This is a genomic window from Vibrio sp. MarTm2 (genome assembly GCF_027587055.1).
Classification (GTDB): Bacteria; Pseudomonadota; Gammaproteobacteria; order Enterobacterales; family Vibrionaceae; genus Vibrio; species Vibrio sinaloensis_D.
In genome coordinates this window covers 458,946-516,616 of the sequence record NZ_JAPPTK010000001.1, presented here as the reverse complement: position 1 = coordinate 516,616, position 57,671 = coordinate 458,946, and the positions used below count along the sequence as shown (strand labels likewise).

General features: G+C 45.6%; 52 protein-coding genes, 4 tRNA genes and 1 riboswitch (2 of these 57 cut by a window edge). Of the genes, 30 read left to right on the top strand and 26 right to left on the bottom strand.

Annotation, left to right across the window (positions count from 1 at the left end; genetic code table 11):
• Both rsxA and OH458_RS02350 read right to left on the bottom strand, forming a co-directional pair.
• Window positions 1-61, bottom strand: partial view of an electron transport complex subunit RsxA gene (gene rsxA / locus OH458_RS02355; protein WP_005476911.1) — the 5' end (the start) only. 521 nt of this gene lie to the left of the window's left edge; 61 of the gene's 582 nt are visible here — the first part of the coding sequence; it begins with the start codon at window positions 59-61; the stop codon falls past the left edge of the window.
• 248 nt (window positions 62-309) lie between these two features.
• Window positions 310-385: transfer RNA gene (locus OH458_RS02350), tRNA-Asn, on the bottom strand.
• 549 nt (window positions 386-934) lie between these two features.
• On the opposite strand from OH458_RS02350, the gene uvrB reads away from it, so the two are divergent.
• The 3 genes from uvrB to luxU all read left to right on the top strand — a co-directional run bounded on the left by uvrB (window position 935) and on the right by luxU (window position 4,967).
• Entirely contained in the window at window positions 935-2,965 is a 2,031-nt protein-coding gene (gene uvrB / locus OH458_RS02345) for an excinuclease ABC subunit UvrB (RefSeq protein WP_005473426.1), read from the top strand.
• 260 nt (window positions 2,966-3,225) lie between these two features.
• Window positions 3,226-4,620: a quorum-sensing sigma-54 dependent transcriptional regulator LuxO gene (gene luxO, locus OH458_RS02340; protein ID WP_005473429.1), complete on the top strand. Its 1,395-nt coding sequence runs from the start codon at window positions 3,226-3,228 to the stop codon at window positions 4,618-4,620.
• A 2-nt stretch (window positions 4,621-4,622) separates the two neighbouring features.
• Complete coding sequence (luxU, locus tag OH458_RS02335) at window positions 4,623-4,967, top strand: quorum-sensing phosphorelay protein LuxU (RefSeq protein ID WP_179944672.1); 345 nt, start codon at window positions 4,623-4,625, stop codon at window positions 4,965-4,967.
• Here the strand turns inward: luxU and yvcK are convergent.
• Entirely contained in the window at window positions 4,953-5,840 is an 888-nt protein-coding gene (gene yvcK, locus OH458_RS02330; protein WP_269977149.1) for a uridine diphosphate-N-acetylglucosamine-binding protein YvcK, read from the bottom strand. The two genes, luxU and yvcK, sit on opposite strands and share 15 nt — an antisense overlap.
• A 177-nt stretch (window positions 5,841-6,017) precedes the next feature.
• Window positions 6,018-6,155, top strand: a riboswitch (molybdenum cofactor riboswitch).
• Here yvcK and moaA point away from each other — a divergent pair.
• From moaA to moaE, 5 genes are all read left to right on the top strand, one after another.
• Window positions 6,144-7,133: a GTP 3',8-cyclase MoaA gene (gene moaA / locus OH458_RS02325; RefSeq protein WP_038213434.1), complete on the top strand. Its 990-nt coding sequence runs from the start codon at window positions 6,144-6,146 to the stop codon at window positions 7,131-7,133. (Overlaps the previous riboswitch by 12 nt.)
• Before the next feature lie 85 nt (window positions 7,134-7,218).
• The gene (moaB, locus tag OH458_RS02320) at window positions 7,219-7,731 is read left to right on the top strand and encodes a molybdenum cofactor biosynthesis protein B (protein ID WP_005473434.1); all 513 of its coding nucleotides are present in this window, start codon (window positions 7,219-7,221) and stop codon (window positions 7,729-7,731) included.
• A gap of 12 nt (window positions 7,732-7,743) precedes the next feature.
• Window positions 7,744-8,223 (top strand): cyclic pyranopterin monophosphate synthase MoaC, encoded by a 480-nt coding sequence (gene moaC / locus OH458_RS02315; RefSeq protein ID WP_005473427.1) that lies wholly within the window; start codon window positions 7,744-7,746, stop codon window positions 8,221-8,223.
• Window positions 8,220-8,465: a molybdopterin synthase sulfur carrier subunit gene (gene moaD, locus OH458_RS02310; RefSeq protein WP_269977148.1), complete on the top strand. Its 246-nt coding sequence runs from the start codon at window positions 8,220-8,222 to the stop codon at window positions 8,463-8,465. The genes moaC and moaD overlap by 4 nt, the downstream gene beginning before the upstream one ends.
• Window position 8,466: 1 nt before the next feature.
• A complete protein-coding gene (gene moaE, locus OH458_RS02305) occupies window positions 8,467-8,925 on the top strand; it encodes a molybdopterin synthase catalytic subunit MoaE (protein ID WP_038133857.1) in 459 nt (152 codons plus the stop codon).
• A 50-nt stretch (window positions 8,926-8,975) separates the two neighbouring features.
• On the opposite strand, the gene OH458_RS02300 is transcribed toward moaE, so the two are convergent.
• Window positions 8,976-9,932, bottom strand: coding sequence for a diguanylate cyclase domain-containing protein (locus tag OH458_RS02300; RefSeq protein ID WP_443088489.1), 957 nt, complete (start codon window positions 9,930-9,932; stop codon window positions 8,976-8,978).
• Between the two features lie 84 nt (window positions 9,933-10,016).
• Here OH458_RS02300 and nrtS point away from each other — a divergent pair, with 84 nt between their 5' ends.
• The 4 genes from nrtS (at window position 10,017) to udp (ending at window position 14,218) form a co-directional block, all read left to right on the top strand.
• Window positions 10,017-10,232, top strand: a complete 216-nt coding sequence (nrtS, locus tag OH458_RS02295; RefSeq protein WP_269977147.1) for a nitrate/nitrite transporter NrtS — start codon at window positions 10,017-10,019, stop codon at window positions 10,230-10,232.
• A gap of 106 nt (window positions 10,233-10,338) precedes the next feature.
• On the top strand, window positions 10,339-10,755 hold the full coding sequence (locus OH458_RS02290) for a CBS domain-containing protein (RefSeq protein WP_269977146.1): 417 nt from the start codon (window positions 10,339-10,341) through the stop codon (window positions 10,753-10,755).
• 132 nt (window positions 10,756-10,887) lie between these two features.
• Window positions 10,888-13,194, top strand: coding sequence for a zinc/cadmium/mercury/lead-transporting ATPase (locus OH458_RS02285; RefSeq protein WP_269977145.1), 2,307 nt, complete (start codon window positions 10,888-10,890; stop codon window positions 13,192-13,194).
• Between the two features lie 265 nt (window positions 13,195-13,459).
• Entirely contained in the window at window positions 13,460-14,218 is a 759-nt protein-coding gene (gene udp, locus OH458_RS02280; protein WP_005473409.1) for a uridine phosphorylase, read from the top strand.
• 90 nt (window positions 14,219-14,308) lie between these two features.
• Here the strand turns inward: udp and OH458_RS02275 are convergent, their stop codons facing one another.
• From OH458_RS02275 to metG, 3 genes are all read right to left on the bottom strand, one after another.
• Window positions 14,309-14,788, bottom strand: a complete 480-nt coding sequence (locus OH458_RS02275) for a DUF1456 family protein (RefSeq protein WP_269977144.1) — start codon at window positions 14,786-14,788, stop codon at window positions 14,309-14,311.
• 134 nt (window positions 14,789-14,922) lie between these two features.
• The gene (locus tag OH458_RS02270; protein ID WP_269977143.1) at window positions 14,923-15,735 is read right to left on the bottom strand and encodes a hypothetical protein; all 813 of its coding nucleotides are present in this window, start codon (window positions 15,733-15,735) and stop codon (window positions 14,923-14,925) included.
• A gap of 193 nt (window positions 15,736-15,928) precedes the next feature.
• Complete coding sequence (metG, locus tag OH458_RS02265; protein ID WP_269977142.1) at window positions 15,929-17,989, bottom strand: methionine--tRNA ligase; 2,061 nt, start codon at window positions 17,987-17,989, stop codon at window positions 15,929-15,931.
• A gap of 156 nt (window positions 17,990-18,145) precedes the next feature.
• On the opposite strand from metG, the gene apbC reads away from it, so the two are divergent.
• From apbC to OH458_RS02250, 3 genes are all read left to right on the top strand, one after another.
• Entirely contained in the window at window positions 18,146-19,219 is a 1,074-nt protein-coding gene (gene apbC, locus OH458_RS02260) for an iron-sulfur cluster carrier protein ApbC (RefSeq protein WP_269977141.1), read from the top strand.
• 246 nt (window positions 19,220-19,465) lie between these two features.
• Window positions 19,466-20,107, top strand: a complete 642-nt coding sequence (udk, locus tag OH458_RS02255; protein ID WP_269977140.1) for a uridine kinase — start codon at window positions 19,466-19,468, stop codon at window positions 20,105-20,107.
• Window positions 20,108-20,255: 148 nt separating this feature from the next.
• Window positions 20,256-22,376 (top strand): AsmA family protein, encoded by a 2,121-nt coding sequence (locus OH458_RS02250; RefSeq protein ID WP_269977139.1) that lies wholly within the window; start codon window positions 20,256-20,258, stop codon window positions 22,374-22,376.
• A gap of 46 nt (window positions 22,377-22,422) precedes the next feature.
• On the opposite strand, the gene OH458_RS02245 is transcribed toward OH458_RS02250, so the two are convergent.
• Together OH458_RS02245 and cobO are read right to left on the bottom strand one after the other, a co-directional pair.
• Complete coding sequence (locus OH458_RS02245) at window positions 22,423-23,109, bottom strand: substrate-binding periplasmic protein (protein WP_269977138.1); 687 nt, start codon at window positions 23,107-23,109, stop codon at window positions 22,423-22,425.
• 197 nt (window positions 23,110-23,306) lie between these two features.
• Window positions 23,307-23,912: a cob(I)yrinic acid a,c-diamide adenosyltransferase gene (gene cobO / locus OH458_RS02240; protein ID WP_269977137.1), complete on the bottom strand. Its 606-nt coding sequence runs from the start codon at window positions 23,910-23,912 to the stop codon at window positions 23,307-23,309.
• A 106-nt stretch (window positions 23,913-24,018) separates the two neighbouring features.
• Here cobO and OH458_RS02235 point away from each other — a divergent pair, with 106 nt between their 5' ends.
• Window positions 24,019-24,477 (top strand): low molecular weight protein-tyrosine-phosphatase, encoded by a 459-nt coding sequence (locus OH458_RS02235; RefSeq protein ID WP_269977136.1) that lies wholly within the window; start codon window positions 24,019-24,021, stop codon window positions 24,475-24,477.
• Here OH458_RS02235 and OH458_RS02230 read toward each other — a convergent pair.
• The 3 genes from OH458_RS02230 to sodB all read right to left on the bottom strand — a co-directional run bounded on the left by OH458_RS02230 (window position 24,474) and on the right by sodB (window position 26,568).
• Entirely contained in the window at window positions 24,474-25,136 is a 663-nt protein-coding gene (locus OH458_RS02230) for an SDR family oxidoreductase (protein WP_005473351.1), read from the bottom strand. The genes OH458_RS02235 and OH458_RS02230 overlap by 4 nt on opposite strands.
• 210 nt (window positions 25,137-25,346) lie before the next feature.
• On the bottom strand, window positions 25,347-25,850 hold the full coding sequence (locus OH458_RS02225; RefSeq protein ID WP_269977135.1) for a VC2046/SO_2500 family protein: 504 nt from the start codon (window positions 25,848-25,850) through the stop codon (window positions 25,347-25,349).
• A 133-nt stretch (window positions 25,851-25,983) separates the two neighbouring features.
• On the bottom strand, window positions 25,984-26,568 hold the full coding sequence (gene sodB / locus OH458_RS02220; protein ID WP_004748456.1) for a superoxide dismutase [Fe]: 585 nt from the start codon (window positions 26,566-26,568) through the stop codon (window positions 25,984-25,986).
• A 272-nt stretch (window positions 26,569-26,840) separates the two neighbouring features.
• On the opposite strand from sodB, the gene OH458_RS02215 reads away from it, so the two are divergent.
• Both OH458_RS02215 and OH458_RS02210 read left to right on the top strand, forming a co-directional pair.
• Window positions 26,841-27,179 (top strand): Grx4 family monothiol glutaredoxin, encoded by a 339-nt coding sequence (locus tag OH458_RS02215; protein ID WP_005473328.1) that lies wholly within the window; start codon window positions 26,841-26,843, stop codon window positions 27,177-27,179.
• Window positions 27,180-27,288: 109 nt separating this feature from the next.
• The gene (locus OH458_RS02210; RefSeq protein WP_269977134.1) at window positions 27,289-29,256 is read left to right on the top strand and encodes a DNA topoisomerase III; all 1,968 of its coding nucleotides are present in this window, start codon (window positions 27,289-27,291) and stop codon (window positions 29,254-29,256) included.
• Here OH458_RS02210 and OH458_RS02205 read toward each other — a convergent pair.
• The 3 genes from OH458_RS02205 to OH458_RS02195 all read right to left on the bottom strand — a co-directional run bounded on the left by OH458_RS02205 (window position 29,253) and on the right by OH458_RS02195 (window position 31,392).
• Window positions 29,253-30,032: a helix-turn-helix transcriptional regulator gene (locus OH458_RS02205; RefSeq protein ID WP_269977133.1), complete on the bottom strand. Its 780-nt coding sequence runs from the start codon at window positions 30,030-30,032 to the stop codon at window positions 29,253-29,255. The genes OH458_RS02210 and OH458_RS02205 overlap by 4 nt on opposite strands.
• Before the next feature lie 14 nt (window positions 30,033-30,046).
• Window positions 30,047-30,580, bottom strand: coding sequence for a YbhB/YbcL family Raf kinase inhibitor-like protein (locus OH458_RS02200; RefSeq protein WP_269977132.1), 534 nt, complete (start codon window positions 30,578-30,580; stop codon window positions 30,047-30,049).
• Between the two features lie 131 nt (window positions 30,581-30,711).
• Window positions 30,712-31,392 carry an SDR family oxidoreductase gene (locus OH458_RS02195; protein WP_269977131.1) on the bottom strand — a complete coding sequence of 227 codons (681 nt, stop codon included), beginning with the start codon at window positions 31,390-31,392 and terminating at the stop codon, window positions 30,712-30,714.
• 285 nt (window positions 31,393-31,677) lie between these two features.
• On the opposite strand from OH458_RS02195, the gene OH458_RS02190 reads away from it, so the two are divergent.
• On the top strand, window positions 31,678-32,601 hold the full coding sequence (locus tag OH458_RS02190) for a histone deacetylase family protein (protein WP_269977130.1): 924 nt from the start codon (window positions 31,678-31,680) through the stop codon (window positions 32,599-32,601).
• A gap of 45 nt (window positions 32,602-32,646) precedes the next feature.
• Here the strand turns inward: OH458_RS02190 and OH458_RS02185 are convergent.
• The 4 genes from OH458_RS02185 to OH458_RS02170 all read right to left on the bottom strand — a co-directional run bounded on the left by OH458_RS02185 (window position 32,647) and on the right by OH458_RS02170 (window position 35,094).
• Window positions 32,647-32,737 (bottom strand) — tRNA-Ser (locus tag OH458_RS02185).
• Between the two features lie 171 nt (window positions 32,738-32,908).
• A tRNA-Pro gene (locus OH458_RS02180) sits at window positions 32,909-32,985 on the bottom strand.
• A 52-nt stretch (window positions 32,986-33,037) separates the two neighbouring features.
• Window positions 33,038-34,846, bottom strand: coding sequence for a DUF3413 domain-containing protein (locus tag OH458_RS02175; protein WP_269977129.1), 1,809 nt, complete (start codon window positions 34,844-34,846; stop codon window positions 33,038-33,040).
• A gap of 23 nt (window positions 34,847-34,869) precedes the next feature.
• A complete protein-coding gene (locus tag OH458_RS02170) occupies window positions 34,870-35,094 on the bottom strand; it encodes a YejL family protein (protein ID WP_269977128.1) in 225 nt (74 codons plus the stop codon).
• Window positions 35,095-35,178: 84 nt separating this feature from the next.
• On the opposite strand from OH458_RS02170, the gene yejK reads away from it, so the two are divergent.
• Both yejK and OH458_RS02160 read left to right on the top strand, forming a co-directional pair.
• Entirely contained in the window at window positions 35,179-36,180 is a 1,002-nt protein-coding gene (gene yejK, locus OH458_RS02165) for a nucleoid-associated protein YejK (protein ID WP_269977127.1), read from the top strand.
• Window positions 36,181-36,286: 106 nt separating this feature from the next.
• Window positions 36,287-37,489, top strand: a complete 1,203-nt coding sequence (locus tag OH458_RS02160; RefSeq protein ID WP_269977126.1) for an Hpt domain-containing protein — start codon at window positions 36,287-36,289, stop codon at window positions 37,487-37,489.
• Between the two features lie 62 nt (window positions 37,490-37,551).
• On the opposite strand, the gene nhaC is transcribed toward OH458_RS02160, so the two are convergent.
• Window positions 37,552-38,982, bottom strand: coding sequence for a Na+/H+ antiporter NhaC (nhaC, locus tag OH458_RS02155; RefSeq protein ID WP_038133934.1), 1,431 nt, complete (start codon window positions 38,980-38,982; stop codon window positions 37,552-37,554).
• 447 nt (window positions 38,983-39,429) lie between these two features.
• On the opposite strand from nhaC, the gene asd reads away from it, so the two are divergent.
• Window positions 39,430-40,545, top strand: coding sequence for an aspartate-semialdehyde dehydrogenase (gene asd, locus OH458_RS02150; RefSeq protein WP_269977125.1), 1,116 nt, complete (start codon window positions 39,430-39,432; stop codon window positions 40,543-40,545).
• A 117-nt stretch (window positions 40,546-40,662) separates the two neighbouring features.
• Here the strand turns inward: asd and OH458_RS02145 are convergent, their stop codons facing one another.
• On the bottom strand, window positions 40,663-41,502 hold the full coding sequence (locus OH458_RS02145; RefSeq protein WP_269977124.1) for an ion transporter: 840 nt from the start codon (window positions 41,500-41,502) through the stop codon (window positions 40,663-40,665).
• 68 nt (window positions 41,503-41,570) lie between these two features.
• Window positions 41,571-42,209 (bottom strand): YchE family NAAT transporter, encoded by a 639-nt coding sequence (locus OH458_RS02140; RefSeq protein WP_005473357.1) that lies wholly within the window; start codon window positions 42,207-42,209, stop codon window positions 41,571-41,573.
• A gap of 630 nt (window positions 42,210-42,839) precedes the next feature.
• Here OH458_RS02140 and adhE point away from each other — a divergent pair.
• Window positions 42,840-45,539 carry a bifunctional acetaldehyde-CoA/alcohol dehydrogenase gene (adhE, locus tag OH458_RS02135; protein WP_269977123.1) on the top strand — a complete coding sequence of 900 codons (2,700 nt, stop codon included), beginning with the start codon at window positions 42,840-42,842 and terminating at the stop codon, window positions 45,537-45,539.
• A gap of 327 nt (window positions 45,540-45,866) precedes the next feature.
• Here the strand turns inward: adhE and minE are convergent, their stop codons facing one another.
• The 3 genes from minE to minC are packed head-to-tail and all read right to left on the bottom strand — an operon-like array spanning window position 45,867 to window position 47,631.
• Window positions 45,867-46,130: a cell division topological specificity factor MinE gene (minE, locus tag OH458_RS02130; protein WP_038191549.1), complete on the bottom strand. Its 264-nt coding sequence runs from the start codon at window positions 46,128-46,130 to the stop codon at window positions 45,867-45,869.
• 6 nt (window positions 46,131-46,136) lie between these two features.
• On the bottom strand, window positions 46,137-46,949 hold the full coding sequence (gene minD / locus OH458_RS02125) for a septum site-determining protein MinD (RefSeq protein WP_269977122.1): 813 nt from the start codon (window positions 46,947-46,949) through the stop codon (window positions 46,137-46,139).
• Between the two features lie 19 nt (window positions 46,950-46,968).
• Complete coding sequence (minC, locus tag OH458_RS02120; protein WP_269977121.1) at window positions 46,969-47,631, bottom strand: septum site-determining protein MinC; 663 nt, start codon at window positions 47,629-47,631, stop codon at window positions 46,969-46,971.
• Between the two features lie 163 nt (window positions 47,632-47,794).
• Here minC and OH458_RS02115 point away from each other — a divergent pair, with 163 nt between their 5' ends.
• From OH458_RS02115 to OH458_RS02100, 4 genes are all read left to right on the top strand, one after another.
• Window positions 47,795-48,085, top strand: coding sequence for a YcgL domain-containing protein (locus tag OH458_RS02115; protein ID WP_005473359.1), 291 nt, complete (start codon window positions 47,795-47,797; stop codon window positions 48,083-48,085).
• Between the two features lie 36 nt (window positions 48,086-48,121).
• Window positions 48,122-49,093 (top strand): lytic murein transglycosylase, encoded by a 972-nt coding sequence (locus OH458_RS02110; RefSeq protein ID WP_269977120.1) that lies wholly within the window; start codon window positions 48,122-48,124, stop codon window positions 49,091-49,093.
• A gap of 47 nt (window positions 49,094-49,140) precedes the next feature.
• On the top strand, window positions 49,141-50,088 hold the full coding sequence (locus OH458_RS02105; protein WP_269977119.1) for a LysR family transcriptional regulator: 948 nt from the start codon (window positions 49,141-49,143) through the stop codon (window positions 50,086-50,088).
• A gap of 222 nt (window positions 50,089-50,310) precedes the next feature.
• Window positions 50,311-51,510 (top strand): NupC/NupG family nucleoside CNT transporter, encoded by a 1,200-nt coding sequence (locus OH458_RS02100; protein WP_269977118.1) that lies wholly within the window; start codon window positions 50,311-50,313, stop codon window positions 51,508-51,510.
• A gap of 110 nt (window positions 51,511-51,620) precedes the next feature.
• Here the strand turns inward: OH458_RS02100 and folD are convergent, their stop codons facing one another.
• Entirely contained in the window at window positions 51,621-52,481 is an 861-nt protein-coding gene (gene folD / locus OH458_RS02095) for a bifunctional methylenetetrahydrofolate dehydrogenase/methenyltetrahydrofolate cyclohydrolase FolD (RefSeq protein ID WP_269977117.1), read from the bottom strand.
• 310 nt (window positions 52,482-52,791) lie between these two features.
• Between folD and OH458_RS02090 the strand changes: the two genes are divergently transcribed.
• The 3 genes from OH458_RS02090 to OH458_RS02080 form a co-directional block, all read left to right on the top strand.
• Window positions 52,792-52,868: transfer RNA gene (locus OH458_RS02090), tRNA-Arg, on the top strand.
• A 147-nt stretch (window positions 52,869-53,015) separates the two neighbouring features.
• Entirely contained in the window at window positions 53,016-54,440 is a 1,425-nt protein-coding gene (locus OH458_RS02085) for a tyrosine-type recombinase/integrase (RefSeq protein WP_140276105.1), read from the top strand.
• A gap of 170 nt (window positions 54,441-54,610) precedes the next feature.
• Window positions 54,611-57,671, top strand: partial view of a hypothetical protein gene (locus OH458_RS02080; protein ID WP_250154575.1) — the 5' portion only. Its footprint extends 155 nt past the window's final position; only the first 3,061 of its 3,216 coding nucleotides appear in the window; the start codon lies at window positions 54,611-54,613; the stop codon falls past the right edge of the window.

Below are 57,671 nucleotides of genomic sequence, written 5' to 3'. Positions count from 1 at the left end.
TCACCAGTACAAAGTTGTTTACTAGGACTGTGCCTACCAACAACAAAAGATATTCGGTCATAGTTATTTATTTGAGAAATTCCGATCCCGATATTATCGTGCTTTGCCAAGCCAATAACAACCAAGGAAAGATAAGGTTTTATGCTGTTGAGTGAAATTTATACGGATTTGGTGGCAAAAAGTCGCACGAAATATCGATAGAGAGGGTCGTCGATGCTTATCAGATGGGCGTAGCGCGATCGAACTTAGGTTGTAAACGCCATCAATGCGAAAAAAGCCCAATCTCTCGATTGGGCTTTTCTCTAAATCTGGCTCCTCCTGCTGGGCTCGAACCAGCGACCTGCGGATTAACAGTCCGTCGCTCTACCAACTGAGCTAAGGAGGAATTGCTTTAAGCGGGGCGAATCTTAACGATCCAGTTTGACCCTGTCAACATTAAATAGGCTGTGAATGATGATTTTTTGCGTAATAAAAAACTTTACTTTCTTGTAGCCCTTATCAGACAAAGGCTAGATTTACTTATCCACCAAAATTGTGGATAACTATGTTAATTAAACTTGAGCAATTAATAAACAATCGATTTGTAGAGTATTAAGTCTAAAAATAATCAATAAAGATCATTTTGTAACCGGTTGTATAATAAAGCGTCAGGTTAACTTTTAGCCATTTTGTGACTAAATTGGATCGAGTGGATTATTTCTGTGATCAAGTGATATAGCGGGAAAATGTGAATAACTTGTGAGCTATTTGAAAGACTTTTTGAGAAGGGATCTCTGCTAGGGCGGAAGATAGTAACAGGATTGAAATTGATGATCTAGCGATCACAGTACAAATTTATTAAAACAGCGAGATATTTTTTCCTCAGCTATTGTTTCTGTATATTTATACAGTCACAATAATGGATTGATGAAAAGTGGATAAGGCCGAGGTGTCTATGGGTAAAGTATTTGAATTGGTATCGGATTATCAGCCATCGGGCGATCAGCCGACCGCCATCAATCAGTTGCTAGAAGGTTTAGATTCAGGGTTAGCCCACCAAACTTTGCTCGGGGTAACAGGGTCTGGTAAGACGTTTACTTTAGCGAATGTGATCGCCAAAGCGCAACGACCAGCCATTCTCTTAGCACCGAATAAAACGCTAGCAGCGCAGCTGTATGGGGAAATGAAATCATTTTTTCCTCACAATGCGGTTGAGTACTTTGTTTCGTATTACGACTATTACCAACCAGAAGCCTATGTCCCAACAACAGACACCTTCATTGAAAAAGACGCTTCAGTAAACGCACATATCGAGCAGATGCGTTTGTCTGCCACCAAAGCACTACTTGAACGAAAAGATGCCATCATTGTTGCGTCGGTCTCCGCGATTTATGGTTTGGGGGATCCAGAAGCCTATCTGCAAATGATGCTGCATATTCGTCGCGGTGATGTTTTAGATCAGCGCGATATTTTGCGTCGTCTTGCAGAACTTCAATACAGCCGTAATGATGTTGCCTTTGAACGCGGTCAATTTCGCGTTAGGGGAGAGGTGATCGACATTTTCCCTGCAGAATCGGATCAAGATGCGGTTCGTATTGAGATGTTTGATGATGAAATTGACTGCATTAGCATTTTTGACCCACTGACGGGTGTGGTAAAACAGCGCGATTTACCACGTTTCACTATTTACCCGAAGACCCACTATGTAACCCCACGTGACCGGATTCTAGATGCGATTGAAAACATCAAGGTCGAATTGGAGTCGCGTAAAAAGTATCTCCTAGAAAACAACAAATTGCTTGAAGAACAGCGGATCTCACAACGTACTCAGTTCGATATAGAAATGATGAACGAACTCGGTTTTTGTTCTGGAATCGAAAACTACTCTCGTTACTTGAGTGGGCGCAAAGAGGGAGAGCCGCCTCCGACTTTGTTTGACTATCTTCCTCATGATGGTCTTCTAATCATCGATGAATCGCACGTCACCGTGCCACAAATTGGCGCCATGTATAAAGGTGACCGTTCTCGGAAAGAGACTTTGGTAGAGTTTGGTTTTCGCCTACCTTCGGCACTTGATAACCGACCAATGAAGTTTGAGGAGTTTGAATCTATTGCTCCGCAAACCATTTTTGTTTCAGCGACGCCCGGTAATTATGAGCTGGAAAAATCTGACAACGAGATCGCCGATCAGGTGGTTCGTCCTACTGGTTTACTTGACCCTGAATTAGAAGTACGCCCTGTAGCAACCCAAGTGGATGACCTGTTGTCTGAAATTCGAATTCGCTCTGTTAAAGATGAGCGTGTTCTGGTTACCACACTCACTAAGCGTATGGCAGAGGATTTGACTGAGTACCTTACGGAACATGATGTGAAAGTGCGCTATCTCCACTCTGATATTGATACGGTTGAGCGTGTTGAAATTATCCGCGATCTGCGCTTGGGCGAGTTCGATGTCTTGGTCGGCATTAACTTGTTACGTGAGGGCTTGGACATGCCGGAAGTGTCTTTAGTTGCTATCTTAGATGCCGACAAAGAAGGTTTCCTTCGCTCCGAACGGTCATTAATTCAGACCATTGGTCGTGCTGCGCGAAATGTCAGTGGTAAAGCGATCCTGTACGCGGATTCGATCACCAAATCGATGAAGAAAGCGATGGACGAGACCAATCGCCGCCGAGAGAAGCAGCAGGAATACAATGCAAAAATGGGCATTGAACCACAAGCTCTGAAACGCAACATTAAAGACATCATGGAGCTCGGTGACATCACCAAGAGCAAGAAGCAGCGTGTGAGTAAAGCGGTACCGTTATCGAAGGTAGCGGAATCGTCACAACGTTATGATGTCATGACACCACAACAGCTTGAGAAAGAGATCAGCAAACTAGAAGCGCAAATGTATCAACATGCGCAAGATCTGGAATTTGAATTGGCGGCAGAAAAGCGCGATCAGATCGAAAAACTGCGTCAGCAATTTATCGCCAACAGTTAACGGCTTTATCAAGATAAAAAAATAGCCAATAGATAAGGTATCTATTGGCTGTAATTTGTGAATAATACATTCACTAACAACGTCAGTTGGCTAGGTGACCCATGAGGGTCATAGTACTTTTAGCAGATACCGTGCCACAAATATTGTGCGTGATTCATCCAAATTCCTACTAATTTTTGCCAAAACAGCCCAATCAATTTGCAAAATGCAAAGCGCAATGCAATCATTTAACAAATTGCAAAATAATAATTGGCTAGGCTATGCAAGAACACACAGATAATCAGAACGCAAAATATTTGCTGATGGTTGAGGATACCGCGTCTGTCGCGGCTCTTTATCGCTCCTATCTAACCCCGCTTTGCATCGACATCAATATTGTCGGTACAGGACGGGATGCAATCGAAAGTCTTAATTTTCGAACCCCCGACCTTATTCTCCTTGATTTGCGTCTTCCCGATATGACAGGGATGGATGTACTTTACGCGGTGAAAAAGAAAAACCCAGACGTGCCAGTTGTATTTATGACCGCGCATGGCTCTATCGATACGGCGGTAGAGGCGATGCGTCACGGCGCACAGGATTTCTTAATCAAGCCCTGTGAAGCCGACCGACTACGTGTCACCGTCAACAATGCATTACGCAAAGCGAGTAAGTTGAAAAACGAGGCTGACTATCCAGGTAACCAGGGTTATCAAGGGTTTATCGGTAGTAGTCAGACAATGCAGGCCGTTTATCGAACCATTGACTCTGCGGCGTCGAGTAAAGCCAGCATCTTCATCACTGGTGAGAGCGGTACGGGTAAAGAGGTGTGTGCAGAAGCGATCCATGCAACCAGCAAGCGCGGTGATAAACCGTTTATCGCGATTAACTGTGCTGCGATTCCAAAAGACTTGATTGAAAGTGAACTGTTCGGTCACGTTAAAGGGGCATTTACCGGTGCCGCGACCGATCGTCAAGGAGCGGCTGAACTGGCCGATGGCGGAACTCTTTTTCTTGATGAGTTGTGCGAAATGGATCTCGACTTACAGACCAAGCTTTTGCGTTTTATTCAGACCGGTACCTTCCAGAAGGTGGGATCATCTAAAATGAAAAGCGTGGATGTTCGTTTTGTGTGCGCGACCAACCGTGACCCTTGGAAAGAAGTGGAGGAGGGACGTTTTAGGGAAGACTTGTACTACCGTTTATATGTTATCCCGCTTCATTTGCCACCATTGCGCGAGCGCGGTGACGACATCATTGAAATTGCCTATTCGCTGCTGGGCTTTATGTCAAAAGAAGAAGGTAAGGATTTCGTCCGCTTGTCTCCGCAGGTAGTGGATCGATTTGCCAGCTACGAGTGGCCAGGAAATGTGCGCCAATTGCAAAATGTGCTGCGCAATGTTGTGGTGCTCAATAATGGCAAGGAAATTGATTTGTCTATGTTGCCTCCGCCATTAAACAAACCGACGGAGAACCAAATTCGGGTTGATTTGCCTGTGTCTGATGAGTTTTCAGTGCAAGACATTTTTCCACTTTGGTTAACAGAAAAGCGAGCCATTGAGCAAGCTATTAAGGCATGTGATGGCAATATCCCTAAAGCGGCGGGCTATTTGGATGTCAGTCCATCGACCATCTATCGCAAGCTGCAATCATGGAATTTGAAGGAAACACAGTAATTATCATGGATGTATTAAACAAAGAGAAAATTGAGCGTTTGGCCAGCGAGATTGGCGCGGACAATGTCCCCATTCTCCTTGATATATTCTTAGGCGAGCTAGCTCAGTACAAAAGCAAGCTGACTGATGATTCGAGCTTGGATGTGGTGTCTTATCTAAAAGAGATCAGTCATGCACTCAAAAGTAGTGCTGCGAGCTTTGGGGCTGAGGTGCTGTGTGCTTATGCCATAGAGTTGGATTCTATGGCAAAAGCCGGTCAATCGTTTGATCCAAACAGCAGCCGAGACAAAATGATTGATCTACTGAGTGAAACCGAATCGCACTATCAGCGTTTAGTTTCTCAGTAAGGCATCAATGGCGTCATGCAATTTGTCTCGGTCATGACGCCAGTCTCGATTGGGTGAAGCGAGCGGTGTGGTGACACAGTTCCACTCTTCTAGTTCAGGGTGCGCTTCTTCGCCGAGCACCACGTCTATCTGTCGGCCTTGGCAGGCTCGCTCGCACCATTCCAGTTTTTCACGTAAACTCATTTTACCGGCGGGCCCGAACTCAGGCGATAAGTTCTCAACGAATATAAGCTGAGCTTTCTTGTTATTGGCGATTGCGCGACCAACTTCTGACAGGAGTAATGGCGGCATAATACTGGTCAAAAAACTGCCCGGACCAAGAATAATGGCATCCGCTTGCTCAATGGCGATCACGCCTTCTTTTGTCGCAGGGACTTCTGGCTCCAAATCAAGCCTAACCAATTTCTCAGGCATCTCATCAACACTGGTTTCGCCAGTCACCCAGTGTCCTTCAGTCGATAGCGCTTTTAAATCTGAAGGATGTTCAGACATCGGAATGATATTTACATCCACTCTGAGCATGTTGCGGATTAGGTTTGTGGCATCGAGAGGACGTACTGATAAGTTGTCTAATGCGGTGAGCATGAGGTTACCCAAATTATGGCCATCAAGTTCACCCGAGCCTTTGAAACGGTATTCAAACATCATTGAACTGATGGAAGGATCGGTAATCAACTGATTAATGCAGTTACGCGTATCGCCCCATGCTATGCCGCCTTGGCAGCTGCGGATTCGGCCAGTAGAGCCGCCGTTGTCTGTGGTTGCAACGATTCCCGTTGCGTTCTCGCCAAAGTCTTTTAAAGCCGCAAGAATACGACCAAGGCCATGCCCACCGCCGATCGCCACCACTTTTTTGCTTGAATACAAAGTCATTATTTTCGTCTTATTTTTTTATAACCAACTACAATTTAGAATATTGTATTAATAGGAGATACTCAAAACGAGGTATTTTGAGTTACGTGCATGTTTTTTTGACCTCGAGGGTAGAAACACGCACGAATATTAAGTATTTTACTCGACAGCTGCTGGTGGTGTACATATTACGCGAACCAGTTGCCATAACTCCGAGCTCTGCGGGCTAAGTTTGTAAATAAATAAGCGTGTAGAGCCAGTGACAAGTTGTCACAAGGGCAAGGTTGGAAATGACGTTGCCTCCCGTGTTTGGAAAGGTGTTCCGTGGCGCAACAATTCGAAGATAAATTTCATCGCAAGTTTTATTACTTGCGTCTTTCCGTTACTGACGTTTGTAACTTTAAATGCACATATTGCTTGCCTGATGGCTATAAACCATCGGGGCAGAAAAACTCGTCTTTTTTATCCGTACCTGAAATTAAGCGCGTCGTTCGCGCGTTCGCTGATTGTGGTACGTCAAAAGTCCGCATCACCGGTGGTGAGCCAAGCCTGCGTAAAGACTTCAACGATATTATCCATACGGTGTCTGAAACACCCGGTATCACCAAAGTCGCGACGACGACAAATGGCTATCGGATGGAAAAGCAGGTCGCTGACTGGAAGCAAGCTGGGCTGACGCACATTAATGTCAGCGTTGACAGCTTAGATCCTCGCATGTTCTATCAAATTACGGGTGAGAATAAATTCTCTGAAGTGATGTCGGGGATTGATCGCGCGTTTGAAGTCGGGTACGAACAAGTCAAAGTCAATGTCGTGTTGATGAAAGATCTCAACGCCAATGAGCTGCCCGCCTTTCTCAACTGGATCAAACATCGTCCAATTCAACTGCGTTTTATTGAACTGATGCAGACCGGGGAGATGGATGAACTGTTCCACAAGCACCACGTTTCTGGCGTAGCGATTCGTAATCAACTGATTGCGAACGGTTGGCTTCTGAAGGTTCGTGCGAACAACGATGGTCCCGCTCAAGTGTTTGTCCACCCAGATTATCAAGGTGAGATTGGCTTGATCATGCCTTACGAAAAAGACTTTTGTGAGAGTTGCAACCGACTTCGTGTCTCCGCTAAGGGTAAGCTGCATTTATGCTTGTTTGGCGATCATGGCGTTGAGTTACGCGACCTGCTTCAGCAAGACTCACAAGAAGATGCGTTGATTCAACGCATCCAAGAACAGTTACAAACAAAATCCGTCAGTCACTTCCTGCACGATGGAAACTCCGGTATGACGCCACATCTTGCGTCTATCGGCGGCTAATCACTGACAACACGTTATTATCTTTATCTTGGTTAAGCGTTGTACTTGGCCAAATCAGAACAAATTGACTACAGGTAGGTGAACAATGGGTCACGCAGAGAGCAAATTTCAACCAGCAAACATCGCCGTATTGACGGTGTCGGACACACGTACCGAAGAAAATGATACCTCGGGCGGCTATCTTGTTGAACACGCGAAAGAAGCGGGTCACAACGTTGTGGACAAGCAGATCGTCATCGATGATATGTACAAAATCCGCGCGATTGTTTCTCAATGGATCGCTGACGAAAATGTTCAAGCCATTATGATTACAGGTGGCACGGGCTTTACCTCGCGTGATAGCACGCCAGAAGCGCTGAAACCACTGTTCGACAAAGAAGTGGAAGGATTTGGTGAGTTGTTCCGTATGGTGTCATACGAAGAGATCGGCACGTCGACGATTCAGTCACGTGCAATTGCTGGATTTGCTAACCATACGGTGATTTTTGCTATGCCAGGGTCTACGGGTGCTTGTCGCACGGGCTGGACGAAGATCATCAAGCAGCAGCTGGATGCAAGCCATCGTCCATGTAACTTTATGCCTCACCTATCGGTATAAGTGAGGGACAGTATGAGCGAATTTACGCACATCAATGCGTCGGGCGAAGCCAATATGGTCGACGTGTCAGCGAAAGCAGAAACCGTTCGCGAAGCGCGCGCTGAAGCCTTCGTCCACATGGCTCCTGAGACATTGCAGTTGATTGTTTCTGGTTCTCATCATAAAGGGGACGTGTTCGCGACGGCTCGAATTGCCGGTATCCAGGCGGCGAAGAAAACATGGGACCTGATTCCGCTTTGTCACCCATTGCTGCTTTCTAAAGTAGAAGTACAACTTGAGGCGATTGAAGCTGAAAACATGGTTCGAATTGAATCTGTGTGTAAGCTTGCCGGTAAAACGGGTGTTGAGATGGAAGCGCTCACTGCGGCTTCGGTTGCGGCGCTGACTATTTACGACATGTGTAAAGCGGTACAAAAAGACATGGTGATCGGTCAGGTTCGTTTGCTCGAAAAAACAGGTGGAAAGTCAGGACACTTTAAGGTGGATGCATGATTAAAGTACTTTTCTTCGCACAGACTCGTGAACTCGTAGGCGTGGATGAAATCGAAGTGGAGAGCCAGTTTGAGACAGTAGAAGCGCTGCGTGCTCATCTTGCGACACAAGAAGGCAAGTGGGATCTTGCTCTTGAGCCTGGCAAGCTGCTTGCTGCGGTAAATCAATCTATTGTGCCGCTTGACCATTCGTTAACCGAAGGAGACGAAGTCGCCTTTTTCCCTCCAGTCACGGGTGGCTAACATGGATAAGCGTATTTCTGTTCAAACGGCAGATTTTTCTGTCGGCGCCGAATACGACGCCCTTGCGCAAGGGACTTCGGCAGGTGCGGTTGTCACTTTTACGGGTAAAGTTCGCGATATGAATTTGGGTGATAATGTCACTGGCTTATCGTTGGAGCACTACCCAGGAATGACCGAAAAGGCGCTGGGTGATATTTGTGATCAAGCAGAGCAGCGCTGGCCAATCTTGAACATGCGTGTGATTCATCGCGTTGGGGATTTGGATATCGGCGATCAAATTGTATTTGTTGGCGTGTCTAGTGCCCATCGTGGCGCTGCTTTCGAAGCGTGTGAGTTTGTTATGGATTATTTGAAGACCAAGGCTCCGTTTTGGAAGAAAGAGCGGACAACCGACGCAACACGCTGGGTCGAGTCTCGCGACTCAGATGCAAAAGCTGCCGAGCGTTGGACAGAAAAATAAATTGACGATGCCTTTGATGAGCCCTCCCTTCGTGGAGGGCTTTTTTGATTTCACGTAAGCTGGTGGATAGTACCGCGCTGCTGATTTTTTGCATGAAACAGCGCTTTGTCGGCCAATGCTACAATCTTTTCTGCGGTGGTATGGGTGTCGGTTGCCTGATTGAACTTGATGCCAATGGTGATGGTCACGTGATTTGCGACACTTGATGCCTCGTGGGGGATGTTCAAATCCAAAATTGACTGCCTGAGCGTTTTAGCCCGTATGAGGGAGTCGTCTTGGCTGAGTCCAGATAGATAGACAAGAAACTCATCACCTCCATAGCGAAAACAGAGATCATTGGAACCTGCCCAACACTGAATCGCTTGGCCGATGGCGATTAACGCGCGATCGCCTTGAATGTGACCATAGTGGTCGTTGTACTGCTTAAAGCAATCGATATCTATCATCAGAATGGCGGAGTGTGTCTGGCGTAGGTGAGTTAGTTCTATGGCATCAGGCAACAGCACATCGAGTGCATATCGATTGTACAGTTGGGTCAAATGATCCATGTAGGTGAGCTTTTCAAGTTCAAGCTGTTGGCGAGCCAATGTATCGAGTGCGCGCTTGTACTCCGTGATGTTTCTTACTGTCCAAAGCACCAGATCGGTATTGGGCAGTGGAATGACGAGCGCACTAAAGTGTTGGACATCGGTCGGCCCTTCGACACCGTCGAAACAGGATAAATCTGTGGGATCGAGCGAATATTCAAGTTCTGCGGGTTTTTGGCTTTCTACGACGTCTACGATCACCTGGCTAAACCATACCGCTTTGTCTGCCGGAAGTACTTGGTATTGCGTAAGACCTACCAGCGCGTCTGGATTGTGATGGCGTTTTGTATCCCTGCCGCCCCACGCTTCGACATAAATCCCCGATTTATTGATCAGAAAAGTAGGTTCGGGCAACGACTCAAACACCGAATTGATCATGCTTGGATTCGTGGCAATCGCCTTTGAAAAAGTAGAATTCACTCAGCCCGCCTTTACTGGTTTTATCAATCCTACCTATAGTTTAGACAGTTTAGAGTACATCGTGATCATACGGAGGTTGTATTTGTGAGTGCTCAAGTGATTAAAAGGTCAATAATTATTGCTGTGGTGGTAGGGACTCTGCTCAACCTTATCAATCAAGGGGACGCAATGGTCTCAGGATTAAGCCTGAACTGGTTTAAAGTGATTCTAACTTACTGCGTTCCTTTTGCTGTTTCCCTTGTCAGCAGTTGGTTTACACAACGAGAAATCGAGAAGAAAAATGAGTCACTAAAAAGTTGATAGGTAATAGCAATTGTAAAAATTGGTGATTTCCATTTAGTAAAATCAAGAAATTAGACAACAATTACAGTATCAGCAGCGTAGCTTGCACGTTAAGGAGACATAAATGGAATCATTAAAAGTAAAAGACTACATGACACTGCAAGCAGTGACGTTTTCCCCTGATATGTCATTGAGTGCCGCTTTAGAAAAGGTACTCGACTCTCGTTACCTAGGCGGTCCGGTGATTAATGAAAAAAAAGAAGTCATCGGCTTTTTATCAGGACAAGACCTACTCGATAAACTGATCAAGGTGTCTTACTACTGCCAAGATACTCACATTGTATCTGACTGTATGCATTCGGAAGTGCTGTCGGTGACGTCTGATACATCCATCATTGAATTAGCGGAAATGATGACAGTCGGTAAGCCTAAGGTCTATCCAGTAATCGATAATGGGAAGCTTGTCGGCATTATTACTCGTCGAGATGTGCTTCGAGCGATTGGCAAAAACATTGATGATTGTTTCAAGCACCCTGTATAGCGAGGCGTGCCTAGTTATATGAAAGGCGCCTGGTGCGCCTTTTTTCGTTCTCTCCAATTCGTAAAAAGTATTTGACCTTGGAGTCGACTCTAAGGTTTAAGATGAAGGTATATAGAAAAGGGAGATACAATTATGTGCACTAAACATAACGCCTGCTGCTCTAGCAAAATTGCGGTCAATCCTTCACAAGTGGGTTCTTGCTCTAGCCCGAAAATTGCCAGTATACAGATGGCAGGAGTGCCACAAACCGAATCAGACTGTTGTGGATCCAATACTTGCAGTAGCGGTGGCGATCCGTCTGATGAAGAAAGTGAGTCCGGTGCCTCAATAGAGGCTATCTATACTCACAGCTGGAAAGTGAATGGGATGGATTGCCCATCCTGTGCGCGAAAAATCGAATCTGCAGTTAGCAAGATTGAAGGCATTGTCGAAGCAAAAGTGTTATTTGCCACCGAGAAACTGGTGGTGAAAACCAATCACCAAAATGTTGCCCAACACGTTGAGAAAGCCATCCAAGACGCGGGCTTTTCATTCTCGAGCCCAACCAAACCCGAAGCAGTGCCAAAGCAGGGGTTAGCCAAACTTATCGATGGCAATGGTCAAATATTAAGCATCGCCATCGCGATGTTGGTTGCTGCGCTTATCAAGCCTACTTTGCCTCAAGTAAGTGAGTGGTTATTCGTGCTTACCTGCTTGGCGGGTCTCTATCCTATTGCTAAACAAGCCGTGTCATTGGCGAAATCGGGCACGCCTTTCGCGATAGAAACGCTCATGAGTGTTGCGGCTCTTGGCGCATTGTATCTTGGTGAAACCGTTGAAGCTGCCATGGTTTTGCTGCTGTTTTTAATTGGCGAACGTTTAGAAGCGTTTGCTGCGTCTAGGGCGAGAAGCGGCGTTCAGTCTTTGATGGAGTTAGTACCGGAAAACGCGATTCAGATTATTGACGGCCAACGAGTGGAAGTCTCGGCCAGTGAACTGCAACCCGGTGATATTATCGAGGTTTCGCCCGGTGCACGTTTGCCCGCTGACGGTCAGTTATTGGGTGAAGTGGCAAGCTTTGATGAGAGCGCACTTACCGGAGAATCACTACCCGTTGAGCGTTTTGAAGGTCAGTCAGTCATGGCTGGAGCTGTGGTAGTGGATCGCGTAGTACGCTTTACCATCACCTCTAAGCAGGGCGAAAACGCAATTGATCGTATTCTTCATCTTATTGAAGAAGCCGAATCTCGCAAAGCACCACTAGAGCGCTTCCTTGATAAATTTAGCCGCTGGTACACACCATTAATGATGGTGGTGGCGCTTCTTGTCATCATTACGCCACCTTTGTTGTTTGCTCAGCCTTGGGAAACATGGGTGTATCGCGGCCTGGCGCTGCTTCTGATTGCATGTCCTTGTGCCTTGGTGATATCGACGCCTGCGGCCATTACATCTGGTCTCGCGGCGGCGGCTCGTCGAGGGGCGCTGATCAAAGGTGGCGCGGCACTTGAGCAGTTGGGTAAAATAGAAACAGTAGCGTTTGATAAGACTGGAACCTTGACCAAGGGGCAACCAGAGGTGACGGACATATTGCCTCTAAACGGCTGGAGCGAACAACAGCTTCTCGGAAAAGTGGCGGCGATTGAAGTTGGATCAAGCCATCCTCTTGCGAAGTCCGTGGTATGCAAAGCGGATGCTCTCGGAATCGACATAGTCGAAGCAGAAAGTAAGCAAGCGCTGGTAGGAAGTGGCGTTCAAGGTTATATCGAGGGGATTCTTTACCAAGTGATTGCGCCAAGTAAACTGACGATGACACTCGACCCTGATATTGACAACCTGGTTGGTCAATTGGAAGCGCAAGGTAAGACTGTGGTTGTTGCGACTGCTGGAGAGAACCAAGTGATTGGGCTCATCGCTTGGCAAGATACGCTGCGTGATGATTCAGCTCAGGCGGTCAAAGCACTCAAGGCGTTAGGTATTAACGCCGTCATGTTGACGGGCGACAACCCCAGAAGTGCCTCAGCGATCAGTTCAATGATCGATATTGACTACAAAGCGAGCCTGCTGCCGCAAGATAAAGTGACTTATGTTGAGCAACTCTCGGCAAATGCCAACGTGGCGATGGTGGGGGATGGCATCAATGATGCGCCTGCAATGAAAGCCGCCAGTATTGGTATTGCGATGGGCGGAGGCACCGATGTGGCATTGGAAACAGCAGACGCTGCGATCACTCATAACCGTTTATTGGAGTTGGCAGGGATGATTGAACTCTCGCGTGCAACACTTAACAATATTCGACAAAACGTTGCGTTAGCCTTGGGTCTTAAAGGTGTGTTTCTTATCACCAGTTTGCTTGGTATTACGGGACTTTGGGTGGCGGTGTTAGCAGATAGTGGCGCGACGGCGATAGTGACACTCAATGCGTTAAGGTTGCTTAAATTTAAATCGAGCCAAGACGCATAGTCATCCCCGTTTCATTCATCTGCACAATAACCCTCCCATTTGATGAGAGGGTTATTTTTTATGCAACTCACGTCGCCAATTTACTAAAAAGTGTGATGCAAACCGGTTTTACTTGCAATGTCATAATTTGTTACTCATGTAGTTGTGAGTTGCGTCACTCTTTATTTTTGAGGAGTTGGTTAGAGTATTCCTGTACCCGATGAATTTATAGAGTGAAACCGGTGTTCGAAGAAAGAACGGATTTCACCTCAATAAGGAGCCCCCTATGTCTCAAGCTGTATTCCACCTAGGTGTTACCCAAGAAGATCTTGCTGGTGCAACATTAGCGATTATTCCTGGTGATCCTGCGCGTGTTCAAAAAATTGCTGAAGAAATGGAGAACCCTGTTTTTCTAGCAAGTCACCGTGAATACACGCTTTACCGAGCTGAGCTTGAAGGTAAGCCAGTTGTCGTTTGTTCAACCGGTATCGGCGGTCCTTCTACATCTATCGCAGTTGAAGAGCTAGCTCAACTTGGTGTTCGTACTTTCCTACGTGTTGGTACAACTGGCGCGATTCAGCCTCACGTAAACGTGGGTGATATGATCGTATCAACGGGTTCTGTTCGTCTAGATGGTGCGAGCTTGCATTTCGCTCCAATGGAGTTCCCAGCAGTAGCAGACTTTGAAGTAGCTACAGCGATGAAAGCCGCGGTTGAAGAGTCTGGCGCAACAGTGCACATGGGTGTTACTGCTTCAAGCGATACCTTCTACCCAGGTCAAGAGCGTTACGACACTTTCTCTGGCCGCGTTGTTAAGCGTTTCCAAGGTTCGATGCAAGAATGGCAAGACATGGGCGTACTGAACTTTGAAATGGAGTCAGCAACGCTGCTTACTATGTGTGCAAGCTCTGGTCTGAAAGCAGGCTGTGTCGCGGGCGTTATTATCAACCGTACGCAGAAAGAGATCCCAGATCACTCAACGCTAAAAGAGACTGAAGCACGCTCAATCAAAGTGGTTGTAGAAGCGGCTCGTAAAATGCTTTAAGGCTCGCGCTAGTTAACGCGACCCAATAGAAAAAACCTCAATCATGGTCAGCCAGATTGAGGTTTTTTAGTCTTCAAATTCAGCGGTCAGTTACGCAACAAACTCTTCTGAATCTGGGCGGTTGGTAAACTGCACGCCGTTTAAGAAATCGCACAGCAGTTGATCGTCACACGCTTTGTAATTCTTATTGTTCGGTTTGCGGAAGTAAGCACCAACCTCATATTTGCTTAAGCTCACGCCCATTAACTCCAGTACGTCTAGTACATCTTCCGCTTTCATGTTAAGCGCGATACGCAACTTCATAAAAATCATGTTGTTGGTTAGCTTATGTTCAGGCTTAGGTTGTTCGCCTTCTTTTTTCCCACGCTTTAGGTTGATAAATCCGTTTAGAAATAGCGCCAGTTCTTTATCTTTCATTTTCGTTGCCGACTTATCAGAGTCAGCTTTTAACCAGTCATTGACTTGGTTTGGTGCGATAGGTGAATCCACTTGCTCAAATGCCTTTACGATTTGTGCAGGTTTGAGATTCAATGAATGTTGGATACGGCGCAGGATTTCGTTGTTAGTCACAGTGGGTGCTCTTAGGTCTATGAGGTCGAGTTGACCTGGTTTTGTCGGGGAGGACTTTAGCAAAGTTGCGGCATGGTGGATAGTGAGAAATTGAGCTCAAGCCGAGATTGGCCTGAGCCCTAAAGTCGTAGAGACTAAGCGAGCGTGATCTTAGGCAGTGGCTGATAGAGGCTTTCAGTCATCTCCGATAGCATTTGGTCATATACCTGCGAGATGATTAATGAGATATCTGTCGTTAATTGGTACAGGTCATCATTGCTTGCGGTAATTGTGTCACTGGCGTGGATTTCAGTGAGAATATGCATGGCTTTGGAGCTTGTCGGAGACGCAACCGATAGCGGACTCACCAAGGAGAGCTGGTTGAGCTTGCGCTTGGTTTTGTCGCAGTAGTATTTCACGCGCAGTTCTCCTTCTGGGTAGCTCCTGTCTTGAATCGAGATTCTAAGCTGAGTGAGCACTTCCATGCTATCAAGTACTTGCTGCCAATTCATATGGTACTCATCGCTGACGTCTTCGCGTCCGGACTCAATCAACCAAGCGATGGCTATCTCGTCCATTAAAAACATGCAATGGCGAATGGTTTTGCCATGAATCACTTGGTTACGAGCAACGCTTCGTTGATCCCAATCTTTATATAGCGACTTTAGCTTCAGTTGGAGAATGCGATACATGGGCTTGTTTTCAAACGGTGCATTGGCAATCAATTGGTTGGAATAATCGAGCATAGCGTCGCAAACACCATCCAATTGCGCCTTCACGGTTTGTGTTTGTTGGTTCGAAAGGGCTTGATGGGTCAAGGATCTGTGCTTTCGGCACAGCTGCATCAGCTGTCTAAGTAAAACTAGTGTGTCGAACTTACGTTCTAGACCGCTGTGGCGCTGACGAGAAAAGTGGAAAAGTGCCGCTAAAACGGCCAATGAAACAATCAGTGAATAGACAACAAGCATAACCAACTCCTTGTAATGGTTTACCTATCAAGTGGTAGAGCAGATTTGGTGCCATAAATTTAATTGTTATTATTCAGTAGCTTATGTTTTTATTTGAGAGGGTGATTGAACTGTGATGGTGCAGAGAGCACCGTTGTAGGGAGTAAAAAAAGCCCCACTCAAAGAGCAGGGCTTTCAATTGGTTGGTTTGTGATTACATCACACGCATGCCTGGTTGTGCGCCTTCGTGCGGCTCAAGAATCCATAGGTCGCTGCCACCTGGGCCAGCGGCTAGGATCATGCCTTCAGACATACCAAATTTCATCTTACGAGGTTTTAGGTTCGCTACCATTACGGTTAGCTTGCCTTCCAGCTCTTCAGGTTTGTACGCTGACTTAATGCCAGAGAACACTTGACGAGTTTCACCGCCGATGTCCAATTGGAACTTAAGCAGCTTGTTTGCTTTTGGCACTTCTTCACACGAGATGATGCGCGCGATACGCATATCAACGGCTGCGAAAGCATCAAACTCAATCTCTTCTGCGATAGGATCTTTGTCTAGTTCCGTTTGGCTTGCTTTGTTCTTCGCTGCTTCTGCCGCTTCTTTTGCTGCAACTTCTGCTGCTGCATCTTCTTTAGACGCTTCAATCATCGCTTCAACCTTCTTAGGATCGATGCGGTTGAATAGGGCTTTGAACTTAGTGATTTCGTGACCAGTCAGCGGTGCAGCGATGCCTTCCCAAGTTAGCTCTTCGTTTAGGAACGCTTCAGTACGTGCAGCAAGCTCTGGCATTACCGGTTTTAGGTAAGTCATCAGCACGCGGAATAGGTTGATACCAACAGAACAAATGTCTTGTAGCTCTTGGTCTTTACCTTCTTCTTTCGCCACAACCCACGGTGCTTTCTCATCAACGTATTGGTTTGCTTTATCTGCTAGGGCAGTGATTTCACGGATAGCACGACCAAACTCACGAGTCTCGTAAAGCTCTGCGATGCGGTCAGCTGCTGCTGTGAACTCGTTGTATAGCTCAGGCTCTGCAAAGTTAGCAGATAGCTTGCCTTCAAAGCGCTTAGTGATGAAGCCAGCGTTACGAGATGCTAGGTTAACAATCTTGTTTACTACGTCAGCGTTAACGCGCTGAGTGAAGTCTTCAAGGTTAAGGTCTAGGTCATCGATACGGCTGTTTAGCTTAGCTGCGTAGTAGTAACGTAGACACTCTGGATCTAGGTGATCTAGGTATGTTGCCGCTTTGATGAACGTGCCTTTCGATTTAGACATCTTAGCGCCGTTTACCGTTACGTAGCCGTGTACGAATACGTTATCAGGCTTGCGGAAACCAGAACCTTCGAGCATTGCAGGCCAGAATAGAGAGTGGAAGTAAACAATGTCTTTACCGATAAAGTGGTAAAGCTCAGTTGTGCTGTCTTTTTTCCAGTACTCATCGAAATCTAGGTCATCACGCTTGTCACATAGGTTTTTGAATGAACCCATATAGCCGATAGGGGCATCTAGCCATACGTAGAAGAATTTGTCTTTTTCGCCTGGGATCTCAAAGCCGAAGTAAGGCGCATCACGTGAGATATCCCACTGTTGTAAACCAGACTCAAACCACTCTTGCATCTTGTTTGCTGTTTCAGATTGAAGCGAACCAGAGCGAGTCCACTCTTGTAGCATGCTTTCAAACTGAGGCAGGTCGAAGAAGAAGTGCTCAGAATCTTTCATTACTGGCGTCGCGCCAGAAACTGCTGATTTCGGATCAATCAGTTCAGTCGGGCTGTACGTCTCACCACAGTTATCACAGTTGTCGCCGTATTGGTCTTCAGACTTACACTTAGGACAGGTACCTTTTACGAAACGATCCGGTAGGAACATCTCTTTTTCAGGGTCAAATAGCTGAGAAATCGTACGGCTTGAGATGAAGCCATTTTTCTTAAGCTCTAGATAGATGTGAGAAGCTAGCTCACGGTTCTCTTCTGAGTGCGTGCTGTGGTAGTTGTCGAAGCTAATATCGAAGCCAGCGAAGTCTTTTTGGTGTTCTTCACTTACTGCAGCGATCATCTCTTCTGGCGTAATTCCCATCTGTTGTGCTTTTAGCATGATTGGTGTGCCGTGAGCATCGTCAGCACAGATGAAGTTTACAGTGTTGCCACGTAGGCGTTGGTAGCGAACCCAAATGTCAGCTTGAATGTGCTCAAGCATATGACCTAGGTGAATCGAACCATTAGCGTACGGAAGGGCACAAGTTACCAGCAGTTTTCTTGGATCGTTTGCCATACTTAATAATCGCTTCTAATGATGTATAAAAAATAGAGAGTAATACTACCTTATCCCACCAGTGACTCCAAGGCATCAAAGACCGGAATACCTTAGTTTTTTCAGGGTTCAGTATCGGCTGGTGGAGTGTTACGATTGGATGCATAAGGAGGACCTATGCGTCAGTTCACTTCAAAGCAAGATTTCTGTGATTGGTTAAACCAATTTGAGCATTCAAGCCTAGCGCCTGAATGGGCATCAACACCCAACATTGTCTCGGTAGCGAGCCATGGCTTTAAGATTCAACTGCCTTTTGCTGCTAACCAGTTAGATCAAGATCTGGCTGAGTGGATCTCATCCCAACAGGTAAAGGGTGAAGTTGCTGCTTTTCATTGCGACATTGAGGTTTCACCAAAAGCGTTGCAAACCAATGTTGCCGCAGAAGTTAAAGGGGTAAAAAACATTATCGCGGTGACTTCGGCAAAGGGAGGCGTAGGGAAATCAACGACATCCGTGAACCTTGCGTTGGCCATCGCCCGTTCTGGCGCCAAGGTTGGCTTGCTCGATGCCGATATTTACGGACCGTCAGTGCCGATGATGCTAGGGCAGATGAACGCTTCGCCTGAAGTTAGAGACAATAAATGGATGCAGCCGATAGCCTGCCACGGAATCTACACTCATTCGATTGGTTACCTTGTTTCCAAAGATGAAGCGGCAATTTGGCGTGGACCGATGGCCGCAAAAGCCTTGGCTCAATTGCTTAATGAAACCGAATGGCCTGATTTAGATTACCTTGTCATAGACATGCCACCAGGCACTGGTGATATTCAATTAACACTTGCACAGCAGGTCCCTGTTACAGGCGCGGTGATTGTGACGACTCCGCAAGATTTAGCATTGGCAGATGCGCGCAAAGGCGCAGCCATGTTCAATAAAGTTGACGTTCCAGTGATTGGCTTGGTCGAGAACATGAGTTACCACATCTGCAGCCACTGTGGTGAGAAAGAGCACATCTTTGGTGCGGGCGGGGCAGAAAAGATGTCAAATGAATACGGTCTCGATTTGCTCGCTCAAGTCCCGTTGCATATTCATGTGCGTGAAGATATCGACAGCGGTATGCCAACAGTGGTTGCAAGACCAGACTCAGAGCATTCAATCTGTTACTTAACCTTGGCCGAGTCCGTGTGTTCTCGCATGTTTTGGCACGGTACGCCTAAGCCTGAATCCATTCAATTTACCATGGTTGAGTAAGGGTGAATGCCGTAGAAAAGAGCGCTTTTTGAGCGCTCTTTTTGGTTCTTATTCTTTGTAATCGTTTGCGTTAGGCGTTTTTATTCCAATTCCTAAATTGAGCCGAATCACAACTAGTAACTGCAGACCGAACTCCCTATAATCAGGCGGTTTATCTAAAATTGTCCTAGTACACAGCGCTCACAGTAGCGAGCACTGCTAGTATTAGCTTATGACACCAATCAACATTCATCGGGTGCAAGAATAATGTCTGATAATAATCAATGCGTCATCGTCGGTATTGCTGGCGCGTCTGCTTCTGGAAAAAGTTTAATCGCTAGCACTATTTACAACGAACTGCGTGCAAAAGTGGGCGATCATCAAATTGGTGTGATTACGGAAGATTGCTACTACAACGATCAAAGCAAATTGAGCATGGAAGAGCGTGTTAAAACGAACTACGACCACCCGAGCGCACTCGATCATGACTTGCTTTGCGAACATCTAGAGAGCTTGGTAAAAGGTGAAGCGGTTGAAGTTCCTGAGTACAGCTACACTGAGCACACTCGTACTGACAATACGACAACCATGACACCAAAGAAGGTGATCATTCTTGAAGGTATTCTTCTGTTAACTGACCCTCGTCTACGTAACTTAATGCACGCAACCGTATTTATGGACACACCACTAGACATTTGCTTGCTTCGCCGTGTTAAGCGCGATGTTGAAGAGCGTGGTCGTACAATGGACTCTGTGCTTAAGCAGTATCAAGAAACAGTACGTCCAATGTTTATGCAGTTCATTGAACCATCAAAACAATATGCAGACATTATTGTTCCACGTGGCGGTAAGAACCGTATCGCGATTGACGTGTTGAAAGCGCACATCGCCAAACTACTGCGTGCTTAAGCAATCACGAAGACTTTATTTTTTATGAGATAAGTGGCACTTTAGGTGCCACTTTCTTTTTATGGTCCTTAGAACAACAAAGTGATCATTTATACTTGGGATTGTGTCCTGGACAGCAGGATCAATTCACACAGCAAGGATAATGCGAATGAAGAAACTGTTCCTTTTTGTTGCCATCCCCATCATTGCTATCTTGGGGGCGATTCTCGCTCTCGTCTTATTGGTGAACCCAAATCAATTTAAACCGATGATTATTGAGCAGGCAAAGGCTCAAACTGGTTTAGAGTTGGTCATTGACGGGGACATTAGCTGGCAATTTTTCCCATCGATTGGTCTAGAGTTAGGCCAAACAGAGCTAAGAAACCCACAAGGCTTTAGCAAACTCAACATGTTTAAAGTTGATAGCGTGGTTATTGATGTTTCAGTTACGCCGCTGTTCAACAAGCAACTCGAAATTGGCAATGTTGTTCTGGATGGTGCGCAGGTATCGCTAGAAACACTCAAAGATGGTCGTAAAAACATTGATACGTTGACGAAGGCTCAGTCAACTCAAGCACAAACGGCAGAACCATCTACGCAAGAAGCCCCTTCAACGACAGAGCCAAGCGCCACAGAAACGGCGTCAGCAACGTCTGATTGGTCAATTCAATTAGCGGGTGTCACCATCTCTAATGCTGGCGTTGAAATTCAAGACCTACAGGCGGGAAGTTTTACCAAGCTTTACGATGTTAATCTCAGCTTATCTGAGTTCGCGTTTGATGAATGGGTAAAAGCCAACTTTGGCGCGAAAGGTGAGACAAATCAGCAAAAGTTTGCCGCAAGTGGCCATGCTGAATTCCAGCTTGCAAAGGGCTTTGCCAAATACGCACTGCGCAATATCAAGTTAGAGAGCAGCTTTAGTGACGCCACGACGAAAATGGACACGATCAAACTGTCACTAGACACCTTTGAATTTGATGCTGCTAACTCGTTGAGTTACGAAGTTAAAGGCAAAGCGGCGGATCTCAGCATTGATATGACTGGCGCAGCGACATTAACGGTCGATGAAGCGATCAGCAAAGTCGTGCTCGATAAAATGAGTTTGGATGCCAGCTTTGAAGGGGATGCGCTGCCGCAATCACCAATGAAAGTCGCCATGGCTTCAGACTTAACCTTTGAGCTCAATAAGAGTCATTTGAGTTTTGTGCTCGAATCGCTGACGGCGAATGCCTTGGCGTTTGATGGTAAAGCGGACGTGACGTTAGCAGAGATTCCTAAAGTTCGTTTCGCGTTGCACAGTCCAAATATCGATTTGGATGAATTTCTTGGTTTGGGCCAAGCTCCACAAGATAAGGAGCAAGCCCCAAGCTCTGGTTCTGATGATTCAAAGCCAGCCACGCCAGCAGAAGAGGTTGAGCCGGATTTATCCGCCTTGAAGACCTTAGATGTAAAAGGTGACATGACGATTGATAAATTCAAGGCAAACAATGCTCACCTACAAAATGTTAAAGCGAGCTTCTCGGTTAAGCGTGGTATCGCGGAGCTAACCTCATTCAGCTCCAACCTTTATCAAGGCTCGATTACTGCAAAAGCAAAGTTAGACGCACGTAAGAGCCCTGCGACGTACACCGTGGAAAAACGGATCAAGGGCGTTAAAGTTCAGCCGCTACTGAAAGACGTGGCTGACAATGACATGCTTGAAGGTACGGGCAATATTACTGTAGATCTCAAGGGCGAAAGTCTCACGCCAACAGGGATTCAAAGTAACCTAGTTGGGACGATGGTCATCGACTTTGCCGATGGCGCGGTCAATGGTATCAACGTCGCTCAATTGATTCGTGAGAATTACGCCAAAATCAAAGGCGAAAAGTTCGATGATAAGGAAGGCGTACAAAAAACCGACTTCAGCGCCATGAAAGCAACCTTGAAGCTGAATAAGGGTAATGTTTCGACCAATGATTTGACCATGCACTCGCCACTTCTTCGTATTCGCGGCAACGGCGAAGCCAACTACATCCAGCAAACGGTTGATTTTACCGTCAGCACGTCGATTGTTGGTTCATTGGAAGGTCAAGGCGGTAAAGACATTGACGAGCTTAGAGATATTACCATCCCAATTAATATTTCGGGCAAGTGGTCCGAGCCGAAATATAAGCTGGTATTTGATGATGTCTTAAAGCAGAAAGCGGAGAAAGAGATTGACCGCGGCGTTGAAAAGCTCACCGATAAAATCAAAGATGAGAAAACGAAAGAGGCAGTAAATAGCTTGATTAAAGGCTTATTTAACTAATCCGTTCTCCTCAGAAAAGCCAGTATAGTCATGCTGGCTTTTTTCATTATTGGGTTGGTACGGTATAGCGCTGTCTTATCTGATAATACTGAGGCGAGGACTTCAGTTCCTCAAGTGCATTTTGCCATTTGCGTAACACTTGTGGATCGGTGCCTTTGGAAAAGGCGATGTACAGTTCGATATCAAATAAGCTTATTTCGGAACGAACGACATCTGTCCCATCCATTTCTAGAGATTTAAGAAGACTAGGCATCGCAAACTCACCCGCTACCATGGCAGTGACTCGATTATAAATCAGAAGACGAACGTTCTCTTGCGGCTGGTTTGTTATCCACAAATTGTCGAACCCCAACTCAGTTAATACCTGATGTTCTGGGTAGTTTGCTGTAACTGCGATGTTTTTCCACAACTTTGCACTTTGGATAGTGTCTTTCGAAGAGTCAAAATCGTTGGTGTGATAGAGGTAGACTCCATCGGACAAAATAGGACCCACCCACTCAAACTTATCATTGCGTGCCGGGGTTCTCGCCACACAAAATAAGGCTCGATTAGGAAGGAGTTCAAGCTTTTTGATCGCACGGGACCAAGGTAATACTTGAATGTTGCTATCCACATTGAGCTTTTCGGTGATAGCTTGGACGAGCTCAACACCGATACCAGTTAGTTTTCCTTGATCGTCGTAATAGCCAAACGGGGCAAAATCTTCCGTCATAATAGTGATTTTGGCGTTCACATAGACTGACCAAAAACAGCAAATGGTAATCAGTGTTATTTTGAGTATCGACATACTTCAATTATTGTTGATAGATAACTCATTTATAATAGTCGATGAAAACAAAACCGTTTGACTTGTTACTGAATAAATCGGAAGGGAATAAGAGCAGCGTTCATAACAAAAGCTGCTCTTTTAGAATATGTGATTGGCTGCTTTTACCAATCAACGCCTTTCAATGCTTTCACTCCGGACTCAAAGGCATGTTTGACGTTTTTCACTTCCGATACCGTGTCGGCCATTTCAATCAGTGTGCGGTGGGCACCACGACCCGTAATCACGACAGATTGCATTTTCGGGCGATTTTCCAGCGCTTCGACCACTTCATCCAGCTCGATGTAGCCGTAGCTCACCATATAAGTCAGCTCATCAAATAAAATGACGTTAATCGATTCATCTTTGAGCATACGCTTACACTCTTGCCAGACGATCTGCGCTGCTTCTGTATCTGCCGCTTTATTTTGTGTTTCCCATGTGAATCCTGTGGCCATGACTTGAAACTCTACGCCTAACTTTTCCAGCAAGTTGCGTTCGCCGTTATCCCAAGTGCCTTTGATAAACTGGGCAACGGCACATTTTTGTCCATGACCTACGGCGCGAGCGATGGTGCCGAAACCAGACGTCGACTTTCCTTTGCCGTTGCCCGTGATCATCAATAGTAGTCCTTTTTCTTCTTGAGCTGCCGCGACTTTAGCATCGACTTTCTCTTTTACTTTTTGTTGTCTTGCTTTGTGACGAGCGTCTTTGTTGTTTTCTGCTGTCATGGGAAATCCTTTTTTAATTCATCATTCTGTGGCTATCATAGCGCATCACAGCAGACTCAAACACCTGCGAATCTTAAGGACAAAGGTGCGAAATGGGGAGAGGGCAATGAAAAAAATTTTAGTAGTGTGCATGGGCAACATTTGCCGATCGCCAACCGGGGAGGCGATTCTCCGAGCTAAGGCGAAGGCGCGCGGAGTCAGTGTCGAGATCGATTCTGCTGGAACTATCGGTTACCACCAAGGGAATCCGCCAGATCCACGCTCTAAAGCCGCTGGGGAAATGCGAGGCTACTCATTTCAAGGAATTCGATCCAGAAAAGTTGTACCAGCAGACTTTGATGATTTTGACCTGATTTTAGCCGCCGATCGCGCAAATTTAGACAATCTTATCGCAGAGTGCCCTAAGCATCATCAACATAAGCTGAAGCTGTTTTTGAACTATGCAGCGTCAAACTATGTTGAGATTCCCGACCCTTATTATGGAGGCGATCAAGGTTTTGAGTTGGTGTTAGATTTGATCGAAGAAGCGAGTGACGGTGTCCTTGATGCTATCGAGAATAACTAAGCTGCCATAACCCGGCCACTGAAGTAGTCGTTAGAGACAATGTATTCAGTATTGCGGATCAATTCATCTTGAATTTCGGCCCAATGCATTGAGTCATGCTCAACGGCTGGAACCACACCACCAACGCGGATATTAAATGGGGTTAACTGTTTCGCCCAGCTTTGGGTAAATCCTGCCACCATGGACGTTGCATTATCTAGCCCAGACAAGTCTTGGTAGTCATTGTGAGAGATCACATTGACAATCACGCCATTTTTCTTCTCTTCACGCATTCTCTCTGCGGTCGCTTGCCCAAAGGTAAACAGGGTTGCGGCCATAAAAGAGAGGCGTTGAGTGAACACATCACTGGCAGATTGATCAAAAATGTTCGGCATCGCTTGTACTGTGATCGCATTGATCAGCACGTCTGGAGAACGCTGAACTTGATGATCAATAAAATCAAATAACGCCTGAATTGAATTCATCGAATGATCAGGAATCGAAAATTGGTAGATGTCTTTCGAGATGTCCGAGCAAAGCTGATAAGTTTCTGATAATTGGGGAGTCTCTTTATCGCAAAGTACGACCGTAGCCCCAAGTGAAGCAAAGTGGCAAGCCATTGTGCTACCGAGTTGGGAACCTGCAGACGTTACAAGAACGACAGAGCGATTAATATTCATTGGTATTTCCCCCTGAAACCAATCAATAAGGTGTGTTTGGATAGCATGGTTGATTAACTGTTATTAAGTTGTGAATGACGTCAAATTAATCCATTGCTTCACATAGGAATCGGCGTTTCTTTGCGGTCATTCACATTAAATGATTGGTTTAGTGAACGAGCAAACAAACTGAGCAGGCAAGTTTGTGATCTTAATAAAGAAAGGGGTGCACTATGCTTGTGCAGAAATCTGAAAACTGCGTTGTGCTGAGATCAACTTATTGTACAAATCAGCAGGCATGAGTTGTTTTGGCTCTTTCTCGCCCAATTGTCGACGTTGATGGCCGGAAAGGTTGTGGTAAACCTCTTCTGGTAGATCGTGAGTATCTTCAGGTAGATAGGTCAACGCATCCGGTTTAAGGTAGTGGCTGAGCTTGGCGCTCGGCAATCCCGCACTATGGAACAAGCTCGCTTGGGTGGCAGAAATGTCGTAGGAGCTTTGATCGGAGCGCAGTGGCTGCGGATCGGGAAGCTCAAAGCGTTGGCGTAGGACATTTTCTGTCAGTTCAGGTTGTTCTATCTTTTCGACAGGTGTGTTGTCTCGCACATCGTCAGAAAACATCGACAAAATAAGGGCAAAGTCAGCTCTGCGACCTTCGTGGACGGCGTGGCTGATACCCGTGCCGAACTGAAGCTCGTTGATAATGCTCGCTTTGTCTAAAGTATGGATTTGCATACATGCCCTCATCTATTGCTTTTATAGCGACGATAGGCAGCGAAACTTTAGCGAAATTGCTGTTAAGAAAAGAAAAAAGCCAGCTAAGTGCTGGCTTTTTAAGCGACTAAATTTTAAATCCTAGGGGAGAGGATTATTTTGCTAGGTTTTCAGCAACGAAGTCCCAGTTAACGAGTGCCCAGAATGCATTCATGTAGTCTGGACGAACGTTACGGAAATCGATGTAGTAAGCGTGTTCCCATAGGTCAACAGTTAGAAGTGGAGTCGTACCTTCTTCTGTTAGTGGCGTTGCAGCGTTAGACGTGTTCACGATTTCTAGAGAGCCGTCTGCTTTCTTAACAAGCCAAGTCCAAGAAGAACCGAAGTTGTTGATTGCAGAGTCAGTGAATTTCGCTTTGAACTCTTCGAAAGAACCGAATGCTGCGTTGATTGCATCTGCAACAGCACCTGTTGGTTCGCCACCTGCGTTAGGCGCTAGACAGTGCCAGTAGAATGTGTGGTTCCAGATTTGAGCTGCGTTGTTGAATACGCCACCAGTAGAAGTTTTGATGATTTCTTCTAGTGATTTGCCTTCGAACTCAGTACCAGGGATAAGACCGTTTAGTTTAACAACGTAAGTGTTGTGGTGCTTACCGTGGTGGAAATCTAGAGTCTCAGCTGAGATATGTGGTTCTAGTGCGTCTTTTGCGTAAGGAAGAGCTGGTAGTTCAAATGCCATTGCTCGATTCTCCGTTAATATGAAAGAGTGAAGACCCTTTCGATTGCTTCCAATGTTATTTGTTATTCGTGATCGTTAGAAAAATAGATCACGGTCATTGTGCTGACTTGCGCTCTAGTTTAGCAATTTTTTGCCTTATTAAAAGCTTAGCTAGGCAATTTCTATATGAAATTTCATTATGGTCTAAAACCCCATGTAGATTGGGCTTTTTATTCTCTACCAATGGTTTAGAATGTCTGGATAACTTGCAGTAACTCCATTAAGAGGAAGCAATGGAAACTATCGACAAAATCAAACAGCAAATTGAAGAGAACGCGATCCTTCTTTACATGAAAGGCTCGCCTAAGCTACCTAGCTGCGGTTTCTCTTCTCAAGCGGCACAAGCTCTGATGGCATGCGGCGAGAAGTTCGCTTACGTAGATATCCTACAAAACCCTGATATCCGTGCTGAGCTTCCAGCGTACGCACAATGGCCTACTTTCCCACAGCTTTGGGTTGAAGGTGAGCTGATCGGCGGTTGTGACATCATCATCGAGATGTTCCAAAAAGGCGAACTACAGCCAATCATCAAAGAAGCCGCTGCTCGCGCTGAAGGCGGTGAAGAGGCGTAATTCGCTTCTTAGATGCTGCATAATACTGTTTAAATTTACAGTTTTTCTTGATTTATAAGGGCCGCATTATCAAAATGTGGCCCTTATTGTATCTATTCGATGTGTTTTTATGTCTCGTCTCTTTATTGCGGAAAAGCCAAGTCTTGGCCGAGCGATTGCCGCAGCGTTACCTGGCCCTAAAAAAAACGATCAAGGTTTTATTCGCTGTGGGAACGGGGATGTTGTGACATGGTGCATTGGCCACTTGCTCGAACAAGTAGAGCCTGATGCCTACGATGAACGCTACAAAAAATGGAATCTAGCCGATTTACCCATTGTCCCAGAACAGTGGCAGTTGCGACCAAGAAAGTCTGCGAGCAAACAGCTTACGGTTGTGCGTAAGTTACTAAAAGAGTCCAATCAGATTATTCACGCTGGAGACCCTGACAGAGAAGGGCAGCTGCTGGTGGATGAAGTCTTAGATTATTGCAAAGTCAGTAAGACCAAAAAAGAATCGACCCAGCGTTTATTGATTAGCGATTTGAACTTACCTGCGGTTAAACGAGCGCTCGATCAGATGCGCAGTAATCGTGACTTTATTCCTTTGTCTGTTTCTGCGTTGGCACGTTCACGAGCCGATTGGCTGTATGGCATGAACATGTCTCGTGCGTATACCCTGCTTGGCCAAAAGGCTGGCTATCAAGGTGTGTTGTCGGTTGGGCGAGTGCAAACGCCAGTTCTGGGCTTAGTTGTACGCCGAGACGAAGAGATCGAAAATTTTGTTCCTCGCGATTATTTCACCTTACATGCGCTCATTCCTTATCAAGGAGAGGGCTGTGTATTTGATATTCGTGCGCGTTGGAAGCCAAGTGAAGCGTGTCAGCCTTGGCAGGATGAAGAGGGTAGAGTTCTTAACCGTAAGTTGGTAGAGAATGTTGCTCAGCGCATCGCGAATCAGCCTGCCAAGGTGGTGGAATCAGAACAGAAGCAAACCAAGCAGTCGGCACCATTACCCTATTCGCTCTCTGCGCTGCAAATTGATGCCGCCAAGCGTTTTGGGATGAGTGCGCAACAAGTTCTAGATACATGTCAGTCTTTGTATGAAAAACATAAGTTGATTACTTACCCTCGTTCGGACTGTCGTTATTTGCCTATGGAACACTATGGGCAAGCAAGTAGCGTTTGTGATGCAATTGGTAACAATGCTAAAGAATTAGGAAATGCGGTTTCTGGCGCTAACCTCAGCATCAAGTCAAAAGCGTGGAACGACAAAAAAGTCGATGCTCACCACGCCATCATCCCTACGCCTAAAAAAGCGTCAGTGAACGCCCTTTCTGGCAATGAAATGAAAATCTATCAGCAGATTGCCCGCCAATATTTAATGCAGTTTTATCCGGCGGCGGTCTATGCAGAAGCAAAACTAGTGTTTGATATTGCAGGTGGTACATTCATAGCCAAAGGTCGACAACTTGTTTCGGCAGGTTGGAAAGCGTTGATGGGTAAGCAAGATGAGGAGGATTCCGGTGTCGACGCTGTCCCTCCGTTAGCCGAAGGAACGATACTTACGTGCCGTGAAGGGGAAATCAAAGACCGTAAAACCGAGCCGCCTAAGCATTTTACAGAAGCTACTTTGCTTCAGGCTATGACGGGGATTGCGCGTTTTGTCGAAGACAAAGAACTTAAGAAAATCCTTAAAGAAACCGATGGTCTTGGCACAGAAGCGACACGCGCGGGCATCTTAGATACCTTGTTTAAGCGCCAGCTCTTGACTCGCCAAGGTAAATCCATTTTGAGTAGCCCCGCAGGACGAGGTTTAGTGCATGCGCTGCCGTCTGAGTCGACGTATCCAGACATGACGGCACATTGGGAACACCAATTGCAGGGCATGGCCGAGCGAAATCAAGCCTATGGCCCTTTTATGCAGGCACTGCAAACCCGTATCGATGGTTTGATGTCTCAAGTTAAATCGGGGGAGATTCCACAATCGCTGCGTCATCTACCTAAGGTTGAGCGGCCTGCGTTCAAGCGTAAACGCCGAACCAGTGGCAAAGGAAAAACAGCGGGAAGAAAAGGATCGTCGAGCGCTAAAGCATCCTAACCTGTGACGGTTTTTATGTATTCTTTTGGCGTAATCCCAAACTTGCTCTTAAAGCGTTGGCTAAACCGCTCTTCGGATTGATAGCCACACATTTGCGCTAAGTTGAGTGTGCTCCACGGTGTGGATTGCATCAGGTGAAGAGCATGGTTGAGTCTTACTTCTGCTAGTAGCTCTCGATACTGTAAGCCTTCTTGTTTTAGCTTACGAATCAGCGTGGCTCTGCTCATCGCAAACTTGTCCGCCACCTCTTCTAGTGGATGATTTTCGCCAGGTGAAAGGGCGAGATAGCGACTCAACTTATGACTTAGCGATGCTTCTTGCGAAGGAAAGAGCAGTTGTAGTGCCCCTTTTTCTGCTAGCTGCTGGTACAACGGCATAAGCCATAAGATCTGTGTCTCACTGCTCATGGTGCTTAGGTCGAAAGAGGCTAGCGCATCTAAGCTAGCAAGCAAAGCCTTATCATACTTTAAGAGTGGCGAATCCGAGGAACCTTGATGCTCATAACTCAATTGCATCATCGATTCAGTTGGCAGATGATGGAAGCTAAATACCCGCGATAAAAACGGTCCTTTATCAGGCATATTTTCGAAACTGAGAGAGCTCGATGCTGGGCAAAGTAAAAAACGCTGATGGGTGAGCGCGACGGCATCTTCTTTCCAATACAGTCTTTTGCTCCCTGACAGCACTTGAATCAAAGTAGGGGAATGCATGGTGACATTTCTAAGCTTTTGCAATTGCTTGGCTCGAAATGTGGTTACTTGGTACTGATAGTTCATTCCCCAGCCCTTGTTTAGCGAGTGTAAGTTGCTGTCAGCGTTGCTTTATCAAGAGCAAGACTGTTTAGTGTAAAACCAATCACCGCTGGTGGTGTGTTTTCATTTAACCCTAGCTTAGCTTTAGGAAGTGCCCAAACGGTAAATTGATAGCGGTGCATACCATCTTTTTCTGGAGGGCAAGCGCCCCCAAAGCCCACCGAACCGTAGTCAATTCGATGTTCCTGACCACCAAGTTTTTTGATGTTTGCTCCTCTTGGAAGCTCAGACAGGCTAACAGGGATATCGGTTGCAATCCAATGCCAGAAGCCACTTCCAGTTGGGGCATCAGGGTCATAGGCGGTGATCGCAAAGCTCTGTGTACCTTGAGGAACATTATCCCATTGCAACTGAGGTGAAATATTGCCTCCATCACAGCCCCAGCCAGAATATTCAAAGGTTTTGGCCATAGGGTGACCTTCTTGGATATCTTTGCTGCTAATGTCGAATGCTTGCGCTGCGGTTGAAGTCATGACTGCGAGAGTCAGTAGACTGAGTGTTGTTGTTTTCATGGGGTTGCTCCTACGCTTAAGTTCGAAGTTAGTGTAGCGAGCTTGTGGTTCTCAAGTTCGACAATAAGTATCAATATAAGCCAATGGTATGGCTAAGGTGATACTTATTGTGAAATAAATTGCTGAGGTTGTTACCAAGGGAGCGGATTTCCATCATAGTTAATGAATTGCCCAGATTGAGAAGGCTTTGTCGTATCTATAACGTTGTATAAGCCACGAGCTGAAGTTTCGGTATCGATGAGGGCGTTAGGTCCTCCCATTTCGGTTTGCACCCAGCCAGGATGAAGAGCCAAGACAGTAAAACCTTGCTTTGCGAGATCATTGCTCAGGCTCTTTACGACAGAATTTAACGCGGCTTTTGATGAACGATAAATATAGCCACCGCCAGACGTGTTTTCCGTCATGCTCCCTACTTTTGACGACAAACATGCGATCTTTTTAAGCCTACCTTTTTCAAGGTTTGTGTAGAATGCCTCGACAAGTTTGAGTGGGGCGATCGTGTTGATCTCGAATACTTTACGCCACTCTTCTACGTCTGTGTTGCCAAACCCATACCCTTTCGGACCGTAATAGCCTGCGTTATTCACCAGCACATCGATTGCTGATAACTGCTTCGCTAATGCTTTGACTGACGCGTAGTCGGTGACGTCCAGCTGGTGACATGTGAGGTTTTTATGGTTATTTGAGAGTAATTGCTGTGAGCTGTCGGCGCTTCGATAGGTAGTGTGTACCGACCAACCTTGCTCTAAGTAAAGTTTAACAAGACTAAAACCTATACCTCTATTTCCGCCAGTGATGAGAATGGTATTCATCGTGATATCGCCCCTCAATTCAATACTGAATCCGTAGGCTATCAAAATTCCGGCTAGTTTTCCCTAGCTAAGAGACGAGTTGGACAACAAATAGACCCGCCGCGACAAACATCGCAAGAAATAGAATCAACGCTGAAGCGGTTCCGGAAATAATGCCCAAATAAAAATAGAGAGTTCTATACACGATAGTAAACTGATTAAATGATAATTATTATCATTTAATCAGTTTTTCAACCTAGGTTCAAGCTGATACCATAAAACAACATCAACACTTTACTCGCTGCTATGATACCGCTGATCTATCACTCAATTTACTCGCAACTGCCGCTTCCAGAAGGGCACCGATATCCGATTCAAAAGTACCAACTGCTTTATGAAGCCATCACTCAGCAACGAGAGTGCGACCCTAGGTGGAAGCGAGCATTTCAATTTGTAGAGCCGTCACCGCTATCGGCAGAATGTGTCAAGCAAGTACATTGTCATGATTATATTGATGCACTTTTTAGTGGTGCTTTACCCGCGCCTAAAATGCGGCGAATTGGCTTTCCTTGGAGTGAAACTCTGGTGAGTCGTACTCTTACATCAGCGGGTGGAACCAGTGAAACTGTAGAGCAGAGTGCTAAGCACGGGGTCGCGATTCATCTCAGTGGTGGTTATCACCATGCCCACAAAGATTTCGGTAGTGGTTTTTGTTTGATCAATGATTTGGTACTTGCGGCGAAACGAGCGCTTACCTTAGAGGGAATAGAAAAAGTCATTGTTATCGATAGCGATGTGCATCATGGCGACGGCACGGCAACCTTATGTGAACAAGAAGAAAACATCGTCACGCTTTCTTTCCATTGCGATAAAAATTTTCCCGCACGCAAACCTGACTCAGATCTTGATGTTGCTTTAAGTAGAAATACGGGCGATGAGGAGTTTTTGAGCACATTTCGCTCCGTCGTGGAGATGGCTATCTCGATTCATCAGCCAGACCTTATTTTATACGACGCTGGCGTGGATATTCATCACGAGGATGAGTTGGGCTACTTTGATGTTTCTACTAAGGCGATCTATGAAAGAGATAAGTTTATGTTCTCTTTAGCAAAGGATAATGGGTTGCCGATTGCGTGCGTAGTAGGTGGTGGGTATCGAACCAATCATGGTGATTTGGTTCCAGTTCACATGCAGTTGATACACGCTGCTTACGATGTGTATGCTTGCTAACAACGAAAAAAGCCGCTAATTGCTTAGCGGCTTTTTTACGAAATGTGGCGGAGAGATAGGGATTTGAACCCTAGATACGCTATTAACGTATGCCGGTTTTCAAGACCGGTGCTTTCAACCACTCAGCCATCTCTCCGTTGTTGAAGCGAATAATATAGAGGTTTAGAAAAGTTGTAAACCCTTAATTTTACTGTTTGCTTTAATTATGACCGCTTGAACACAATAAAGTATTTAACAGGCCGTTTTTTATACTTTATCAGCGACTAAAAACAAAAAAGAGAGCCGAAGCTCTCTTTTTAAGGTGTATTGGTCGGACTGACTGGATTTGAACCAGCGACCCCCGACACCCCATGACGGTGCGCTACCAAGCTGCGCTACAGTCCGATTCCGATAATGTAATAGGTTGCTATGCTTTAGTCAATCCTAACACCATGATTTAGTTACTTTTAACGTAGAAGCGCTGTAGCTCAGTTAAGCCTTGCATAAGTACAGGAAGCGTTGGATTTTCGTCCTTTAGTCGCTTGTAGCTGCTATCGTAAAGTTTATAGTTGCCAAACTTATCTATCACTGTGGTGTTTTTAGTCGTGATTAACGCCAACTCGCGCGAATCTCCGGCTAAAATCCACTTTCTTGAACGTTCATCAAATAAGTTACGGCCACTACTGAAGTCATTCGGGTTAGAGGAAACACCAAGCAGATCTTGCAATAAGGTGACGGAAAGATCGAGGTGGCTCGTTCTATGCTGATACTGAGTGGCTACCTTACCTGGCCAGTGAATGACCATAGGTACCACCAATTGATATTGGCTGTAGTTGGAGTTAGCTCCCCAACTATTCGTGTTGGTCTCGTTAAACTCAGTACCGTGATTTGAGGTCAAGACAATGACGGTAGAGTCTGAAAGTTCAAGCTTTTCGACATAAGCAAACAACTCAGCTAGCTCGTTATCTGCGGTTTGAACGGACTTCTGATAACCAGCTTTGATCTTTTCACTGCTGGTTTGTTTCTCATCACCGCTGTCGTAGGCGCTAAAGTTGTCTAACGTTGTTAATTCAATGAAGCTAAACCAAGGTGAATCACCTTGCTCTTGCACCCAGGTAGCCCACGCGTCAATGGCTTGCTTATCCTGAGAAAGTTCACCATTAAAAGGTACTCCGGTAAAAGGCATGCCTCGGAATATGGATTCGCCGTAAATCGGATCGTCGAAGTTGTCGCCACTGAACAAGCCAAAAGCGTACTCTTTGTCTAGCAAGGTATCGACGATGATCGGTTTAGTCCCTTGTGTTTTGATGCTTGGGGCGTAAGCACTCGGTAATCCATAAAACAGGCCAAACACACCAAATGAATCATTACTTGAACTGTAGTGATTTGAGAAATTGAGATTGTTGTTGGCAAACTCGTTTGCTGTTGGCATCCAGTCGGCGTTTAATGCGTCGCCACGAAGGTTGTTGACGCTAATGACTAAAACATTAAGTGGGTTAGCGCGACGACTAAATTCGAGCGCTTCAAGCGGGTAGCTAACGAGCTCTGTGTTTTGTTCTTTATTTTGCTGCAGGCGCTCCAAGTACTCTTCTCGGTCCAGTAAGCCGTGACGCTCCATAAACGATTTTGCTGTCATCGGGTAGGAGAGCGGGAAGTTCGCACGTTGCGCAGTAATCGGATTGTAAAAGTAAGCATCGGCCCACACGTAAATCAAGTGACTTGAAATAAAGCTGACAAAGAAGAGAGCAGCCAATGGACGCCCAACATGCTTGTGAGAGAGCTTGCGTTGTTTTCTCCATACCCACTCAGACAAGCCAAGTTGGAGCATAAAGATAAGTGGCATTACGATAAATAGATGCTGTAAGTCCGCACTGACACGAGACTTATCATCATTGAACAAGACTTCCCAAACCACGGGGGTTAAGTGGAGGTTAATCGTTTGATAGGCCTGAGTATCAATCAGTAACAGCGTAAGCCCAAGTGTGGCAAAGCAGACGGCAATCAGTCTAAACAGCTTTCTTGAGGGAACAAGAAATGTCAGCGGGAACAATACTAAAAGGTAGAGAGCGAAGACAAGAAAGCCAAAGTGGCCGACCCAAGACATCGCCAAATAAAACTGGCCGAGCAAAGTTTCTGGCCAAGGTGATTGAGTGATATAACGGGTGCCGATCAACATTGCTGCGATAATGTTGAAGAAGGCAAACCAGTGCCCCCAACCTACCAAACGTGATACACGTTCGCCGTATGTGTTTCCGCTATCTACCATGTATGTGTTCTATTTATTTGCGATTAGTGTGATTTTTCTTCAATCGAAGAAATAAGTGCTTGTGCAAATTTTTCAGCAATTACTTTGCGTTGTGAAGGTGCAACATCTTGATTTAAGACATTGGTAGCGATATTGCCTGCAATCATCAGAGAAAGCTCTGGTGATGACGCATGTTTTTCAAGCACAATCGCGATCTCTGTAAGGATCTTCTCAACGGTCTCGTCGCTGTATTTAGATGTAATCGGCATAAGTGTTCTAATGTTGATAATAAAGCGGCTTATGATAACCTACAATGCCACGCAACTGAAACCTATGCAGCGATAAATTTCATCATGAGCCTTCAACTATCCAACGTTATCCTTCATCAACTGCAAAAAAACGATTCAGACGAACTTATCGTTAATTTTAGAACCGATTCTCTTGCCAATGATGCTTCTACTGAAAACCTGATTGCTGAACTGCACCGAGTGTTTCACTCCAAGGCGGGCAAAGGCTTTGGCTCGTTTAAATCAGACAGCGAATTTCAACAGTGGTTGCAGCAAATGCGCAAAGGAGAGCTTGGCTTCTATGACTTTTCGCAAAGCAGCGCGACTCGTTTGAAAGAAGAATTGTCAAAGTACCCGTTTGCGGATGAAGGTATCTTGGTGATTGCCGAGTACCAATCGTTGGCAACAGATTACCTATTTGTTGCCATCATTCCATCTAACCAAAGTTTGAAAGTGACAGAAGGTTTGGACATCAGCGCGACGGACTATTTAGACCTGAGCAAAATGGACATCGCTGCGCGCATCGACTTGACCAGTTATGAGACGGACAAAGAGTCTAATCGCTACCTCGCCTATATTAAAGGCCGAGTTGGGCGCAAAGTGGCGGACTTCTTCCTGGATTTCTTGCAGGCTGAAGTTGGACTGGATACTAAGCAGCAAAACCAAGTATTGATGCAAGCCGTCGAAGACTTTTGCGCGGACTCAAAATTCGAAAAAGATGAAGTGATCAGCTACAAAAAACAAGTGGCAGACTACTGTAACGAACAGATTAAATCGGGCGATGAGGTGCAGGTACGAGAGTTATCGGGAGAGCTGCCTTCTTCTCAAGACGGTACCAGCTTCTTAGATTACACCCAAGAGCAGGGATACGAACTGGAAGAGAGTTTTCCTGGTGATCGTACGACAGTGCGTAAATTGACTAAGTACGTGGGTGCGGGCGGAGGACTCAATGTCAGCTTTGACAGTCTTTTACTTGGCGAACGTATTTTTTACGATCCAGAAACGGATACCCTTACCATTAAAGGGACGCCGCCCAATCTTCGCGATCAATTGACGCGTAACCGCTAAACCTCAGAATATAGGACTAGGCGCAATTAATTAGTGCTTAGTCCTACCTTTCCTCCCGATAACGTATATTCTTGTATTCATAGCAATTTGTTCAAATAGGTATTGCATGGAACGCAAGTGGTTGAAGTTAGGCCTAGTACTTTCGTTACTTTGGCTCCTCGCTTTGGTCGGGATAGGAAGTAGCTACCGCACTGTAGAGTCAAGTCGGCTGCAAGTGGAAGAGCTCGGCTATGGCATTGATAGCCTGAGAAGCTCGCTCATTTACGACGCACCTTATCGAACTAAAATGATCGAGCGCCAAGCGTTGGATTTGCAGCTCATTTATGCCCTTCGGCTTCAGATTGACGCCTTCTATCAAAAAAGTTGGCTGATGCCAGATCTCAATCAACTTCTATTTTCAACCGATCGTTTTATCGAGCAGGCGCAGGCTTATCTCGATAATGAGTTAGCAGTCCAAAAGCTAGCCAATACCATTCGCCAAACTCGAACCCAAGACACCAATTCTGAGGCGCTCTCAAACAAGTACTTCCAATTAAGTGCCAATGTGTTTGAAGCTATGTACCTCTCAGAAAAAGCCAATGCTGAAATATTCCGCCATGTGGATAAGATATATCAAGAGTCCACAACGCTAGAGCCTCCTCAGCGTCAGCAACTACAGAAGGTATTGGTTGATGTTTCGCAAGTACTCAGTAGCTACGCTCAAGGCTCCTATTTAGTTGACAAGCTGATTTCTCATGATGTGTCTAATCACATCTCGGCGCTTGAGATTGACTACCGTACGCTTTTACGTCACCACCTTATTGCTGCGGTAGGGGTAACGCTACTTACCATGACGGGTTTCTTAGTCTTACTCTTTTTAGCTCAGAGCAATCCTAGTTCCATTTCAAACATCGAGATTGAAGAGAGTGATCCTCCGGTTGCCAAACCCGTTGTCTCAGGAACCAGCTCGCCCAAAGTGGTTGAGGCAGAGCCGCAAATAAACTTCGATGTCATGCTCAGTTCCTTAAATGGTGATGTTGAATCGGTGTGTATGTTATTAGAAGTGTTTGTCGCCGATCATGCGGATGATGTGAATGAAATCACCCGTTTGCTTACCGATTCCCCTGAAGATGCGCAAAGAAAAGCGCACAGTTTGAAAGGGGTCGGTGGGAACTTAGGGGCGCATAAACTTAGAGAAGCCGCGGCTAAAGTCGAGGCTGCAATCCAACAAGACGTTTCACAGCTTTCTGGTTTGTTGGATGAGTTAAATGAGTGTTTGACCATCGCGATTCAGGAAGCGAAAGCATTCTTAAAAGAAAACCAAAGCTAGTTGTTTGCTTTCAATAAGAAGAGCGCCTTTGTGGCGCTCTTCTTTGTTTGTAGGTAGTGAAATTAAGCCGTTTGGTTTTGGTATTGGGCTTCTTCTTCAGTCGCGGGCGCGGTTGGCTCGCACTTATCAACAAACCATCCCATGTAAGAGGTTATGATGGTGACGATGATACAAACGAAACTCAGCCACATAAAAGGTGCGTATGAGAGCGTAGCAACGCCCAAGATACTTGCCATGTAAATGCCGTTGTCACTCCAAGGCACCATACCCGAAGTCAATGTCCCACCAAATTCCGCGTTACGAGACAGGTTTTTGCGCTTGTAGCCTAAGCGGTCGTAGTTTTTCGCACAGATTTTTGGCGTCAGAATCAATGATACATACATTGCTGAACCAAAGACGTTACCCATAAACGCGGTACCAATGGTGCTGGTTGCTAGAGAGCCAGCACTTTGAACACGACGCTCAAACAGTTTCGCTATCGTTTCTAGCACACCGACTTTATCCAGAAGCCCACCGAAACCTAAGCCGAAGACGATCACAGCAACAGACCCAAGCATGGACGACATGCCACCACGATTTAAGATCGAGTCAATGAAAGTGACACCAGATTCGATTTCAAATGGCGCCCACGCGGTGTTGAACGCTTGTAAGAAGTCCACGTCTTGAATCATCACTGCCCAGATAATGCCGAGTAGAGAACCGAAGCTAATTACAGGGAAAGATGGCATACGCATCGCAAGTAATCCAAGTACGATAATGACCGGTACAAACGAGTAAGGTGTGATGTAGAACTGTTGTTCCATCGCTTGGATAACAGACTGAACTTGAGACATGTCGACGTTACCCGCGTAATGGAAGCCAAATGCGGTAAACATGATACCCGTGATGATGTAGCTGATAAGCGCAACAGGCAGCATGCCTTTGATGTGCTCCATTACCTCAACATTCGACATTGAAGACGCAAGAATCACCGAGTCTGACAGTGGCGACATCTTATCACCGAAGTAGCATCCTGATAGTACCGCACCTGCTGTGATGGGGGCTGGCACGCCAAGCCCTTGGCCAATGCCCATCATCGCAATGCCGGCGGTGCCCGCTGCACCCCAAGAAGTACCGGTGGCGAGGGCCGTCAATGAACAAATGATCATAGTCGCAAGAAGGAAAATAGAAGGATGAATTGCTTTTAGACCATAGTAAATGATGGTTGGAACAATGCCGCCGGAAATCCAAGTACCCACTAATGCACCAACTGCAAGAAGAATAAGTACCGCGCCAAGTCCGTTAGAAATACCGTTTAGTGCCGCTTTTTCAAGCTCTTTATATTGGTGGCCTAAACGAATACCCAGCACCATGATGATGAACCAGCCAATATAGAGTGCAAGTTGAATGGGTAGATCTAATTGGGCAGTAAATGAAAACGCCATCAATAGAAACAGTCCGAGGGAGACAATAACCTGCATCAAGCTTGGCAGACGGGGGGTAAGTTGCGTCATACAGAGCCTCTTATAAGTGTTATGAGTCAGTACAAATAGCAACTTATTTACTATTTGCTATGTGAGTGTGAACGCCTTTTAGGTGTGGGTGCACTTTACATTAGTCAGAATAATATTTCGATATAATGTGCATCTATTGTGATTCTGGTCTGCTTAGTGTGTTTTTTGTGGTTAATAATATGGTTAAACGTTAATTTTAATGGTTTGCAATGTTTGTGTTTGTAAATTTTGTGTAGCACGTGGTTTTTGTTTTTGTGGTGATTGATGAGTATTTTGGTTGGGAAAATAACAAGTGGATACAAAGTCAGCAAAATAGGTGGTTTAGCTTAGGTTGAGTCAACAAGAGCTAAAAGTTACAGATTTGATGCAATTTTCACTTGAGATTTTGCTGCGAAAATTGAATATTGGTGTATTCCCTTTTTAAATTGATTACACGGAGAGTTGAGAATGAGAGTAGGTTTAGTTGGTTGGCGTGGCATGGTTGGTTCGGTACTGATGCAACGCATGGTTGAAGAGAAAGATTTTGACCTTATCGAACCGGTATTTTATAGCACCTCTCAAGTAGGTATCCCTGCTCCCAACTTAGGCAAAGACGCGGGGCTTCTTCAAGACGCATTCGATATTGAAAGCCTAAAGCAGTTAGATGCAGTGATCACGTGTCAAGGTGGTAGTTACACCGAGAAAGTCTACCCAGCACTTCGTCAAGCAGGTTGGAAAGGCTACTGGATTGATGCGGCATCGACTCTGCGTATGGCGCAAGACTCTATTATTACTCTAGACCCAGTAAACTTGGCGCAGATTCAGCAAGGCATTCATGGTGGCACCAATACGTTTGTCGGCGGTAACTGTACGGTGAGCTTGATGCTAATGGGCCTTGGTGGCTTGTTCGAGAAAGGCCTCGTTGAGTGGACTAGCGCAATGACGTATCAAGCCGCCTCTGGCGCAGGTGCGCAAAACATGCGTGAACTGATTTCTCAAATGGGTGTGATCAACGATTCAGTGAGTTCTGAATTGGCAAATCCGTCGAGTTCTATTCTTGATATCGACAAGAAAGTCGCTGACACCATGCGCAGCTCTTCATTCCCTACGGACAAATTTGGCGTGCCGTTAGCCGGTTCTTTGATCCCTTGGATCGATGTGAAGCGTGACAATGGCCAAAGTAAAGAAGAGTGGAAAGCGGGCGTTGAAGCGAACAAAATCTTAGGATTCCAAGATGCGCCAGTGCCTATCGACGGTACCTGTGTCCGCATCGGTGCAATGCGTTGTCACTCTCAAGCTTTGACGATCAAGCTGAAGCAAAATGTGCCAATGGACGAGATCGAAGAGATGATCGCCACGCACAATGATTGGGTTAAAGTGATTCCAAACGAGCGTGATATTACCGCGCAAGAGCTAACACCAGCGAAGGTGACGGGGACACTCTCTATCCCAGTGGGTCGTCTTCGTAAGATGGCGATGGGTGATGATTTCTTAAACGCATTCACCGTAGGTGACCAATTGCTATGGGGTGCAGCGGAGCCACTTCGTCGCACACTCCGTATCATTCTGGCTGAAAAAGCGTAACGAAAGCTGGGCAGCAGTTCTTCGAAAAGCAGTTTTAGGTGTGGTTCAGATATGATAAGTACCTAGATGAATAACTGAAAAGGGTTGGCATAGAAGCCAACCCTTTTTCGTTTTTCGCTATTCTTCAGCTACAACCCGCTTGTCAGGATCGGCGAGCTCGCTGCCACAGTGTTTACAATACAATGCGTCTGCTTCGTGGCCGCTTTGGGAACAGTTTGGACATTTAACTAACGATTTGTGTGAATTCATCTCTTGATTTAATTCCGCAGTAATAATGCCTGTCGGGACAGCAAGTATTGAGTAGCCAAGCAGCATTGTTACAGAAGCGATCGCCTTGCCGAGCGCGGTTTGCGGGATTAAATCACCGTAGCCAACAGTAGTGATCGTCACAATCGCCCAATAGATGCTTTGAGGAATACTCGTAAAACCATTTTTAGGTCCTTCAATGACGTAAATCAGTGCGCCAAAAATAGTCACGAGAATTGCAACGGTACTAAAGAAGATAAAAATCTTACGCCTAGCCATAAGTAGCGAGCGAAGCAAAAGATTGGAGTCTTGCAGATAGCGAACGAGTTTGAGTACACGGAAAATCCGCATGATTCTCAGCGCACGAATCACGCCCATGAAAGCGGCCGAAGGGAAGAAAAATGCCAAATAGGTGGGCAATATCGCCAATAGGTCAACAACGCCATAAAAGCTCTTGGCGTAAGCGCTGGGCTTGGGCGAGCAGTAGAGTCTCAGAATATACTCAATCGTGAACAGTGCGGTAAACGTGTACTCAAGATACTTGAGTTGTGCGCCCCATACCGAGCGAATCGAAGGGATCGATTCCAGTAACAATACGACCAGTGAAGAGACAATCGCGACAATTAAAGCTAAGTCAAACGCTCGACCTGCTTTTGTGTGCGAGCCAAAAATAATGATGTATAGGTGATGTCTGAGTGAGTTACGCGGCATGATAGAGCGACCAAAAATTCCATCTCTCCATCATACCGAGTTTATTTAAGTCAGGCTAATTTTAGCGCTTATGCCAACCCAGGGAATAGGTTGCGCAGACCATTTGCGATGAACTCAATGCCCAGAGCGCCCAGAATCAAACCCATGATACGAGTGATCACGTTAATCCCAGTTTGGCCAAGGAATCGAACGATCAAGGGAGCGGAACGAAACAGCAACCAAGTCGAGAGCGCAAATAAAACGATAGTAACGATGATACCAGCGGTATCAAACATGCTCGGGTACCGAGAACCATAAACAATGGTTGAGCTAATCGCACCTGGACCTGCCATCAACGGCATCGCTAGGGGCACGACGCCAATCTGCTCTCGGCTAACGTACTCTGACTTCTCTTGTTTGTTTTGCTTATCCTCACCCAACTTACCGCTCATCATTGAGAACGCAATGCTCAAAAGCAGCAAGCCGCCCGCAACGCGGAATGAATCGAGCGAGATACTGAACATATCCAAAAGCATTTGGCCTGCAAGTAAGGAAACAACAAGTATGATGGCGACCGCGACATTGGCCGTCACTGCCGTTTTATGCTTTTCTTCTTGAGTCATATGGCCAGTCAGGGACACGAACACCGGCATGATACCGACGGGATTCACGGCAGCGACTAAGCCGAGAAAAAACTGCAGAAAAATAGCGATTTCGAAGGTTTGCATTAAAGAATGTCCACAGCAAAGTTAACAACAAGATTAGTACACGCGGAATATAGTCTAAAATCTGTTCGTCAACGAATGAAAAAAACTAACCTGTAAATCATTCCATTACTGAGAAAATCTAATTATTGAATAAATCGTAAATACTAATGACATACTTTGTTACGTAGAATCTGTGTCGACATCATGTTGTTTGACACAAACGTTAACATCTGCACATTTTCGATAAAAAATAAGTCGGTATGTAGAGAGAAATGCAGCTTTAGATATACTCTCAGTAGCACAAGGTTTGTGGACCACATGAAAGTTTGTGGCCAAAAAATGAAACTTTTTTACAAGATATTGTTGTTTTTCCATTTAATGCAACTGAATGCTGATATTTTGAACAATTATCTTTTGTGAACTAAATCTTTATATTTCATGCGTTTACGTGGTTTTTTGGGATTTAGGTACCACTAAGTAGGTAAATAGTTTTTCAGAACTGATCTGGGTCAATTTTTTTCATAACCTGAAATAATATACTCAGCCCTGAAAGCAATTTACTAAGAAGCCTGCTTGTTTAGATAACAAAATCAGTTGAACAGTACTCTTACTAAAAAGTTTTTAATATTTGTTAATTTTAGGAGAATCCCTATGCCTGTAACTAATCTGGCTGAACTAGATGCAATGATTGCTCGCGTTAAGAAAGCGCAAGAAGAGTTCGCTACTTACTCTCAAGAGCAAGTAGACAAGATCTTCCGCGCTGCGTCTCTTGCAGCTAACCAAGCTCGTATCCCGCTAGCTCAACAAGCGGTTGAGGAATCTGGTATGGGTATTGTTGAAGATAAAGTAATCAAGAACCACTTCGCTTCTGAGTTTATCTACAACAAATACAAAGACGAACAGACTTGTGGCATCCTAGAAGAGGATGACAACCTAGGTACAATGACTATCGCAGAACCTGTAGGTATCATCTGTGGTATCGTACCAACAACTAACCCAACTTCTACTGCAATCTTCAAATCTCTAATCTCTCTGAAGACTCGTAACGGTATCATCTTCTCGCCACACCCACGTGCGAAAAACTCGACTAATGATGCAGCGAAACTTGTTCTAGACGCAGCAGTAGCAGCAGGTGCTCCAAAAGACATCATCGGTTGGATTGACCAGCCATCTGTAGAGCTTTCTAACGCTCTAATGAAGCACGACGACATCGCTCTTATCCTTGCAACTGGTGGTCCAGGCATGGTTAAAGCAGCTTACTCTTCTGGTAAGCCAGCGATCGGTGTAGGTGCAGGTAACGTTCCTGTAGTTATCGACGAAACAGCTGACGTTAAACGTGCTGTTGCTTCTATCCTAATGTCTAAGACTTTCGATAACGGCGTAGTATGTGCTTCTGAGCAGGCTGCAATCGTAGTTGACGAAGTTTACGACGAAGTAAAAGAGCGTTTCGCTTCTCACAAAGCAGTTGTTCTTTCTAAAGCAGACGCAGACAAAGTACGTAAAGTGCTTCTAATCGACGGTGCGCTAAACGCAAAAATCGTTGGTCAACCAGCGCCAGCAATCGCTGAACTAGCGGGCGTTAAAGTTCCTGCTGATACAAAAGTACTTGTAGGTGAAGGTCTAGGTAAAGTTTCTTACGACGACGCATTCGCTCACGAGAAACTATCTCCAACTCTAGGTCTATTCCGCGCTGACAACTTCGAAGACGCAGTTGCTCAAGCAGTAACTATGGTTGAGATCGGTGGTATCGGTCACACGTCTGGTCTATACACTAACCAAGACGTTAACGCAGACCGCATCCGTTACTTCGGTGACAAGATGAAGACTGCTCGTATCCTAATCAACATCCCGACGACTCACGGTGGTATCGGTGACCTGTACAACTTCAACGTTGCGCCTTCTCTAACTCTAGGTTGTGGTTCATGGGGTGGTAACTCTATCTCTGAGAACGTAGGTCCTAAGCACCTAATCAACAAGAAAACTGTAGCGAAGCGAGCTGAAAACATGTTGTGGCACAAACTACCTAAGTCTATCTACTTCCGTCGTGGTAGCCTTCCAATCGCAATGAGCGACCTAGAAGGTAAGAAACGCGCGTTCCTAGTAACTGACCGTTTCCTATTCAACAACGGTTACGCTGACGATGTAGTACAGCTTCTTAAAGCTCAAGGCATCGAAGTTCAAACTTTCTTCGACGTAGAAGCGGATCCAACGCTATCTGTTGTTAAGAAAGGTGCAGAAGCTATGCAAAGCTTCCAACCAGACGTAATCATCGCTCTAGGTGGTGGTTCTCCGATGGATGCAGCGAAAATCATGTGGGTAATGTACGAGCACCCAGAAACAGCATTCGAAGAACTAGCAATGCGCTTTATGGATATCCGTAAACGTATCTACAAGTTCCCTAAAATGGGTAAGAAAGCTGAGCTTGTATGTATCACTACAACTTCAGGTACTGGTTCAGAAGTTACTCCATTCGCGGTTGTTACTGACGACGAGACAGGTGCTAAGTACCCACTAGCTGACTACGAAATCACGCCAAACATGGCTATCGTTGATGCTAACCTAGTAATGAACATGCCTAAGTCTCTAACAGCATTTGGTGGTTACGATGCAGTAACTCACGCTCTAGAAGCTTACGTATCTGTTCTTGCTAACGAATACTCTGATGGCCAAGCTCTACAAGCACTTAAGATGCTAAAAGAGTACCTACCTTCAAGCTACGCGAACGGTGCTGGTGACCCAATCGCTCGTGAGAAAGTACACAACGCGGCAACTATCGCTGGTATCGCGTTTGCGAACGCATTCCTAGGTGTTTGTCACTCTATGGCGCACAAGATTGGTGCTGAGTTCCACCTACCACACGGTCTGGCGAACGCACTACTAATCTCTAACGTTGTACGTTACAACGCGAACGACAACCCAACTAAGCAGACTGCGTTCTCTCAATACGACCGTCCACAAGCACGTCGTCGTTACGCTGAAGTTGCTGACCACCTAGGCCTAAGCCAAGAAGGTGACCGCACTGCTCAGAAGATTGAACGTCTACTAGCATGGCTAGACGAGCTAAAAGCTAACCTAGACATCCCAATGTCTATCCAAGCGGCTGGCGTGTCTGAAGCTGACTTCGTAGCGAAACTAGATGAACTAGCGGTTGAAGCGTTCGATGACCAGTGTACAGGTGCTAACCCACGTTACCCTCTAATCACTGAGCTAAAAGAAGTTCTACTGGCTTCTTACTACGGTAAAGCATTCGTTGAAGGTGAAACTTTCGAAGGTACTACGGTAATCAAGAAGAAAGCAGACCAAGAAGCAGCGAAAGCGCCTAAAGCTAAGAAAGCAAAAACTGACGCATAAGTAAGACGTTAGTTATGAGATAAGTTTTCGCTAGCACGACACTTATCTATCGGGAAAAGATAAAGCCCCAGTCGAATGACTGGGGCTTTTTTACGCCATGACTTTGGTGTTGTTGTCGAAATTGGCTATGGCTAACGGTAATAGGAAGTGGATGATGATTGAACCATGGTCTGTGGCTCTGGATCTGTCATTAAGTCGCTTGCGTGTGTAAAACTAGCGAGTGCTGGGGTTGGTCAGTATGGTTGCCTGAGGGAAGGGGAAGGAACAGGCAGAAAAAAACCGACGTTTTCTCGTCGGTTTTTGTGGTTATATGCTTGCAAAGAAGAGTTATTTATCGTCTTCAGGAAGCTTTACATTCAGCTCAAGGACTGAAATGTCGTCATCTTTATGCTCAAAAGAAAGGTCGACCATGGAGGGGTCTACGGCAACGTACTTGCCGATCACTTTCAGAATGTCTTCTTTTAGTTGTGGTAGGTAAGATGGCGCTGGGTCACCTTGACTACGACGCTCTGCAACAATAATTTGCAGACGTTCTTTGGCTAAGTTCGCAGAGCTTTTTTTCTGCGGGCGGAAAAATTCAAGTAATGACATGCCGATTTAGCCTCCAAATAGTCGTTTAAAGATTCCTTTCTTCTGTTCGGTCAGGAAGCGGAAATCCACTTGCTGGCCAAGCAGGCGCTCGACTGTGTCGTCATAAGCCATGCCCGCATCAGATTGCTCATCAAAAATGACAGGTACACCTTTGTTTGACGCATTTAACACCGCTTGGCTCTCTGGGATAACTCCTAGCAAACCAATGTGCAGAATCTCTTCAACATCTTCAACACTGAGCATCTCGCCTTGTGTCACGCGCGTAGGGTTGTAGCGTGTCAGTAACAAGTGTTGTTTCACCGGCTCAAGGCCTTCTTCAGCGCGGCGTGACTTAGAGTCCAAAATACCTAAAATGCGGTCTGAGTCGCGAACAGAAGAGACTTCAGGGTTTGTTGTTACAATTGCCTCATCAGCAAAGTATAGCGCCATGAGAGCGCCTTGCTCGATACCTGCTGGAGAATCACAGATCACAAAATCAAAGCCCATTTCGTCAAGCTCATCAAGAACGCGGCGCACGCCCTCTTTAGTTAGGGCGTCTTTGTCACGCGTTTGCGAAGCTGGAAGAATAAATAGGTTCTCAGAACGTTTATCTTTGATCATCGCTTGATTGAGTGTTGCTTCACCGTTGATGACGTTAACAAAGTCGTAGACGACGCGACGCTCGCAACCCATGATTAAATCGAGGTTGCGCAGGCCGATATCAAAATCGATGACAGCGGTTTTCTTTCCTTTCATCGCTAAGCCAGAAGCGATAGCAGCGCTTGATGTGGTCTTACCTACACCACCTTTACCTGACGTTACAACAATAATGCGTGCCATTATCTGTTCCTTATAAATCTTAAATCGTTAACAACTCGAATCGAAGCGAGTCATCATCCAAACTAAACATGATTTTTTGTTGCCAATATTCATCAGCAAATTGTTCTGTCAACCAATAATGACCTGCGATAGACATAAGTTCAGCGTTGAGCTTATTGCAGATGATGACCGCTTCTTTGTTGCCATTCGCTCCTGCGATTGCGCGTCCACGGAGTGTCCCGTGAATGTGAATGGAACCATCTGCAATGACCTCAGCACCTTCGCTGACATGGTTAAGCACCACGAGATCACTATCTTTTGCGTAAATTTGTTGACCAGAGCGCACCGGCGAGCGGACAATTTTGGTCGGCGCCATTTTAGCGGGCGCTTGGCTCGGCGACTTACTCGCAGACATAATGGCAAAAGACGCCTCACTGGCGAGATTTTGCGTTCGCTTGTCTTTACAGCCCGCAACACCAACCGGAATCATACCGGCTGCGGAAATTCCGTGCTTCAGTGCATGAAAGTCAATATCGCCTTCCACCTGAGCAATGTTGATTACCACAGGGGCATTGGCAAAAAAAGTCGGTGCCAGCTCGACTTTCTCATTGAGGAATTTGACCGTTTTTTCCACATCGTTGTCACTAAGGTGTAAAACGGACAATGTGAAGCTACTGCCTTTTAGGTCTGGTGAATGTGACATCTTTTACTTATCAACCTCGTAAGGGCGTTGCCTGAGACTAGGGTTGTCATGTTATATTCCCACAATAAGCTCAGCAAGTTATCTTGCGCTCAATTGAGTGTTTTGCTCTCAAAAATAGCGAAACACTGACGTTCATTGAATAGAAACGGACAAAAGGCTCCCCATGCTTTGTGCAATTTACAAAAGTTCTAAAAAAGAAGGCGCTTACCTCTACATCCCTAAAAAGGACGATTTTTCACAAGTTCCTGACACATTGATGCAGATGTTTGGCAAACCTATTATGGTTATGGTGATCAAACTTGACGGGCGCCAACTGGCATCAGTCGATATCGATAAAGTGAAACAGTCACTTGAAGAAGAAGGTTTTTTCCTCCAGCTTCCGCCTCCGCCAAAAAATCTGCTTGATGAATACAAAGAGCAGAAAAAAGCGCGTCAACAGTCCGAAGAAAAATAACGAAACGGACGCCAAACCTTGCTCAAGGAGGGCAATGTGAAGAAATTATTGTCAGTCGTATTAGGTGCAACCATTGCCAGCTCTGTTTGGGCAAACGAGCAGAGTTTTGAGCAATATGTTGATGGATTAAAACAAGAAGCCAGAGAGCACGGCATTTCTGAACAGGTGATCTCGACCGCTTTTTCAGATGTAACTTATAAGCCTCGCGCCGTAAAAGCGGATCGCAACCAGCCAGAGAAAAAGCTCACGCTGGATGAGTACATTCCGCGGGCAGTGCCAGATTGGAAAGTTAAGCAAGCCAAAGAGCTCTACGAAACGCATTACGAGACTCTTTCCCGTATTGGTGATGAATATGGCGTTCAGCCACGATTTATCGTCGCATTGTGGGGCGTAGAGAGTAATTTTGGCCGCTTCACTGGTAATTACAATGTAATAGATGCGTTATCCACCATGGCTTACGACGGTCGCCGAGAAGCGTTCTTTCGCAAAGAAGCAATGGCGGCACTGCAGATTCTTGAAGAAGGCCATATCCCAGTTGAAGATTTTAAAGGCTCATGGGCTGGGGCGATGGGGCAGTGCCAATTTATGCCAAGCTCCTTCTTAGCGTTCGCCGCTGATGGTAACGGTGATGGTAAGAAAGACATTTGGCAGACCGAAGCGGATGTGTTTGCGTCCGCCGCGAATTATCTGAGCGAGTCGGGCTGGGGAGATAAATACACTTGGGGACGTCAGGTCAAATTACCCAAAGGTTTTGATACCAGTATCCAAGGTCGCAGTGAAGAGAAAGGCAAATATCTTCAGGAGTGGGGCAGGCTAGGCGTGACTCGTTACGATGGCCGTCCACTACCAAAACTGGATGACGATATTAAGGCTTGGTTGATCGCCCCGGATGACGCAAACGGCCGAGTCTACCTTGTTTATAATAACTACAATGTATTGATGAAGTGGAATCGCTCTTACTACTTCGCTCTAGCGGTCAGCCATTTGGCCGATAGAATTGTACTTTAATTGTGTAAAGGGGCTCTTAGGAGCTCCTTTTTTGTTTTGGAGTTTTTGTGTTATCAGAACGCGCGATGCAGATGGTGGTGTTTGCCGCCTTGCTCACTCATAAAAATTTTACCGCTGCGGCACGCAGTCTGGGTGTTTCTGTTTCTCATGTGAGTAAACAGTTGGCACAGCTTGAAGAGTCGCTCGGTGTTAAATTGGTTCAACGCACTACGCGAACATTTACTCCAACGGAAGCTGGCGAAAATTTTTACCACCATTGTCAAAAAGTTGTGCGAACGATTGAAGAAGCGCAGCGAGAAGTGGAAAGTCAACGCGATGAAGTGGCAGGGCTGATTAAAATTGGCTTGTCGCAGTCATTTGGTACCCTACATATTCTCCCCGCCATTGACGAGCTCAGAGTTCGTTACCCAAACCTACAAGTCGAGATGCATTTGTTCGACTATCGGGTTGATATGCTCCAAGAAGGGTTAGATTTATGGATAACCAACAACGAAACCTTACCTGAAGGTTATGTGGCGCAAAGGTTAGCTGATAGTCGATTCGTCGTAGCTGCATCACCAGATTACTTGGTTAAGTACAGTACGCCTCATCACCCAAATGAGTTAGCGCAGCACAATTGTCTGATTTATCGCAGTTGGGAACGAGACTACACAAGCTGGGCGTTTTCGAAACCCGAAGAACAACTGAATGTAAAAGTGTCAGGCAACTACTCGGTGGACCTTGCTGAAGCGGTTCGAGATGCGGCCGTCGCGGGGTGGGGAATTGCTTACTTAGCGACGTACCTAATACGAGATGAGTTCAAAAATGGGCAACTGATACAGCTTCTTCCCGATTGGCAAGCGAGCCAAGATATGCCTTTTTATGCCGTCTACCCAAGTCGTCGATACTTGCCGACCAAAACCGCCGCGGTGATCGAGTTTATCAAACAAAAAATCGGTGCTCCCTGCCATTGGGATAAGCGATTAGCGCCGTATTTGCAGGGGTTCAAGTCGTGAAAGCGACTCACGATATTGTTTCTGTTTTTAGAAACATCTTTTCTAAGTGGAAATAATAAACAAGAGCAAACGTTTAAACTGATTAAAAACAGCATGTTATATCCATGGTGATTAATTGCGCAATGGAAAGTACACTCCATTAACAACTGTGATTTGCATCTCGTTTTTAAGTGAATATTATCCGACGCCAATCTTGTTCCCCCCAATTTTGTCGGATCTTTTATGAATTCTATTCTTGGTATCGTAGCCATCTTGTTTTTAGCATGGCTACTTTCTACAAACAGAAAAAGTATCAACCTTAAAACGGTGTCACTGGCGTTTGCGCTTCAAGTTGGTTTCGCATTGCTCGTCTTGTATGTCCCAGCGGGAAAAGATGCACTTAATAGCGTGACGGGCGCGGTGTCTAACTTAATTAATTATGGCCAAGAAGGTATAGCGTTCTTGTTTGGGGGCCTTGCAACGGGTGGCTTTACCTTCGCCATCAATGTATTGGGCATCATCATTTTCTTTTCCGCGCTGATTTCCGGTTTATACCACATTGGAGTGATGCCAAAAGTGATCAACTTGATCGGTGGTGGGCTCCAAAAGTTACTAGGAATCGGTCGTGCAGAATCACTTTCAGCAACGGCGAACATTTTTGTTGGCATGATTGAAGCGCCTCTTGTGGTTAAGCCGTACTTAAAGCACATGACGGACTCTCAGTTTTTTGCTGTGATGGTTGGTGGTCTTGCTTCTGTCGCTGGTGGTACGTTGGTGGGCTACGCATCACTCGGTGTTGACCTTAACTTCCTAATTGCAGCGGCATTTATGTCAGCACCTGCGGGTCTTTTGATGGCGAAAATTATGGTGCCAGAGACACAAACCGCAGACGCAGAAATAGACATGAACAATGTCGAAATGCCACGCGCGACCAATGTGGTTGAGGCGATGGCAGACGGCGCGATGGCGGGTTTACGTATCGCCGTTGCGGTTGGTGCAACCTTGCTGGCGTTTGTCAGTGTGATTGCCATGCTAAACGGTATGCTTGGTTGGGTTGGTAGCCTGATGGGCATGGAGCTCAGCTTTGAGCTAATCTTGGGGTATCTGTTTGCTCCTGTCGCGTGGCTGCTTGGCGTCCCTTGGAATGAAGCGATTACCGCAGGCTCTTTGATTGGTAACAAAATCGTGGTTAACGAGTTTGTCGCATTTATTCAGTTAATGGACGTTAAGTCCCAACTGAGTGAGCATTCACAAGCAATTGTCACTTTTGCTTTATGTGGATTTGCCAATATTTCAACGATGGCAATGTTGATTGGCGGTTTAGGCAGCGTTGTCCCCGAAAAGCGCCCATTTATTTCTAAATTCGGCTTTCGAGCGATTGCCGCAGGTGTGATGGCGAACTTAATGAGTGCGTCGATTGCGGGCGTTATCTTGAGCCTATAAGCATCGCGAACAGTATTTGCCAATGCTCTAAGCTCCACGAATTAAGTAAACATTAAATAGGGGTTGATGTGCTATCACATCAACCCCTTTTTTTGGTTTCTTAAGAGTCGTTACTTCTTAGTGTGGAACTGCTCACAGGCAATCATGGTGTTTTCGATAAGGCTTGCTACTGTCATCGGGCCAACGCCACCAGGAACAGGTGTAATGAAACTCGCGTTTTCACGGGCTTTGTCATACTCCACATCGCCTACCAACTTTCCTGACTCCAAACGGTTGATACCCACATCGACTACAACAGCGCCTTTCTTAATCCACTCGCCAGGAATGAAGTTTGGCTTACCAACTGCAACCACAACAAGGTCTGCTTGGCGAACGTGACCTTCTAAGTCTTTAGTAAAACGGTGACAAGTCGTGGTGGTGCAGCCAGCTAACAGGAGTTCAAGTGTCATAGGACGACCCACGATGTTTGAAGCACCGACCACAACAGCATGCTTGCCGCGCAGTTCAATGTTGTAACGGTCAAGTAGCGTAATGATGCCTTTTGGTGTGCAAGAACGAAGTTTTGGAATGCGTTGTGCTAGACGACCAACGTTGTAAGGGTGGAAGCCATCTACGTCTTTCTCTGGATGAATGCGCTCAAGAACGTGCGTTGCATCGATGCCTGCAGGAAGTGGCAACTGAACAAGAATGCCATCGATTTCTGCGTCGTTATTCAACTCATCGATAAGTGCCAACAACTCTTCTTCCGACGTTGTCGCAGGAAGGTCAAAAGACTTAGAGACAAAGCCAACTTCTTCACACGCACGACGTTTGCTACCGACATAGACCTGAGAAGCGGGATCTTCACCCACGAGTACCACAGCAAGGCCTGGGGCGCGCAAACCGTTCTCGATACGAGCTTTTACACGTGCTGCAACTTCGGATCGAACAGTTTGGGAAATGAGAGTTCCATCTATATTTTGAGCAGTCATGACTTTCCTTTTGAATTGATAAGGCAAATTATTTTCGGAGCATTGTCGCAGAAATTCAATTTAACATCCATACGCAAACGTTTGCTTTGTGGTGTTTTTGAGCGCTTATTGATTTGATGACCTTTTTTTAGGCATTCAGATCAGAATGTTATGAAAACCCGTTGATTTAAGCGTTTGAACTCGTATAATCCTCCCCTGTAGCGCGCCCTTAGCTCAGCTGGATAGAGCACGTCCCTTCTAAGGATGTGGTCATAGGTTCTTATAAAGTATAAGACATTAGTGCGTAAGTAAGCTACAATGGAACACCTGCCGGGGTGTAGCTCAGTTGGATAGAGCACGTGCCTTCTAAGCATGTGGTCGGGGGTTCGAGCCCCTCCACCTCGGCCATATTTCCTCTTAAGCTCAATAGCTTAAGATAAAAAACCACCACTTTTAAGTTGGTGGTTTTTTTTTGTCTGTACATCTTAATGCACTGGACTTGCACTTGGATATATTGTAAAAAGTATATAAAAGGCAGTGCATACGTAGGGACGAATGGAAAAGATCACTTTTAAATTAGCAACGGGGCAAAAATCGTACGCCCTTTACATTGACGGAGAACCCGTTGATGCGTTCAATTGTTACATGAATGATATAGCGAGAACTAAACCTGCTAATACGGTAAAAAGTAAAGCATCAGACCTCCGCGTGTTCTTCGCTTACCTTAACGCATTTGATGATCCCGATGAGATTGCAAAACTAAATATCGGAGTAAAAACTGGCACGCCTCTACTGACAGAGATGATTTTACAGTTTCCAAACTACCTATCGATGGGGGTCCATTCTTCGAATGAAACCCTTTCTTATTTGGCTGCTAAAAAGACCAAACGCAAGCCGACTGTGCATGGAACCAACCAAAGAATCATTTCTTCAGTTAGAGGCTTCTTACTGGAATCCGCACAACTTCAAGCTGAAATGCAAACAGCATCAGAACTTGGCTTGATTGACCTATCCCTATCGCCTGATGTTATGTTTGGAGAAGCCCTGTTTCGGAAAGAGATCCCAACCTCTCAGCGTAAGGCTTTACTTAAAAAATCTGTCATTGCAGGTGTGGTTTGCAATGGCCCTAAACTTGGCAGAACCTCAATTCTTAAGGCTAGAAAGTCGTTTTACAGTCCAGCGCCGAAAGGGGCATCTGTAAAGAAAGCGTTACCACATGAGGATGCGCTGCCTGTACTTAATGAAACAACAACCTTACGAGACCGTTTGTATTTATCGCTTATCATGGGCACAGGATTGCGAGAAATTGAAGCCGCTAACGTATTGCTGCAAGATATTGATATTAAGAATAGGCGGGTAACGTGTATTAATCCTATGACACGACCACTTGCCTATGGCAATGAATTTGAGTCTATAAGTAGTGAGACTGCTCTTAGCATGGCTTACAAGGGGAGAACGACACCTAAAACATTTTTCATCGAGCCGTTCAGAACAATCTTCTTTGAAACGTTGCAGGAGTATCTTGTTAAAGAGAGGCAGCCATTACATGTTGGACACAGCTTTCTCTTTGTTGTGCTGAAGCGCGGTGAATACTTAGGTCGCCCTTTGACACTATCATCTGATGCGACCAGACAATATGCGTTCAAGCAAGCCCTTAAAAGAGTATACAAGAATAGGGGGCTACCTGTACCTCGTAGATTGGCTCTGTACTCTCTTCGCCATATGTATGGTGTACATTGCTTGAATTACTTAGTTATTGGCTACAGACAAGATGGCACCCTTATCCAAGGGCTTGATATGAATGTCGTCCAAAGTCTGATGGCGCACTCTGAAATTTCCTCCACTGAAGTCTATGCAATACCAGCGATTGAGCTTACTCAAGAGAAAGTCGATAGGGCTTTGCAACTTGTACAGAGTGGAATAATCAGCAGTGAGCAAAAACTATTACTTAACAGCCACTTTGGTGCTGAATTGAAATAATGACTCAACCATTACCTTGTTATACGCCTGAAAACCTAGGATCGCTCGCTAAATCAGTGGCAACGGATTTAGAGTACCTAAGCCCCACATATGCACCTGCTAAAAATAAGCACCAAAGAATGTGGTGTGCATGGTGGTTACACAATAATGTCCACGTTTGGACAAACGAAATGATGGAAATTCTGTTGGACAATATCTGTTTAGACACTACTTGGGTAGAGGTTATGGACGAGTTATTTCCTAACAATGACATCACCGACAACCAGAAGCACTTTTTCCGTTCAACATTGAATGCACTTCTAGCTAATGCTGCTAGAAAAAAGATCGCAATCCTCCCTGCTCATTTTCGGTATGACAAGAGAGTAAAAAATGAGATTTTCGCGAGTAGTCCGATCAGTTTATTTTACCCCAAATTGGCCTTAGAAATTTGGGTTGATATTTCTGACTCAAGCCGTGAGAAACATAAGGGAGTGTTCACTTCAAGATTTGATGACCTAAACATCAAATACACATCTTTGACGGCACAGGTTACCACTCTCTCACGATACATGATTTGCCGTGGCATCGAATCATTTGATGAGATGACCGTGGAGTCTTTTACTGATTTTCGTGTTGAGCATTTTCTTTACACACCTTCAGCTGAGCTCGGCTGGAAACAAGTTTGTCAACATCTTGAACGAAAAGGTTTATTACCTAAGGGTTGGGTTCAACAGTGTATTGAACTATACGCAATCAGGAGACCTAGAGCGATTGCCACTAATGCAATGTCCACTGGCGAGGTCTCATCAAATCGTAGCGGGTACATATCAAACGCCTTAGGTGAGTTTGAATCTCTAAAACAAGGCTCTCAGAATTTTGAATTAGGCGATATCTATAAGAAAGGCGTCAAGCTGCTTTACGCCCAGAACATAAACACTGATATTGTATCGTTTGGTAAGTTTAAGATAAGCCGAAATCTCAGTGAGTACGCGCCAAAGAACATTAATGTTTCTGATGACTGCTTATGGAAAACAACTCAGATGGCGTGGACTGATTTAACTGACATCGAGCGAAACACAGCTAAAACCCGCATCAATGTTCTCCAATACCTTAATGCGTACCTATTTGTCTACCTGCCGTGGTTCTACGAGAGGCACCCAAATTGCTTTTTTGAATATCCAGACACACCTAGTAAATTCTTGCGTTCTGCCTTCGTTAAGCCAGATCCTGTTCTTGATAGAATCTATCTACAAAAAGCGAAGCAGCAAGGCAAAGTAGTAATCTACCCAATGTCACTCCTCTCATTTATTGAGGGCATGACTAGCCGAGCCCTCTCGTTGAATGGTAGCTCTAATCAGCTTAGAGATAATTGCGCAGCTTTGCGAAGGTACTTTGAGGCTACCATGGCTCGATATGGTGAACTTGAAGGCATCGGCTTGAAACAAAACCCTATCCCTAAACTGCGCAATGTTGGCTACAAGCGCTCAGGTAAAACCAAAAAGGACACATTCAACATTGGCTACTGGGTGGTTTTCCGAATGTGGCTCAAAGAGCTTGCAAAAGCTGCTATATTCAGCTCTTCCGCAAAAATTGCAAAAGAAGCATCACCAGAAAGGCGTCTGGCATTGGAAGCCTCGAGGGATAAGTTGTCGAAAGTTAAAGGTTTTGAGCACATCAATGAGATCACACACTCAAAAGACTTTGATAGTTACATTATACCAACTTCGATTGATATCGGCGGGAAAGAGCTTGAAATTGGGGAAGTGAAGCTACCTAGCTGGATGCGCAATCGTACTCGAAAAATGGTTGTTGGTGAGAACTCAACAAGAGTAGACATTGCAAATTATCAGCATCTATTGATTTTAAATGTCTCAGCATATGCAGGGCAACGCTCTTCGAATGGTGGCCATCTTTGCACAGATACATTTGATGCCGATTACATTCCAACGAATGTCAAAGACCCTGCAACCACCCACGTCCCTTTGCGCGTTAGAACTGATAAGGTTCAGGTTCAGGGCTTAGAAAGTAGTATTCAAGAGGATGTTATGATGCTGCTTTGTCATGCAAAAGAGGTGCGGAAAAACTATTCGGACAAAAATTTCTTGGAGCCGAAGCCTTACCAAAACAACGATAAGTCATCTAAAGGGAAGTTTCGACCGCTTCTTCAGGGGTCGGCTTCGCACAGTGATATTCACCCCAACATGGATGCGTATGTGTTTATGTTTGAGGAGTGGTTAAAAAAGCATGGAATTGATTTCGATACTAAGATGACCCTGACGCCACCCAACCTTCAGGTTGAACAATTTAAGTTGGTAAAAGAGCATAACCTGACAGAGTTGACCAAGGTTATGTTGTGTCAGTATGAGGATTTGGGCGAACCCGTAGCTTATTCACCATTAATTCCTAAAACAACTCTGACGCCACACAGTTTCCGTGTGCAATTGGTAACTGTCATTAATATCACCACAGGTGACGCAGATGCCGTAAGGGCGTTTACAGGGCAAACGAGAGGAACCATTGGGTTTTATACCAAAGCAAGCCCAGAAGACGCGGCAGCTCTTGCTATCATTAAAGATAAAATGCAGCCAAGTGGCAACGTCGTTTCTGCTGAGGAAGCTGCTGTTACTGAAGACATGCTAATCCAGATGTTTGACTCTATGGAAGAGGGTAATGACAAAGAGTTTCCTTTTTTTGCAGGCTCTGGTGATGCATTAAGAGTGCTGAAGGTGTCTGGAGGACGAGGTTTAGCAATCAACTATACCCACATTTGCCCCTATGACAATAAGTGTCCCGAAGTGGTCATTAATGAACATGGACGTATGAACTGCCATGAATGCTCACACGCATGTATCACAAGCCACAATAAAGTCGCTATTGGCGCAGCCGCTCGTAAGGCACTTGATGAGGCAAAGGAGTACTCTGCAATGATTATGCTATCGACTAATAACGCCGAGAAGACTCAGTTAGAGATGAAGTGCAATGAGCAGATTCGTATCGCGTCACATTGGCTGACAAAGCATAGCTATATTCGTCAAAACCCAGATAAGTATGTTATTGCGGGAGTTAGTGCCCTAGAGCAATACAAATATGTACCTGATGATGAGCTTTCAAATGGTCTAATGGCGCAGCTTAAGGAGGTTAGCGGAACCCCTTCACTTCAAAGTCAGCACCTAAAACGAATGGCATCAATGGTTGCAACCAAGCTAAGAACAAAGGTGCAGAGACAGAAAGTGCCTGAGCTTTCCCAAAGTA

What these genes read in the sequence shown, in the direction of transcription:
- sodB (WP_004748456.1), bottom strand. Translation starts at nt 26,568, where the DNA reads ATGGCATTTGAACTACCAGCTCTTCCTTACGCAAAAGACGCACTAGAA.
- moaC (WP_005473427.1), top strand. Translation starts at nt 7,744, where the DNA reads ATGAGCGAATTTACGCACATCAATGCGTCGGGCGAAGCCAATATGGTC.
- yejK (WP_269977127.1), top strand. Translation starts at nt 35,179, where the DNA reads ATGAGCCTTCAACTATCCAACGTTATCCTTCATCAACTGCAAAAAAAC.
- OH458_RS02085 (WP_140276105.1), top strand. Translation starts at nt 53,016, where the DNA reads ATGGAAAAGATCACTTTTAAATTAGCAACGGGGCAAAAATCGTACGCC.
- OH458_RS02160 (WP_269977126.1), top strand. Translation starts at nt 36,287, where the DNA reads ATGGAACGCAAGTGGTTGAAGTTAGGCCTAGTACTTTCGTTACTTTGG.
- cobO (WP_269977137.1), bottom strand. Translation starts at nt 23,912, where the DNA reads ATGACAGCAGAAAACAACAAAGACGCTCGTCACAAAGCAAGACAACAA.
- folD (WP_269977117.1), bottom strand. Translation starts at nt 52,481, where the DNA reads ATGACTGCTCAAAATATAGATGGAACTCTCATTTCCCAAACTGTTCGA.
- minD (WP_269977122.1), bottom strand. Translation starts at nt 46,949, where the DNA reads ATGGCACGCATTATTGTTGTAACGTCAGGTAAAGGTGGTGTAGGTAAG.
- OH458_RS02200 (WP_269977132.1), bottom strand. Translation starts at nt 30,580, where the DNA reads ATGAAAACAACAACACTCAGTCTACTGACTCTCGCAGTCATGACTTCA.
- OH458_RS02140 (WP_005473357.1), bottom strand. Translation starts at nt 42,209, where the DNA reads ATGCAAACCTTCGAAATCGCTATTTTTCTGCAGTTTTTTCTCGGCTTA.
- moaB (WP_005473434.1), top strand. Translation starts at nt 7,219, where the DNA reads ATGGGTCACGCAGAGAGCAAATTTCAACCAGCAAACATCGCCGTATTG.
- minE (WP_038191549.1), bottom strand. Translation starts at nt 46,130, where the DNA reads ATGTCATTACTTGAATTTTTCCGCCCGCAGAAAAAAAGCTCTGCGAAC.
- OH458_RS02100 (WP_269977118.1), top strand. Translation starts at nt 50,311, where the DNA reads ATGAATTCTATTCTTGGTATCGTAGCCATCTTGTTTTTAGCATGGCTA.
- metG (WP_269977142.1), bottom strand. Translation starts at nt 17,989, where the DNA reads ATGGCAAACGATCCAAGAAAACTGCTGGTAACTTGTGCCCTTCCGTAC.
- OH458_RS02115 (WP_005473359.1), top strand. Translation starts at nt 47,795, where the DNA reads ATGCTTTGTGCAATTTACAAAAGTTCTAAAAAAGAAGGCGCTTACCTC.
- adhE (WP_269977123.1), top strand. Translation starts at nt 42,840, where the DNA reads ATGCCTGTAACTAATCTGGCTGAACTAGATGCAATGATTGCTCGCGTT.
- luxO (WP_005473429.1), top strand. Translation starts at nt 3,226, where the DNA reads ATGCAAGAACACACAGATAATCAGAACGCAAAATATTTGCTGATGGTT.
- OH458_RS02290 (WP_269977146.1), top strand. Translation starts at nt 10,339, where the DNA reads ATGGAATCATTAAAAGTAAAAGACTACATGACACTGCAAGCAGTGACG.
- OH458_RS02190 (WP_269977130.1), top strand. Translation starts at nt 31,678, where the DNA reads ATGATACCGCTGATCTATCACTCAATTTACTCGCAACTGCCGCTTCCA.
- asd (WP_269977125.1), top strand. Translation starts at nt 39,430, where the DNA reads ATGAGAGTAGGTTTAGTTGGTTGGCGTGGCATGGTTGGTTCGGTACTG.
- OH458_RS02170 (WP_269977128.1), bottom strand. Translation starts at nt 35,094, where the DNA reads ATGCCGATTACATCTAAATACAGCGACGAGACCGTTGAGAAGATCCTT.
- minC (WP_269977121.1), bottom strand. Translation starts at nt 47,631, where the DNA reads ATGTCACATTCACCAGACCTAAAAGGCAGTAGCTTCACATTGTCCGTT.
- OH458_RS02270 (WP_269977143.1), bottom strand. Translation starts at nt 15,735, where the DNA reads ATGCTTGTTGTCTATTCACTGATTGTTTCATTGGCCGTTTTAGCGGCA.
- OH458_RS02195 (WP_269977131.1), bottom strand. Translation starts at nt 31,392, where the DNA reads ATGAATACCATTCTCATCACTGGCGGAAATAGAGGTATAGGTTTTAGT.
- OH458_RS02235 (WP_269977136.1), top strand. Translation starts at nt 24,019, where the DNA reads ATGAAAAAAATTTTAGTAGTGTGCATGGGCAACATTTGCCGATCGCCA.
- OH458_RS02205 (WP_269977133.1), bottom strand. Translation starts at nt 30,032, where the DNA reads ATGAACTATCAGTACCAAGTAACCACATTTCGAGCCAAGCAATTGCAA.
- moaD (WP_269977148.1), top strand. Translation starts at nt 8,220, where the DNA reads ATGATTAAAGTACTTTTCTTCGCACAGACTCGTGAACTCGTAGGCGTG.
- OH458_RS02225 (WP_269977135.1), bottom strand. Translation starts at nt 25,850, where the DNA reads ATGCAAATCCATACTTTAGACAAAGCGAGCATTATCAACGAGCTTCAG.
- OH458_RS02230 (WP_005473351.1), bottom strand. Translation starts at nt 25,136, where the DNA reads ATGAATATTAATCGCTCTGTCGTTCTTGTAACGTCTGCAGGTTCCCAA.
- OH458_RS02210 (WP_269977134.1), top strand. Translation starts at nt 27,289, where the DNA reads ATGTCTCGTCTCTTTATTGCGGAAAAGCCAAGTCTTGGCCGAGCGATT.
- OH458_RS02285 (WP_269977145.1), top strand. Translation starts at nt 10,888, where the DNA reads ATGTGCACTAAACATAACGCCTGCTGCTCTAGCAAAATTGCGGTCAAT.
- OH458_RS02175 (WP_269977129.1), bottom strand. Translation starts at nt 34,846, where the DNA reads ATGGTAGATAGCGGAAACACATACGGCGAACGTGTATCACGTTTGGTA.
- yvcK (WP_269977149.1), bottom strand. Translation starts at nt 5,840, where the DNA reads ATGACTTTGTATTCAAGCAAAAAAGTGGTGGCGATCGGCGGTGGGCAT.
- OH458_RS02145 (WP_269977124.1), bottom strand. Translation starts at nt 41,502, where the DNA reads ATGCCGCGTAACTCACTCAGACATCACCTATACATCATTATTTTTGGC.
- OH458_RS02250 (WP_269977139.1), top strand. Translation starts at nt 20,256, where the DNA reads ATGAAGAAACTGTTCCTTTTTGTTGCCATCCCCATCATTGCTATCTTG.
- nhaC (WP_038133934.1), bottom strand. Translation starts at nt 38,982, where the DNA reads ATGACGCAACTTACCCCCCGTCTGCCAAGCTTGATGCAGGTTATTGTC.
- moaE (WP_038133857.1), top strand. Translation starts at nt 8,467, where the DNA reads ATGGATAAGCGTATTTCTGTTCAAACGGCAGATTTTTCTGTCGGCGCC.
- udp (WP_005473409.1), top strand. Translation starts at nt 13,460, where the DNA reads ATGTCTCAAGCTGTATTCCACCTAGGTGTTACCCAAGAAGATCTTGCT.
- apbC (WP_269977141.1), top strand. Translation starts at nt 18,146, where the DNA reads ATGCGTCAGTTCACTTCAAAGCAAGATTTCTGTGATTGGTTAAACCAA.
- udk (WP_269977140.1), top strand. Translation starts at nt 19,466, where the DNA reads ATGTCTGATAATAATCAATGCGTCATCGTCGGTATTGCTGGCGCGTCT.
- OH458_RS02215 (WP_005473328.1), top strand. Translation starts at nt 26,841, where the DNA reads ATGGAAACTATCGACAAAATCAAACAGCAAATTGAAGAGAACGCGATC.
- uvrB (WP_005473426.1), top strand. Translation starts at nt 935, where the DNA reads ATGGGTAAAGTATTTGAATTGGTATCGGATTATCAGCCATCGGGCGAT.